We start from the raw sequence: 57,671 nt of genomic DNA on the forward strand, positions 1-57,671 counted from the left end.
CTTTTTGTATGTTATATACAGATTTATTAAAGAAAAGCTGTGTTAAGATAAGACATTTTCAAATGTTTATATACATAGTACCAAACGATGTCTTTATTTTTATCGGACTTAAGATGTATTTTTCTTTCATAAAAAAGTCTTATAAAAACAAAATTAATATTCGATTTCCTCATAGTCTTTTGGTTGCGGAACAGTTTGCATATTGGCAGCATCTTTTGGATCACTATATATAGCATTTCGCTCAATATTTGTATCTTTAATGTTTTGTTTTTTACTTTTATTCGTTTGTTTTTTCATAAGGGTTCACTCCTTTTCTTTATAAAAGTAGTTATACCCTAATTTAAATATTTTTACTGGTATGTAAAAGATGATTTCGCGAATGTATCAGCGACTAAATTACTAAATTCTCGTAAATAATACAGATAGTTGTCTCCTCCATAGTTATATCTTTTGTTATACATTTTGGCAACGACAACATTATACTTGGGAATGACTAAAATGGTGGGTTCTGTAATGCCTATTTAATACGAGCCTTTAGGTACCCTTTCCCCAAGTTCGCTTTGTAAAGTGGGGGTGTTTTGAACAAACCAGAAGCATCCATTTTGTAGTAAGTCCATGTTTTCATATTTCGGGCTTTGTCTTCTACCCATGAAACTAATTTTTGATATGTATCCAATGTACCAGTCACCTCTATATGAAATGCTATATCAAATATTAATTTCGACGAAAATAGAAGATGCCCTTTTATTTGTTTAATTCACAAAATGAAAGAAAAGTGTCTCTACACTCTGAACATGTACATACACCTTTCTTTCATACAATAACTTCATTTATGTTACAAAGTTAAATGAACCACCAGCTCCAGCAACTAAAGCAACCAAAGCATCCCCCACAGCCGCCGCAGCCACCGCAACGTCCAAAGCCACCGCAACGTCCACCGCAACCCCCGCAACGTCCGCAGCCGCCGCAGCGACGAGCATCTTCTTGTGTGTAATAATAATATGGATACTGATTTTGATTATCCCAATACACAACATTTCCAGGCTGATAATCATTTAGGTTCAACGATTGTAGTTCTTGTTGAAATTCATTCATTTTAACGACCTCCATGTATAAATTAAAACTTCTATCCAGCATAATTCATCGGTGCTTTTCTATATTTTTTGCTCGTTTAATCTGCGTAATTAACAGCGATAAATATAGAAACTAGAAACCAATTCAATACGTACAACAACAAAATATGAGTTTTTACTGGGTAATGTACCTTGTTCAGTTGCCTATTTTTAGGTAATTTCTCATTTGTAAATATAGGAGAGACTCTTATATTCTTTGTAGGAGCACAGTTTGAGGTTTACTTCTTTTGTACAATAAAGGTGAAGCGATTATTTCATTTGATGGGGATGATGACTTCCTTTAATAGTTATTAAGAATTAGTTGGGTACTATGCAGTATTATTAACACTTAAGTACCCCATACCCTTCAGCAATACTTTATAAATTGCTATTCCAACAATTTGATAAATCTTCTTTTTTAAATTTTTCTATTAACCTTTGCACAGAGGGTTCTGGCATTATTTTATATGTAATTAGATTTTCATTGTTAGGGATGATCCAATGGAAATTTAAGTGAGACTCTTTCGAAATCGGTGTTATATCACTATGCAAGTCTTTACTATAGACTTCGAAAACATGATTTATTTCATAATGAAGAGTCTCACTATCTTGCCACTCGTTTTCAATCACTCTTAAAAAGTGCTTAACTTCACAATCTATATCTATTTCTTCTTTAAGTTCACGAATTAATGCGCATTCTGCAGGTTCTCCTAATTCCACATGACCATCTGGTAGAAAAGAATGATGCCCTTTATAATTTGCTAGTAAAAGTTTGTTATCTTTTATAATGATTCCTCTTACAATATGATGAAATTTTGTTTTCAATTAGGTTTCTCCTCTTTATCCATTTTCTTAATTAAAGTTAAACAAGTAAACGATATACTCCTTCTCCAGCATAAACATGACCAAGATTTACAAAACGATAGCTTTCATATAACCTTCCTGCCCGAGTGTTCTCTTTGTGTGCAGTTAGACGAATCTCTTATTCCGTGCCTTTATTTCTTCTACCCATGAAACTAATTTTTGATATGTATCCAATGTACCAGTCACCTCTATATGAAATGCTATATCAAATATTAATTTCGACGAAAATAGAAGATGCTCCTTTATTTGTTTAATTCACAAAATGAAAGAAAAGTGTCTCTACAGTTCATACTTGTATATACACTTTTCTTTCAAAAATATCTTTATTTATGGCACGAATTTAAATGACCCACCAAGTAACACCATTAAAACCGTCAAAACAATTAGAGCCACCGCAACCACCGCAACCGCCACAACCGCCACAACCACCACAACCAAAACAGCTAAAGCAACCGAAGCAACCAAAACAACGGAATCCACCACAACGGAATCCACCGCAACGACCACCGCCGCAACGACCACAACCGCCACAGCGACGAGCATCATCTTCAATATAGTAATATGGATATTGATTTTGCTGGTCCCAATACACAACATTTCCAGACTGATAATCATTAAGGCTTAACGCTTGTAGTTCTTGTTGAAACTCGTTCATTTTCATGACCTCCGTTTATAAATTAAAACCCCATCGATGCTTTCCTATATTTCTGTTCGTTAAATCTAAGTAGAAATAGCGCTATAAACTAGGTTCAATACGTACACCAACAAAATATGACCTATCACTAGATGATGCACCTTGTTCATATGCCTATTTTTCGATATTGTTATTACGGATTCATTTTTTATATAAAGAGGTCATCAACAAACTATATGTTCTTGTAGGTTCGTATCTTTCTATTTCCTGATATTGATACTATTTTATAAACTGCTAATCCAACAATTTGATAAATCTTCCTTCACTACCTTATCTATTAAAGTTTTGACTGAAGGATTAGGCATTATTTTATATGTAGTTAAATTTTCTTCATTCGGTATAATCCAATGAAATGCCAAATGTGATTCTTTAGAATTAGGTGTGAGGTTAACATGTAAATCATTACTATCAAGCTCAAAAACATGGTTAATTTCATAATGGAGCGTATCACTATCCTCCCATTTATTTTCGATTACTCCTAAAAAACGTTTGACTATACAATTAAGCCCAATCTCTTCTTTCAATTCACGAATTAATGCTTTTTCTGCAGATTCCCCTAATTCAACATGTCCTCCTGGTAAAAAATAGTGATGTCCGATGTAATTTGCGATTAAAAGCTTTTCATTTTTTATAATGATCCCTCTTACAATATGATGGAATTTTGTTTTCAATTAAAGTTCCCCTCCATTTTTAAAAGTTGTTTAATAGCATCTATTTTAGTTAAATCTGAAATGAAAGTTACACATGTAAACGATATACTTGCTCTCCGTCATAAACATGATCAAGTTTTTTAAACCCGTAGTTCTCATATAACCTCTTTGCAATAATATTCTCTTTATGTACAGTTAATCGAATCTCCTTACATTCCGTAAATTCATTTGTAATCCATTTAATCATTTCAGCTAAAGCCGTTTTACCATATCCTTTTCCTTGATGATGCTCATCAATCATAAATCCGTTAATCCAATACATGTCCAATGTATTTGGTTCGAATGCATGCATAATGAATCCAATCATACTATCGTCATCATATATGGCGAATGGAATGTATTCGACATTTTCACCATCCGGCTTAATATATACTTTCGCAAGTGATACTGCTACTGGTGGTACAAATGTAGTTTGTTTCTTCGATACTTGTAATTTCAGTGCTTCTTCCCAGTTATCTCTTGTTATTATTTTTAATTGGATATTCATCGCTTGAAACTCCTTTTTGAATAAAAAATTATTCTATTTTTAAAATATCTTTCTTTCATAACATAGAATTCCTGTATTATATATTCAACGAACCACAATTATTCCCTCTCTACAGGAGTAGGTACTTACAATAGTTATGTATATGTAGGAAGTTCGTTTATTTATTAGGATGGTGGTCACGAAAAAACACGTTGAATTACGTGTAATTACAACGTGTTTTCGTTTTGTTTATAACAATCCTTTTCACCTGTTACATGAGCAATTAAAACTCCGATTATTGTAATGCCTCCTCCAACTATAGAAATGAATGTAGGTACTTCTCCTAACCAAATCCACGCTACAAAGCATGCAATTACTGGTGTTAAATAAAGAGAACTTGTTGCTTCAGAAGAACCTGTATGAGATGTAATATATGCTAGGGCTATATAAGGTAGTACAGTTGGAAAAAGTCCTAAGTATACAGCGCTAAGAGTCACTCCTATAGGAGCATTTATTATTTCTTGATCGATTCCTGGCAAAAAGATGAGCATACATATAGTTCCAGCCCAGATTGTATAGGTTGTAAATGAAAGAAAGCCATATTTTTTTAAATAAGACTTTTGGAAAACAAAAAATAGACTCTCTGAAAATGCTGCTAGTAGTATAAATAGTACTCCACTATTTAAGTGGAGCAAATCTCCATCACCTAATGATAAAAAGGCTACCCCAATTAAACTAATTACACCGCCAATCCATCCATTTAGTTTTAGCTTTTCACTGAAAAATATAAAAGCAAGAGATGCTGTAAATATAGGAGTAACTGATACAATTAAGCTCGCTGGACCGGCACTGACGCTTTGTTCTCCATAGTTTAATGCGATATGATAAACAATAAAGCCGAGAGCTCCTAGTATGAAAATTATTGGTATATCTTTTAGCTCTGGTAAATGCATTTTATTTATACATGCAAAGATAAGTAGCATAAATGAAGCTATTAATAAACGTAATAATGTAAGGTGTTCAGGTGTGTACGCCTCAAGTCCAATACGGATCCCAGGAAAGGCTGTACCCCAAAGAATAATAGTCAGACCATGTGCGGATAAAATACGAAAATCCCATTTTTTGTTCTGCATTTCTTTCCTCCCCTTCGAAAAAGTCAACCACTTTTCTTTTACCAATTATTTCTTTTCATCATATTCAATAGTTGATACAATGTCTTCAACCAGTTATGTATTGAAAAAACCAGCCACTTGGCATTTTTATAGTGGATAAAGGGAGTTTTTTTATGAATATGTACAATGACAAAACAGATAAACAACTTCCAAAATACCAACAGATTATAGACTATATGAAAGAAAAGATTGCAAATGGAGAATGGCCAATCGGGAGTAAGATTCCAAGCCAACGAAAATTAGCAAAACTGTTCCATGTAAATCGAAGCACAGTAATTACAGCGTTAGAAGAACTAACAGCAGACGGTTTAATTAGAGGACAAATGGGTATGGGGACAATTGTAATGAATAATACATGGTCATTATTAGCAACAACCCCCCCACCTAATTGGAATGAGTATGTAAAAACAGGTGTGCATAAACCAAGCAAATTAATCGTTCAAGAAATTAATGAAGTGGAAGCAAATAAGAAATTCATTCAGCTTAGTAAGGGAGAACTTGCCACTGATATTTTCCCATTAGAAACAATGAAATTAGTTATGCAGAGTGTGTCTAACAAACTAGGTACTTTCGGATACGAAGAACCAAAAGGATTTTTACCTTTACGTCAGGCAATAAGTAATTACGGAAAATCATTTGGTATTGATGTATCTCCGTCTTCTATACTAATCGTTTCTGGAGCATTACAAGCACTACAGCTAATATCCGTTGGTCTTTTGCATAGAGAATCCACAGTTTTACTTGAAAAGCCTTCTTATTTATACTCACTTCATGTATTCCAATCAGCAGGTATACATCTTTCGGGAATATCGATGGATGAGCATGGTGTCATACCAAGCGATTTATCCAAACGAAGTAAATATAGTCAAAAGAAAAACATTTTATATTCTATTCCTTGTTTTCATAACCCAACAGGTGTTTTAATGTCGGAAAATCGCCGGAAAGAACTTATGAAGATTTGTGAAAAAGAACAACTTCCTGTCATTGAAGATGATATTTATCGAGAATTATGGATTGATGAACCACCTCCACTTCCGTTAAAGGCACTGGATCAACATGGACATGTATTATATATCGGTAGCTTATCAAAAACTCTGAGTCCTGGATTAAGAATTGGATGGATTATCGGTCCAGAACCTGTGATTGAAAGATTATCAGACATAAAAATGCAAACGGATTATGGATCTAGCTCATTATCACAAAGGGTTGCTACGGAATGGTTATCTAGTGGTTTATATCAGAAACATGTAGCATCCGTAAGATTGCAGCTGGCAAAACGAAGAGAAATAATGATTCAAACCCTGAACATGTATTGTAATGACATCGCAACGTGGGATGTCCCTAGCGGAGGATTTTTTATATGGCTAAAGATACAACCGAAAATTCCAATGAAAAAACTATTTTCAAAAGCATTATCTAAAGGAATCCTTCTTAACCCAGGGCGTATTTATGAAGAAGAGTCTGATCAGCATATTCGTTTATCGTATGGCTATGCACCTATCGAAGACCTTACGAAAGGAATCTATCAATTAAGTCAAATTGTTCGAGAATTAATGAAGTCATAGAAAAGTCCTCTTCATGTAAGGAAGAGGACTTTCAAAAGAATTCCTATGTTAAAATGTTGACAATTCCCTGATACATTCTTCTCTAACTTTCCATAAGCTGTCCAAATCAAACTTTTGAGTTAACTTATGCTTATTTAACCATATTAGTATGTAAGAACGGTGAAAATCAGTTTTGAAATTTCCAATCTGATCCGGTTCTATCTGTTCTTCTATTAAGAATTCCTGGATTGGTTCACCGCGTATAGTAAGTCTGGTGAAATCAAATCTGTCATTGTTGTATTTCAAATAACAATGTGCTTCTGGAATAGAGTGCAATTTATATTTCTCTAAAATTTTTCCAACTCCAGGTGTATTATTTTCATTCATTTCATAAATCCCTGTGAATAACTTTATTTCTGCCACACCTTGTTCTTTACATAAGGCAGAAAGTAAAGCATGTTTCGTACTGCAAGTTCCCTTTTCTTCACTCATTACCAGCTCGTATTCAGACCGATTAGAATTTCTCCCATATGGTAATTCTCCAATAAACTTTAATGCCCTATGAAAATCATATATTCCTAATTTAATAAAACCATCTGATACATTTCCGTGTGCTTTAATTATGAAATTCGGTAATATGTAATTAGACATTTATAATCCCTCCATTTACCTTTATGGGGTCACCATATCAAAAAAAGAAAATTGTACGTTTAGACACAATTCCGACACATTTTGAGAGGTTTGCTGTACGTTTAGGCTATTTTTCTTTAAAATAAGGGATATTTGGTGCTGGGAATTCGATATTTTTTAAATGTTAACCTGTATATTCCCTTCAACAATAGGAAAAGTAAATAGTTGTTTATAAAGGTTTTACAAGTATTTTTACAAACGTTTATTTTTAATGAACACCTTTGTAAACGAAAGTGATATAATTGTGGTAACAAATGTAAGGAGAATATCAAACATGGCGAATATTTATGGATATATACGTGTAAGTACAAAAGATCAAAATGAACAACGCCAATTACATAAAATGATGGAACGAGGAGTGGAAGCTCGACGGATTTTTGTCGATAAAGCAAGTGGACGACATTTTGATCGTCCTCAGTATCAATTATTAAGAAAAATATTAAGTACAAGTGATATTGTTTACATAGATGCTTTAGATCGTATGGGGCGTAACTATGATGAAGTAATTTCGGAGTGGAAATACATAACAAGGGAATTACAAGCTGATATTGTTGTTTTAGAAAATGAAACATTGTTTGATAGCCGGAAGTTTCGTGAGATGGGTGATATGGGAAGATTAATGGAGGATCAGTTTTTATCTTTGCTATCCTATGTTGCAGATCAAGAACGTAAAAAAATTCATCAAAGACAAATGGAAGGTATTGCTGTAGCTAAAGCTCAAGGAAAACACTTAGGCCGTCCTCAAGTGAACCTTTCAACCTTAAGCAAACAACAAATGAATATAATAGAAGAAACTCATTCAAAATGGAAGAGTGGCGAAATTACTGCTGTTATGTTTATGGAAATGTTAGAACTAAAGAAAAACACCTTTTATAAAATTATGAAGGAATATGAAGAAGCAAAGTAGCATCTCGCCTAATGGAAATGCTACTTTGCCCCCAGTTGTAGGAACGATGGTACTACCTCTAATAAATATAACAATATCAGAAACAAGAAAAATAGGTATTTGTAACTTATTTTGTGCTCTAGACAAAATAAGTTTAAGTAATAATAGTTTAAATGAATATACTGATCATAAAGCGTGTATATATTTATATGAACTTGGAAATACAAGTGGGGATGTAACTATATTATTTAGGACGGTGTACTTGAAATGGATCTACAAGCTGGAAAATTATTCTGGAACACAACTTTTTCCAATCCACCTTCTTATCCTTGTTTGGAAAAAGACATAATTTGTGATGTTTTAATAATAGGTGCTGGAAGCTCAGGTGCTCAATCAGCCTACTATTTATGTGATTCGGATTTAAATGTGGTTGTAGTTGATAAACGGAAGGTTGGACATGGCAGCAACCTAACTAATACAACGCTCATACAATATTTGGGTGATAAAATGTTTTTTGAGCTTGTTAATACATTTGGGGAAGAGTATGCAGTAAAACATATGAAATTATGTGAAGAAGCAATTAATGATATTAAATTTGCAAATCAAAAATTACCTTCTCAGTCTGATTTTATACGACGTGATAGTTTATATTATGCAAGCTATGAAGAGGATATTAAGAAATTAGAAAAAGAGCTTTATTACTTACAAAAGCATGGTTTTAAAGCAGATTGGTTATCAGAAAAACAAATTGGACAGAAATATCCTTTTAAAAAATATGCCGCCCTATATACGTATAACGATGGTGAAATAAATCCCTATAAGTTTACACATAATTTATTAAAACAAGCTTCTAATCAAGGAGTACAGATTTATGAAGATATTGAGATTGTTGGAAAAAATTAAAAAAAGACTTTGCTACTTTTTATACAAAAAGTGGTAGTTCTATTACTACCAAGAAAGTAATTGTAGCTGCGGGTTATGAAGGGTTAGAATTAAAAAAGGAAAAGAACGCTACCCTAATTAGCTCGTATGCAGTTGTCACTACCCCAGTTGAAGATTTTTCTTCTTGGCATAAACGTACTCTTATTTGGGAAACTGCTAGACCTTATATATACATGAGAACCACAGTAGATAATCGAATTATTATAGGTGGTCTAGATGAAGATACAAACATTGCTGAAGAAAGAGATTCAAAATTAATCCATAATAAAGAAAAGCTATTATATGAATTCAATAAGCTCTTTCCTAATATTACAGTTAAACCTGAATTTTATTTAAGTGCCTTTTATGGTGGTACTCATGATGGTTTACCTATAATTGGAATGTATGAAGATTTTCCTAATTGTTATTTTATCTATGCATATGGAGATAATGGATTAGTGTATAGTATGGTACTTTCTAAAATTATCCGAGATGTAATTATAAAAGGTTCTAGTCCTAATTTAAATTTATACTTGCAGTCCAGACCTAATTTAAATAAATAGACTGTATACGTTAATAAAAAAATTAGAGATTTAGGAATTAATGTACTTAATGATATAGAAACTACATATTTATAGTTATAGGTATTGTAATTAAAATCAAGCTAAGGTTTTCATATACCCCCTAAATGAAAAATTTCTTTCTCTACAGATAGTTACTCTGAGAAGTCAGTTCATTTTTTCGTTTTGGGGGCATTTATTTTTCTTAAGTTGATGGGCATGTATGGTGAGGCCTATTATGTGAAATATTCTAATTTTGCATTGGGGAAAAACTTCTTCATATAAGAATAAAGATAATTTTTTATATCCTCTTCTTCTTCTTTTTGATAAATATATTTTCCAATTCCATATTTACCCCATTTATATCTTCTTTTCTCTTCATTTAATTCCAATTTTGTCATAGGGTAGTTTTTTTCAATCACCCTCTTAGCAGGCTTTGTAAAACGATGCTGAATAAATTCAAATGTAATATCACCCCGTACATCCAGGGGTAATTCAGCATCAAGGCGTTCAAACATATGATAGTACCCATCCTGCCATCCTTCATGAAGATAAATAGGAGCCACAATGAATCCGAGTGGATAACCTGCTCTGGCTACTTTTCCTGCTGCCTCAATTCGTTTAGCTAAGGGTGAAGTACCTGGCTCAAAGTTTTTAATAACATAATCAGCATTTACACTAAAGCGAAATCTTGTTTTTCCGTTATGTTTTGCATCAAGCAAGTGATCCACATGATGAAATTTCGTCACAAATCGTAATTTCCCATATTCAGAGCCTCCAAAATGTTCAATCGCACGCTTAAGAGTATGAGTTAAATGATCAATCCCTACAATATCTGATGTACACGAGGCTTCAAACCTTGTTAATTCAGGTATACGAGCCTCCATATATTTATCAGCAGTTTCTAGGATTTCATCAACATTTACATAAGTACGGATATATGGCTTACTCCCCATCGTTGTTTGTAAATAACAGTAATGACAATGTCCCATACAACCTGTTGCAAAGGGAATAGCATACTCTGCTGAAGGCTTTGAAGTATCAAATTTCAGTGTTTTTCTAACACCAACAACAAGAGTAGACTTTGCTACTCTATACTTTTGAAAATCATTTTCGCCTGGCAGGTCTCTCACTTGATTATGAGAAGTAGTATGCCGAATTTCAACATCCATTTTTGAAAATTTTTCATAAAGCTCTTTCCCTAACGGAAAATCTAATGCTTTAGGTTCAAAGTATACAAGCTTAGGCATAAATGGTTTCATTCTAACATCCCCTCTGAAATATCCCCATAATAGTAGGTGTAAGCTTGATTTGCTTCTTCTTCAGTAGAATAAACAGCCATTTCATTTGTTAGTGGATAATAATTTTCATAAAGAAATAATGCTAGTTCATTTGGCCTCTCAGGGTTATTAACCACTGCTGCAGCTTGTATATTTGCTACATCCTGAGTGTGGGGGTTTCGGTAAAAAATATAGACAATATCTCCAGCATGATAAGTTTTACTTTCATTAGAAAATTCCATTCAATCACCTTTTCTTTTTATAAAATTCAATGTGCAAAATTATACATTATAAATTTTCTCCTATATTGCATAAAAATATGTCTTCTTTTATGAAGGAAAATCTGGGTTCTAATAATTACACTATAATTTGAGATGGACCGAATAGAAAAAATATTTATTTTGGATTACATTTATGATTCACCCTATGGCGGGGGGGGGGACCATCAAATGCTCATCGACTTAATAATAGAAACAAAATAAACTTTCATTCATTAGGACTAAAATACTCTTAAAGTAATGGTAAAATCTTAATTTTCTTTTTCCATACTGAGCCTGAGCACACACCTTTTTAAAGTATCAGTACCAATATGGCCAAGTGTGAAAGAACATTTTCAAATAGTTTGAATTTGTTACAACAGAACCAAATTAATTGAGGGTGATGGTGGTTGACATTGTTAAAATAAAAATTTTTACATAGAAAATAAGAAATTGTATAAATTAAGTATGATTCTATTACTTAATAGTGAGGTGATTAATTATGTCAGTACTAGACAATTTTGATCAATGGAAAAGCTTTTTAGGAGATCGCTTAGAACAGGCGCAAGGAAAAGGGATTGCTGGTAATGCAGTTTCAGATATGGCATTCCGTGTAGGTGATTATTTGGCAAATGAAGTAGAGGCGCGAAATGACCAAGAAAAACTATTAGCTGAGCTTTGGAAAGTTGCTAACGAGCAGGAACAACATACAATTGCTAATTTAATGGTAAAGTTTGTAAAACACAAATAAAAAATTATGACTTTTTTAGTCACACTTCTATATGAAAAAGGTGTGACTATTTATTTTTCAAATCTTCCAGCTCATTACATAGATAGATTTTTTAGTACGTGACTTGATATGTTTTATACGAAAACTTGAATTACATTGCGTATGCCATATATCTAATGATTTTGTTGTAAGCTCATTTTAACTAATAACTTTGTACTCGCCACCTAAAATTCGATATACTTCTTCCACAAACCAGTAGTGATCCAAATCTTCACTTCTTTTATTTTGCTCCTTGTATATGTTTTCATCTTGAGAGCCCGCCAAACAAATTGCATAAAATTAACAAATACAACTCAATTACATTTGAATTATGCCAATAGAATTATATACATTTTGAAATTATTATTCTTATAAGGGTTACACGTATGAAAAACAAAAAAAAATTAACTAACTAATTAGTTAATTTTTTTTTTGTTTATGCACTCTTATTAATATATAATGACATACTTAAAACTTTAAATAATACAGAAGTTTTGAAGAAATTGTGTATATTGTAGAAATTCAATAAAATCAAATCTAATTATTATATTTACTCTATCCTCTCACATATTTTCTAGAATAAATGACATACTACGTATGTGCTATGAAATAAGTAGCTCAATTTATTGTTCATTCAATTGGCAGATAATATATGTTTTTATCTGCCAAACTCTATTCATTCTTTTTTACTTTTTGAAATTTTATATCTTTGGAGGTTATATAAATGACGTTTCCGAATTCTAAAGAAGAAAAGACTAGCTATTCTAAAAATTCCACACCGAATACAATTAACTCTAAACTAAAACCAGAAGAACAAGCCATGAATGGATTGTACGGAATGCCAGAAACTGATATTGAAAATAAAGATCATCAAAAAAAGGAAATTTGAAAAATACTTAGCATTTCAATATCACCTTTATTGTCCATACATATTTCAATTTTGATAAAAACAAGGGAAATCAAAGTTCCCTTGTTTTTTATATTATCAAGCATCTAATTCTTTTGTTTCTTTCTTCTTCCAAAGCTTTCCTGGCCAAAATGCAAATCGTCCTAGAACCACTGTAATGGCAGGGACAAGAAGTGGCCTTACAATAAACGTATCTAATAGTACACCTATTGCTGTAACAAGACCAAATTGAACAAGTACTTGGATTGGTAAAGTAGCTAATACTGCAAATGTACCTGCTAAGATTAAACCCGCAGACGTAATAACACTACCTGTTTGAACAACTCCATTTTTGACTGCTTCAAGGTGCGGTTGGTTTCTTTTATTCTTCCATATTTCAGAAACCATAAATATGTTATAGTCCTCTCCTAATGCTACCAAGAACACGAATGCATATAGAGGGATTGCTCCTTGTATTGCGGGAGCATCCATACCATAGTGAAGTAATAGCCAGCCTGCTCCTAATGCAGAGAAGAAAGATAATACAACTGTTAAAATCAAATAAATCATGGCAACAATAGAACGAAGATATACAAGTAACAATAATGCGATAATACCAATCATGACAGGGATAATTACATCTTGATCACGCTCGGTAGTTTGTTTTGTATCATATAATGAAGCTGTTTCTCCTCCAATCCATATATGGTTCTCAGCATCATTTATTTCGGATTTTTTCATCAATTGTTTCAAACTTTTTCTTAACTCAGGGATTTTATTCATGCCATCAATTGAATATGGATTTTCATGTAAGGAAACCTCATACATTTGTAATTGACTATTCTGTTTCCCTTTTATAGGTTCTGTTACTTGATCTACAAATGAAAGTTTTTTTAACTCTGTTGTTACAGATATGTCTTTCCCTTCTGTATCCACAACAATTTGTACTGGTGCTAACTCTCCAGGTGAAAAATGATCTGATATTAAATCAAATCCCTCACGTGATGGCATATCTTTAGGAAATGATTCTAATAAATCGTAGGTAAAATGAATTCGTGGAACAAATGATGCCAGGCCACCCAATAGGAATAGTGTCAGCAGGATAATAGTCCAAGGTTTACGTATCACAAGGTCTCCAATTTTTTTGCTGAGAATTCCTTTAGATTCCTTTACCTTAATTGCTTTCTTTTTCTTCCTAGCACGTTCTTCATTCATCTCATTCGTTCTTGGTATGAAAGGGAAAAATGCTACTCTCCCCAAAATAGCTAGTAATGCTGGTAAAAGCGTCAATGAGGCAACTCCCATAAGGAACACAGCCACACTAAATGGCACTGCAAATCTATGGAAAGTACCAATATGAGCAAGTAAGAGGGTACCCAATCCAACTACCACTGTAAGAGCACTCATGATAATTGCACCACCCGATTCTTTAATAGCAAGTTGCAGAGCTTTAAATTTATTTTGTTCTACTAATAAAAACTCTCTATATCTTGAAATAAGAAATAAACAATAATCAGTACCAGCTCCAAATAAAAGTACAGTCATAATTGAAATCCCCTGTGCATCAGCAGTAATCCATCCTTTATCTGCTAAAAACCCTAAAGTTGGACTAATTACTCCATAAGCAAATCCGACTACAATTAAAGGTAAGATTGCTAAAAGTGGTGAGCGATACAGAAGTATAAGTAAAACTAAAACAAGTAACACTGTTGCAACTAGTAATTTCACATCAGCCTGACTGAATAAGCTTACTGCATCAGTCTGAATACCAACTGGCCCTGAAAGACGAACATGCAGACCAGAATCAGAAATGTTTCTTTTAAAAGGATCATCTGCCAAAGTATCCTTTATAACACGCTGCAATTCATTCATATTCTTTTGAAGAATATCTGTCCCTGCTGTTGTGTTAAAGAATACAGGAGTTACAAGAGACGTACCATCTTCTGAAACACTCTTTGCTAATGCTTGCTGTGGTATTGTATCAAATGGTGGTAACGTTGATTGATCTTTTAATGGTGTGTTTTTAAGGTGTTTATAAGTATCTTGAATCGCCTTAAAGTCATTTGCTTCTAAACCCTTGTCTCTATGCCAAACGATAAGGGCAGGGTTTCCAGCATCATTAGGAAACTCCTGTTTAATTAAACGACTAGCTTGTTGTGACATAGCGTTTTCAGGAAGGTTTGGAGCCGTCTCATCCTCAACGGTATTAACTGCTGGCCATGTAAATGATAAAACAAGGGTTAATAAGACCCATACCAAAAGAGTAATCCACCTTGCTTTTGGTCCCCCTACCAATTGTCCCCAAGTATATAGAGGATGCTTTTTCATAAATATCCACCTTTCTAACTAAATTTTTTTCATTAATTATATATACTAGTTAGTTAATTAATCAAGAACTATTATGTTAATATGCTATAATATTTTTAACTTTAAAAAGTCAGGAGCGAATGGAATTGGAACAAAAACAGCGTCCCTTAGGAAGACCACGTCAAAATAAAACTACAATTTCTACAAAAGATAAAATTGTAAACATTGCTACAAAATTATTTTTAAGTAAAGGATATCAAATTGTTTCTATGGATGATGTTGCCAAAGAATGTGATGTGACAAAGGCAACCGTTTACTATTATTATGCTACTAAGGCTGATCTTTTTACTGATACAATGGTTCAAATGATGGTTCGAATTAGAGAAAACATGGATAAGATTCTTTCCACAAAAAAGCCTCTTAAAGAGCGCTTACTTCATGTTGCACAAATACATTTAACTGCTACAATTGACATTGATATTAAAAGTTTTATGAGAGATGCAAAGATTTCTCTTTCTGATAAACACTTAAAACAAATGCAAGATGCAGAAGATAAAATGTATGAAATATTAGCACAAACTATAGATAAATCAATAAAACAAGGAGAAATACCTAAAAATCACTCGCTATTAAGTGCTCATGCTTTTGTTGCTTTACTGTACGTTGGTGGATACAGAGATGTTAATCAAAAGCCTCTTATCCCTAATATAGAAGATTTTGCAAAACAAATTGTTGATTTTTATTGGAATGGATTAAGTAAGAGTGCTTCTTGATTATCTTTTGTATAATACTCTCCTTTATATATTTTAAAAAGAGTGCCTTGCATTTTCAGGCACTCTTTTTTATTGATAACAATTCATTTCGGTACACTTTTAATTAATTCCTCCATATGAAATAAGTTTTAAACCGATTGTTGCTTCCAAAACCATAGCAATAAACATGAGTCGCCTCCAGTCTTTGGATTCACTATACAGAAGTATGCCTAATAGCGCTCCATCTGAAGTGAAGATCCTAAGTCCAAATCACATAATTAAAAAATTAAAGCTTTCCAACTATGATCCATATACAGTTTGTTTAGTATAGAAATAACAACCATTTCGAATAAGCCAACTAAAATTAAAAACAATTATTCCAATAGGAATCAATCGCCTTCTCAACTTTATCTTTTGATAGCCCAATAAATACTTTAATCCAGTTTGTTTTCGTGTTAGTAACCCCGAAATTTTATTATTGTCAAAAATAAAAAATCCTAAGAGAATAACTGAAATAACCAGTCCCCCCACGCTTTGATCCTTCCGTGACACAACATCGCTGGGAGTCTTCTCTCAGACCTGAAGAACATAAAATTTATATAAGTAACGTACATTATACACATATTTAAAACTCATACAATATTAATAAATATAAATTATCGACTTCTAAACCTAATCCCTTAGATTAAAGTTGAGTTAATCGGTCTAATAAAAAAGAATAAATTCTGAAACGATGCATACATAATACATAACTTTAAAGAAAATATTTTATTACTCTTTATCCCATGTATTTTGTTTGTGCTTATACGCACCCCTCGAATTCTCTGTTAGATCTACTATATCTGTTTCCTCACCAAATTCAGTACTATAATTAGGTTTTCCATATTCTTTACGATTCATCTCTTGATTCGCATCCTTCATTGGTTGAAACAACTGTGTTAAGCACATTAACCCACTTAGTCCAACAAGAGCAAAGATTACTCTTGCTAAAAAGGCATTTTGTCCACCAAATATTGTTCCTACTAAATCAAACTTAAAGAAACCAATTAGCCCCCAATTAATAGCACCAATAATAACTAAAGCTAAGGAAATCCTCTGTATAGTTCTCATTCATATAACATCTCCTTCAGTCTCAACTTTTAAAACAATGTACAGGAATACTCTGTATTCTTCCTGCTTGAATCGTTAGCTTTGATTTCCAATCAAAGTGATAGCTCATAATTCAACATAAATACATTCCAGTACCATAATATAAACTTTGACTAACATTTTAATGTTTTTATTATTTAATACTGTGATAAGACTGCATGGTATTGCGGTTATCGGTACTACAATAATTAACCCTATTTGTACTTTCTGCATCATATTAGCTATCCTGTTAGTTGCTAGGATTCAATCTTATCATTAGAAATTAACAATGGTTTCATACACAAAATATCTAATACATAGACAATTTATTATTTTGTTTCTACAAAGGCTTTTTGATGTTACATAAACCAACCTTTTCTTAAACAACTTGCTTCTTTTATTTCGCATAATATACAACAGTACGTTCATACTACACTTGAGCCTTTAAAAAGCTCCTATAAATGACTAACGTTTCATAACAAATGGGCAAAGCAGGAGGTTTATTGAACCGCCTGCTTTGTTTTATTTCTTTTCTTAACTTTTTTCTAGGTTGAAATCCTGCTTGCCTTAATGACTCATTCCAATTTCCAAAATGTCTTACATAAGTAGATAAAGCAGGCATTTTGGGATCTTTTAATATTTCTTTGGCAGTTGGTAACTTTTGATCGGAATGAGCCCATTCTTTTAATCTAGATAGCAAAATCCTTCTTGTATACATATTTAGCTTGTAACCACCTTATCGACATAATAAAGTTAATTATTTAATTCGTTCTTAATTTATGGATTACTTTCAAAAAAATAAACAAAAATAATACATACTGACGATATTAAAAAGGCAAGCATCAAAATGTGCTTGCCTTTTCTTCTAACGACGATGTTCCACAAGATCAATTACACCTAAAACAACGTGAGCTAAACCAAATCCAAATACTGTATTTGCAATCACCTTATTAGATCCACGAGTTTGCTTCAAGGCATAACCCGCAGCTGTAACTGCTGTACCTAATGTAGTCGGAATTAATCCTTCACGAATATTCATAGTAACGTCCTCCTAGTATCGCAGTTAGTAATCCTGCTTTAATACTTTGGAATTAAAGTACTAAAACAAGTATTAGTATTTTCTTGTCTTGTGAAAATATGTGGAGTTATTTTAAATATCTTCTTTTCATTATGATACAGCTTAACTAAAAATGTTAATGCGTAAGTTGTTTTAATACATTTACATGTTCCCTATCTTTATCTAAAATATCATGTATTAACATATGACTTTCTGGATCTAAATCACCTTGTACAATTTCTTCTGATATTTGAACTCCATAATAACCTTCGCCCTTTAACGCGCTACTTACAATTCCTTCTGTTGTATCTGGTACTGTAAATTGACTTATCAAACCTTGAACAGACCCAACGATTCCTTCATCATCAACCGGCACTCCTCCAAGATTTTGTATTCTTTCTGCTACTTTTAAGGCATGTTGTTTGTGATCTTGTTGTATTCTTTGAAATTCCTTTTTTATTTCTGGATCTTTTAACTTCTCTATATAATGCTCATAGGCATGAATACCCATGTACTGCCCTTTTAGAAAGGAATTTAATGTATTAACTACACTCTGTTTTTCCATATCATCACTTCCTTTTTACGTTATCCTTTTACAGAAGTCGATGAATTATCCATATCGTGTGTGCAATACTATCAGTTAATTTCCTGTTATATCATGTCTCTAAATCCTCGCTCCTCTTTCACTCACCTTAATATAAATATCATTTTTGTTTAATCACTTCCCATTAGGCTCATACTAACTTTTGTTTAAAAAATATGAGAAATGGAGCTGGATTAAATATGGAATTTGAAGGTAGAAATTCTACAGAATCTGCACTTCTTCATTATAAGTATGGTTTGGGTTTATTTACTGAGAAGATGCCTAACCTAGCCGAACAATTTAATTCCTTTACAGAGGAATGCTTTAAAGAGGGCACCTTATCAAAAAAGCAAAAACAGTTAATTGCTTTAGGTATTAGTCTTTATTCTCAGGATGAATATTGTATCATTTATCACATTAAAGGATGTCTAGATCAAGGAGCTTCAGAACAGGAGATCTTTGAGGTGGTGGGAGTGACAGCTGCATTTGGTGGTGGTGGTACTATAAGCCAGGCAGTAACTCTTGTACAAGAGTGTATCCAAGAGTTAAAGCAGTAATAGTAATATCATCATGGATTGAGGAATATATTTCTCGAGTTCATGTGTTGTTATCATTACACAATAAATAAAAAAACAAAAAACTTGAGCGTGTGTGAAGTATACTCAAGTTTTTTGTTTTTATGCTTAATTCATACTATAAATCGCCCAAGATAAGTATGTAGCAAAGGTAGTCCATAACAGATAAGGGATTAGAAGCCATCCAGCTACTTTAGATAAGCGGAATGAATAAATGATAAGAAGAAATGCAGTAACAGCCACTAACAGACAATCTATCGTTGCTAAGAATAAATCTTTTTGGTGGAACTGAAAAAAGCTAAAAGCCTGATTTAAAATATAATTTAGAACAAATAAACTCCAAAATAATTTAGGCTTAAAGTTATACTTGTTATAGATAATTGTAACAGATAAAGCAATTAATCCGTATAATACTGCCCAAACAGTTCCAATTGTCATACCAGAAGGTGTCCAAGACGGTTTGTCTAAAGAATTGTACCAACTACGATCAATTGGGAATAGTATACTTGAGACGTAAAATAATCCATATGTGATGAAAAACACTAGGATACTAAATTTCTTCATGACCTCCTCCTTTTTGCTAAATATATTTCTCGTTTTTGATTAAAATTCTTAGATTATTAAATAGATCCCTAGTATATAGACTAGCGACTCTCATTCCATTAATTAATTATATCTATTAGGGTAAGTTCCCATCATATTCCTTACTATTCATAAAAACTATACACATTAATAAAAATCAAATAAATGGAAGGGATATAGCAGTTTTCACTCATTATTACAATCATTCTACACTCGGATATAAATATATTCTCAATATAGTTATATCCGAAGTGATTTCACTGAGCTTCTGATATAACTTGGTTATAAAATAGATGAAAATCTTTTTGGATTCGTACAATGAGTTATTTTTTGTATATATCCTTTGTGATGTTTAATACATAACATATTTCAACATACCATAAGACTTCATCCCAGCTCTTACGATTTCAAATGATTTGCTCTCTATAATCATGAACGAATTCTTCCATGGTAATTGGACTTTTACCTAGTAATTCTAACAAGTCTGGCGTAACTCTTTTGGCTAATCCTAATTTAGCTGTTGTATATATATCAATCATCACCATGATAAAATCAGGTTTGATTCCTTTTTGAATCATCTTTTTTCTAAATTTCCATATACCGGGATTCGTATAGGTTATTTGTTCGTTCGTTTCCTTTGAAATAATTTCAGCAACTTCATAATACGTCAATGATTTACTCCCTGTTAAAGCGTACGATTGGAATTCGTGACCAGCCTCTGTTAATACTTTTGCAGCTACTTCTCCTATATCTCGCACATCAATAAAACTCGTTCTTCCTCTTCCTGCTGGTACCTCAATTATTTTTTCATTTCTTAACTCTTCACCATGTTGTGATAATAAGTTTTGCATAAAAAAGCTCGGTCTTAAAAATGTATAAGGGATTCCTGAATCTTTTATTATTTCTTCTATTTTTGCATGTGGTACTATGGGATTCTTTTCTACACCTAGTAAAGATAGAAACACAATATGTTGAACACCTACTTCTTTCGCAACATCAACCACAGGTTGAAAATACTTCTTTCCATCAGCAAGATGTGGGGGACGAAGAAGAAATAATTTCGTTACCCCAGTTAAAGCCGGTTTAAAAGATGCGGGATTTTCAAAATCAAAATATATCTCTTCTTTGTCTCTTTGACGAGTAGCAATATGAAATTCAGCATTTCTTTCTATTAACCCTTTTACAACTTCTTGCCCTACATTTCCTGTAGCACCTGTCACTAAAATCATGCCAATACCCCCTATTTCGTTTTTAAATTTTGAATCATATTCTGTAACACATGGATAGTCGTTTCCACTTCATTTTTTGGAATATTTGTTACTGCACTCTTTATAACATCATCACTAACGTTTTCTATTTCTTTTATTAACTTGCTTGTTTTCTCTGTTAGGAATATTAGGTGAGATCGTTTGTCGTTAGGATTATGTGTTGTGAAAATAAAATCTTTTTGCAATAAACGCTGGATAATCCCTGTCACAGTTGGTCGGTCTGCCACCAGTCTCTCTGCAATCAGGGCCGGTGTCGTTCCATTGGGATGAAGAGATATATCTTTTAAAACTGACCATTGTTGTGCTGTTATCTTATATATTTTTAGTTGATTTGATAATTCTGTTTTCGTCATTACGCTAACTTTATGCAATAGATATCCTAAATTGTCCATATATAACTCCTTTTAGTTAGTACACTAATCATATAATTAGTGCACTAACTAAAATCCCGAAAGTCAAACACTCATATAGTATATTCAAAGAAATACGATGTACCTTAAAAACATGATTTTTTTTAGTGCACTCTATATTTCTTAAACAAATTAAAAATCTAAACCGATCCCTGACCCCTATATTTGGCTAGAACGTGATTTAACCTCGCGGTAAATTCTATTTAGTTCATCTGATTCTTCTATTTGTAATATGAATAATCGCCTTATTTTGTTCTTTCCTAGGCTGTACAACTACTATTGAATCCCGATAACTATACCTTTATAAACGATTTTGTATTTTTGTAGCAATTGCTAAATTTGATTATTCTTATAGAAGTAATTTTAATTTTTAAAACATTAAATTACTTCTATAATAAATACTATAACTATACGAAGGGAAATGGGCCGTTGAAAACGAGAGAGCTTCTTACTACAGAACAAAGGGAATACTTTTATGGAGTTCCTGAGCATATGGACGAGAGAGAAATTCTGCGATATTACACAATATCTGATGAAGAATTGCAAATTATAAATAAGCAACGCGGTGCTGCCAATCGATTAGGTTTTGCCATACAAATTGCTTACTTACGCTTTCCTGGGAGACCATTATCTGCAAATGAAAAAGTTCCAGATTTTATTGTACATACGATTGCTAAACAACTAAGGATTTTACCTTCAGCTATACAGAACTATGCACGTGGGCGTGATGCAACTCGTCGAGAACATTTGAGTAAAATCAGAAGTACATTAGGATTTCGGACATTTACTTTAAAAGAATATCGAGAGTTAGCACGTTGGCTTCTCCCTATAGCAATGAAAACAGATCAAGGACATCTTTTAGTAGAAGCTCTTATTACAGACATGAGGAAAAGAAAAATCATTCTACCAGCTATATATGCAGTTGAACATTTAGCATGGGCTGTACGTGAACGAGCATATAGAAAGATTTTTAAACAATTAACAAGAAACCTTATTCCTTCTCAATGTAAGCAACTAGACAAGTTATTAAGTGTAGGAAAAGGATACAAGTTTTCGTATTTATCATGGCTTCGACAACCTTCAGGTGTTGTTTCTGTTAAAAACTTTCACAAGATTATGGATCGAATAGAGTTTATCCAAAAATTAAATTTACCTTTAGATAACGGTAGAGAAGTGCATCAGAATCGATTGCTACAGATGGCACGTGAAGGATCACGTTATTCCAATCAACATTTATCTAGGTTTCATGAGCTCAAACGACATGCAACTCTTATGGCCTTTCTCATTCATATATATGCTTTTTTAACAGATCAGGGAATAGAGATGCTTGAGAAACTAATGGGTAGAATGTTTAATCGCGGAGAAAAGAAACATAAGGAACATTTTCAAAAGGACGGAAAAGCGATTAATGAAAAGGTTCGTTTATACGCAAAAGTTGGAAAGGCTTTAATTGAAGCAAAAGAATTAGAACAAGACCCATTTGAATCTTTACAATCTATCATTTCATGGGAACAATTTGTACAATCAGTAGAACAGGCTGAAGAACTATACAGACCAGCAGAATTTGACTATTTAGATCTACTAGATAATCATTATGGACATTTTCGGAAGTTTGCACCTAGATTATTAAGAACGTATGTATTTAAAGCCTCTAAAGCGAGCCATACTTTATTTCAGGCCCTAGAGATGTTGAAAGAAATAAACCAAACAGGAAAAAGAAAAATCCCTGAAACAGCTCCGATGGATTTTCTCAAATCGAAATGGTTCAAGCATGTGATGAAAGAAAATGGTATTGATCGTCATTACTATGAGTTCGGTATCTTTTCAGAATTATGTAATCATCTTCGTTCTGGGGACATGTGGGTCGTAGGAAGTAGACAATATAAGGATTTTGAAGAATATCTTTTACCTCAAGAAAAATGGAAAGAATTAAAGGAGAAAATGGGGAGATGGTTCGACTTCATCTTCTGATGGACAATTCTTTAGGGCCGGTGGTCAATCTAGTCCTTTGGCACAAGTAAATGCAAAGCATGGTAGAGATCCAGGATTAAGTTTTTATACACATATCTCAGATCAATACGCCCCATTTTATGTACAAGTTATTAGTTCTTCAGAAGAAGCGCCACATATTATTGATGGACTACTATATCATGAAACAGATTTGGAAATTGAAGAACATTATACGGATGCAGCAGGCTTTGTAGATCATGTTTTTGCCATGTGTCATATGTTAGGATTTCGATTTGCTCCTAGAATTAAAACGTTTAGTAAAAATAAAATTTATACTTTTGAAAAGCCCGTAAATCAACCGCATCTAGAATTTATGATTGGTGGAACAATTCATACAAAGAAAATAAAAGAAAATTGGGATGACTTATTACGATTAACTAGCTCTGTTCGTAATGGAACCGTCACAGCTTCTCTTATTCTCAAAAAGCTTGCGGCCTATCCAAGGCAGAATAGCTTATCTGTAACTTTGCGTGAGATAGGAAGAATTGAAAGAACTTTATATACATTAGAATGGTTGCAAAGTCCTGAGCTTAGAAGACGTGTACAGGTTGGTTTAAATAAAGGTGAAGCAAAACATGCACTTGCTCGAGCTGTATTTTTTAATCGATTAGGGGAAATTCGTGATCGTTCTTATGAGGATCAATTACATAGAGCAAGTGGTTTGCAACTTCTTATTTCAGCAATTGTATTATGGAATACGGTATATATATCACGTGCAGTAGATGCTTTACGTGCAAAAGGCGTGGACATTCCAGAAGAATATTTACAACATATATCTCCACTTGGATGGGAACATATTACGTTGACAGGTGATTATGTTTGGAACTTAAATGAAAAAACAAATTTTAATAATCTAAGACCATTACGAGAGAAAAATTATATAAAAAAGTAGTAAAGTAAGTAGCCGGTTCCTTAACGTACAGGGAACCGGCTAAAATGCGTCCAAATTGTGTCTAAACGTACAATTTTCTTTTTTTGATATGGTGACCCCATGCCCATCAACTTAAGGATGGAAACAAACTGAACTTTCGTCCAGCTGGGTTAAAACATTCTTAAAATAGGAGTATAATTTAAAAATATGCATACCAAATAAACCCTAATGGGTTGGATTTTTTAAATTATGCAGCTTTTTTTTGTTTTCTAAGTCTACTATACTCATAGACAACACCCATAATATCAAAGACTGTTTTCTTCTCATATCGATGAGATTTCCGCCCATTTTTCTGTAGTAGGTGGAATAGACGGATTAGAATCTTTGTTATTTCTTGAGTGTCTTTCTGTATAGCTTGATACAAAAGATATAGATAATCTTGGATCATTCCTATCGCTTTATATTCGCTTAATTCTCTTTTCTTCTTTTGCAAAAGAAGTTGGCGCATTTTAAACATAGTAGAGGAGCATAGGAAAATAGCGATTAGCTTTCCATATAAGTGGCACTCTAATCGTTCTTGTTTTACATGACGATAATGATCTATTTTGAAGAGTGATTTCCATGTTTTAAAGACAATCTCTATTTGCCAACGCAAAGTATATAACTCATGTACCTGTTCCATTGGAACCCATTCCCAAGGTGTATTCGTCACGTACACGTTTAATCCCGCTACCATTTTACTTTTCTCTGAGTACGTTCTATTTTTGGATTTTTCTTTCTCCAAGATTTTCGCTCGTCTTTTTTGAAGTTGTTTTTCTGTTAATCGATTAAAAATAACACGTGAAAACAGTTGTTGTTTATCACCAATATAAGCATGTTTTAATTCAAATGTTTCTCCGGGGGGTAGTTGGTTTAAAATCTGTTTTACATCAATTTGTATGTATTCCGATTGTTTTTTTATTGCACCATTTTTAAAGTATTCCGGGTTTGGATTTTTCACATATACATTTGTATTTAATTTCAAACGAGAAATATAGTATGTACCTCGTTGATCCATTTGATCTAAGTCTTCCAATGAAAAATAACCCAAATCACGAATACATAAATCTCCTGGTCGTAAGGTATCTAAGCACTCTGTACCAAATGTTTTGTCATTATTTTTCCCTGGTCCAACTTGAAAGTTAAGAAATTCCCCATTGTGCAGATCATATTCTAATTGAATTTTGATTCCGGCTGTTTGGGCACATCCTCCAGAGCCTGGATATACATTCTCTAAAGAATTTGGCACTTGAAATAGGGTGGCATCTAGAATACGAATTCGTTTAAAATAAGAGAAGAGATGGTTAGAAATTTGCGTTTGTTCACACACTTTTTGTTGTAACAGTAAAGAAAAAATATGTTGTAATAACAAAACCGCTTTAGCATTTAAACGTTTATTTAAGCCCTCAGGGCTAAGTAAAGTACCGGTAGCTGCATGAAGCCTACTACATAATCGGACTAATGGATCACTTGCCACCCGTTGACTAATCCAAATACAAATAGCAGCTAAGTCTAATCCCGAAAACTTACGTTTTCGCTTTATAAATTCGAGTTCTCTAGCAAGTTCTTCTAAAAATACAGGAGTAACATATCGTTGTAATTCTTCCGCAAATGGTTGTAGTTCATCTTGAATCGAGAGATTCATAAAAAAACGCCATCCTTTCTGTATATTTCTACAAAAAGAATAGCGCTTTTCTCGTTATATAGATACAAAATTACCTTAGCTTGATGGTGATGTGGTAGGACCCCTAGTACAATAAATAGTTTAATCTTACTTATATAGTATAATAGCTCTAACTATATCATAAAAATATTCTTTCCATGTAGAGTATTTCTCCATTTCTAAACCTCTTCCTGGGGCGGTTTTAAAGCTAACATTGCGCCAAAATACTGTGAAGCAGTAGTAAACGTAATAAACGCACAAAGCTCACTAATTTCTACGTCAGAAAGATACTCTTTTAAAACATTAAACGTAGCGTCTGATATATCCCCTTGTTGCTTTAAAAACACCTCTGCAAAGCCAACTGCAATAGATATTTTATTATTGAATAAATGGGGTTCAGGTTTTCCTTTTGCTTTACAATACTCACAACCATTACTTTGTGCTAAAGTTCGCCTTACTTGTTCTTTTAACTGAGAGGATAAATTCCCATCTTTCTCCAAAACTTCCCCCAATTGAGTCCATCCGTTCAATATATCTTTGTTATGTCCTAAAAGTTTTTGAAAAGGGGTCTCTCCGAATTTAGATTCATTAATTCTTGTCACAGTTAATACCTCCTGGTAATATTTATAATATCAAATAAATTTATTCCATCACATTAAATTTAAAACTAGTTTCCTATTAATTTTTAAACAAATTAATGAAAATAGGAGGATTTCCCTTAAAAATGAAAATAGATGATATTGATAAAAAAATATTAGAAGAATTAAGCAAAAATAGTCGATTATCAATGAGTGAACTTGGAAGAAGAATCAATTTGTCTTCTCCATCTATAACAGAACGGGTAAGACAAATGGAGTCATTCGGAATAATAAAGAAGTACACCTTAGAAGTCGATTATGAAAAATTAGGACTTCCTATCCAATGTATAATAGAAGCAACAGTTAAAAACGGAGACTATAATTCTTTTAAGAAATATATTGAGGGTCTACCAAATGTAGAGTTTTGTTATCGAATTGCTGGAAACGCTTGTTATATGCTTAAAATGCAATTCGACACTTTTGCTAAAGCAGAAGAATTCATTGAAGCTGTAAATCCATATGCCCATACTGTAACACATTTCATTTTTTCTCAGGTCCAGACGAAATTAAGGATCAATTCAGACTGACTTCTATAATGGTTGTTCAACTAACCTGTCCAACTAATATCTAGTTAACATAAGCTATCATTATTGGTAGTATCCAAAAAAATCTCACTTCTTATCTTTTTTCAGATAAGAAGTGAGATTTTTTGTTTTGGGGGTGTTATAAAATCCTTAAGTTGATGGGCATGTATGGTGACCCCTTTATGAACAGTCTTTTCTATTACAAGCAGCAATTCTCATTTTTGTAAAGCGTGTTGTTTAAAATCTTGTTTACAAAATCTGCTTTAGCTTCACAATAACGATAAACGTCATATCGATAGTTCTCAGCCAATCGATATTTTAGTTCTTCGTATTCTTACCGCGCAGCCTCGTTAGTTGATAAATAATCCCGTAAAGCGACATGTTCTAAATACCCTTTCCCATCCTTTGGGCAAACATAAAGATGGTACTTCATGAAATTATCTTCATTATTTCTTTGAAAAGCTTCACGTCCTTCAACTCCTAGATTACCTTGATGTTGATAGCCTTCTTTTTCTAATCGCTCTATAATGTCAGGTAACAAATCGTAACTCTCTATAATTACGTCAATATCAATAATTGGTTTTGCTGCTAATCCTTCAACAGAAGTACTTCCTACATGCTCAATTCTTGAAATTAAATCCCCGATACAGCTTTCAATCATCTTTTTGATTTTCTTAAATTCTGTTTTCCACTCAGGGTTATATGGCTTAATCTCTATTATTCTTGTTTTTTCAGCCATTGCCGTCGTCCTCCCCGTCATAATTTCATTTTTTTCCTAATAGGAATCTCAGTACATCGCTATCAAACTAAAAAAGAATGCTTCCCCAAAACAATAAAATTAACAATTTCATTAGGAATAGTAAAGCAATTAATATAAATAACATACAAAAACGCTTGGACAAACTTAGAAATCCCAGCGTTTTCTTATTCCATGGTTAATTTTTATTAGGTAACAAATATCTCCCAGTTTAATATAGCTTTTTATTATAAATTAATTATTTGATAGAATAAAAAACTCCTTATCCAACCCCATCTTCTCCCAAAACTCTAAAGCTAGCTCATTTTCTAAATCGACATAAACATGGATCAAAGAAATATCCTGTTGGTTAAACCAATTCATTAAATCATCTACTAAGTTTTTAGCAACTTTTTGTCTTCGATACTCTGATGCTACATAAACTTCATCTACTTGACCATATAATATATCGCTAACTAAATCTTGTTTCACAGAAGCAATACCATAGCCAATAGTCTGATGGTTTTCATTAATTGCTACAAAAACTACACCATATTTCGATTGAATATATTGTTCTATTTGCTCTTGGATAGCCTTCCTATCACTCTCATCTAGTTCACATTCTGCAGTTTCTATAGCATTTTTATTCCACAATTCTATAATTTCTTTTATGAATTCTTGATTAACTACATTACCTTTAAGTTGTTTGATACGTATGTTCATTCCTATTTTCTCCTTCTATTAGTTTTTCTGAATATAATTTTATAAATTCTCTACAATGGATAGGTTATTTCTTCTGCTGAAACACCTTAGTAATCGGCTAAAGTGTTGTTTTATTTGAAGTTGTATTTTAAAACTGGTTTCTTTAAACCACCCATTCTTATAAGGTGTATTTTAATTTATAATCTTCGAGTACAGGTCTATCTGGCGGACTTATATTTTTTGGTAAATCATATAAAGAGAAAAATTGAAGTTCAGTTGCCTCATCTTTGTCATGCCTTAAATAACCGTTATATTCTTTACATTCAAAAGCCGTCACAACATTATAAACTTCATCGCCATGAGGATATTGATAATAAAAAGCTTCCCCTGAATATGTATGAATTAATGTAAGATTCTCAGCTGTTAGTCCTGTTTCCTCGAGTAATTCTCTACGAGCTACTTGTTCGAGTGTTTCTCCTAACTCCATAGAACCACCAATTAGTCCCCAGCACGCATTATCTTTTCGAAGTTGTAATAAAACTCGTTGCTCATTATCTATAACAAGTATACACGCCCCGACCATAATTAAAGGTCTACTTCCGACCAAATTACGCAAGTCCATCATATATCCCATACATATGTCTCCTTTGAGAATCTAGCGACACATGTTTGATTTATTTGAAATTCATGAGGTGTTTCTTGTTTTAATAAAGTTTTATAGAAATCTAGATGAGATTGTAGGTTTGAAACATATATACGTGGTACAACTGTTACTATATTCATATTACCCATCCTTTCAAACATAATATCCAATTATAACCATAATAATTTCCTTGTTATACAATTGTCAATTTTCTCAATTCTATCACTCTTTATTTCTCACCAATGACGCTGTTAAAACAAAACAATAATTTATATAGTAAGATCCAAAATATTAATAATGTAAAAAGATCTTTTAGTAAAAATAGACTAATATTTAAGTTATTATTCTTAATATTAACAAAATAAACTTATGATATGGATAAGATTGTCGGAATGGAGAAAATGGTATATAATAGGCAGTAACATTACTAGTAATTATTTTAGGTATTCCTAGAATAAAGGAGCGATACATATGAAAATTACTATTTATTTCGGAAGTCATGAAGATCAAGATGTACGTACAATGGATTGTCATTTAGATGTAGAAGATGCAGAAGAACTGGTCTCTGTTTCATAATATAAATTGCAAATAAAGTGGGTTGAACCCTCTTCTCGACTGCGTTAAGACACCTTATTATAGGTGTCTTTTTTATTGCTATTTTAGTGAAAAATCCTTTACTTTATAGTGATTAAATAGTAAAATATAGATATACGAACAAATGTTCTTTTTATTTTAATCGTACTTGAAGGGATGATTTTTACAATGGCTCAAAATAAGCGCAGAGGAAGAAAAAAGCATACACCTACTATCTCAAATACAGGCTTTATTGGCTCTGTCTTTATTGATACATTGGAATTACAGAAAAAATCCTATTATTTCGCTCGAAAAAAGCTTCAAATTGTCCATCATGTATTAGATGGTCTTGCAGGAGCAACAAGTTCTTTATTTAAAGAGCATACTATTTCTGCACATATGTCTTGTGTGTATTTACATAAACAAAAGAAGATTGGTTTTGTTCTTTCAACAAAACCGTTTGAACAAGCAGATGGCATTGCTTATTTTAAAAATTATTTAATTGAAAAGAATTTTTATGGTGACAATGACCAAGAAGCAGAATATCAAGAAGTATTTAATACTGGATTTATTGGAGTTGTATTCGCGGACTTATCTAGTATTGATCGCTTTAACTTCGATTTTGAACTGAGCATGTTATCAAAATTGATGAAGGATATGATTATTCCTGTTAAGGAACTCTTTTTACGTCATAACATTCCAGCTTATATCTCCACTTCTCATTTAGAAGAACAAAATAAACTAGGATTTGTTTTATCTGTAAAACCTTATGATGAGCGTGCGGAAGCAGATTTATATTTTGAAACATATTTGAAAGAGCGCGGTTTATTTATTGGAGATGAAGAAGACGATATTGATAAGATTGTCATTCGAAAAAAAGTCGAATTGTTATAGAAGTACAGGACACATTATAGTCCTGTGCTTCTATTTAAATGTCCATTTTATTCAAAATAAAAAGAGAGCATCCATGTCAGTCGATGCCCCATAGCAGTGGCTTAATTAAAAATAAAACTAGAAGACACGACCTCATAGTACTCTTGGTGTTGTATTTCGCACTGTTGTATTCTTTTCTTTGATTTTTATATATGTAACGTGTCTTAAATTAATGATACATTCTCCGTCTTCAAACCATTTACTTTCTTCAATTTTATGAATCAACTCTGCACGACTTTCACTTTCTATCTCACACTTTTTGTATGTTTCATTTGTGAAATGAAAATATACTGAAAATTGCCCCATCTCTCTCCCGCCTTCTCAAATAAATAATTTGCTTATTTTGTGTATTTATTTTTAGTTAAATTAGCAAAAAAAGGACAGTTTAAAAAACGGTCCTTTTTTATGTTTTAAATTAAGAGCACTAAAAAAGTGATAATGTTTATAAGCACAAGAATAAAGGTTAAATACCCTTATAGCAAAGGGAGTTTAGCCTAAAAAGTTTCATTTTCTAAAATAACAACAGAATCATTAGTCATTCTTCCAGCTTCTTTTGTATAACTAACAAGTCGTTGTACATTATCACAACAAAGCTTTGCTCCCCATACGAGTAATGGAACGCCAATAAAATCAATATGTAACCTTCTTGAAAATAAGCCTCCAAAAGTCATAGGAAGTGGCACTGTTGGTGATGTATTTGAAAAAATGATTTTTTCATTGTTGTGATATTGCTGTTGAAGAATTTCTCCTAAATTCTTCATAGCTGGAACAACTAACTTTGATGTTCCATGTCCTATTGTGTAAACTGGGTTTCCTCCTTCATCTCGTCCGTGAAAAATAATTTTTCCCATATCAGAAGTTTTAAGTTTATTGAAATAATCTACATTTAAAATTTCTTCTTTTGTTAATTTCCGATCAGTTGGAAGTTTGTTCAAATGATATGCTGCTGCAAGTGAAGTTGTATGTGTTCCACCAAAGTCGGTATAAATAAAAATCATTGTATCATCCCTTGTCGTAAACGTTCATTGTCTATTAGTATCACCGTTTTTACATTTACTAATCAAAGGAGGAACTACTTCTATCCCTTACTCGTTAATTCTTGATATTTTCTCCAAATATAATATCTTCTACTAATGATAGTACCAAGCGTCATACATAAAAAAGCATTTGTCACAATTGTTAATGCATAATGTGTGTTACCTAAAAACATGCTTTGTTTAATAAAAATTTTTGCTCCTAAAATAACAAGAAGAAAAATGGTACTTACCCAATTTCCTTTCCGTAATACATGGCCCGTTTCACTATCCAATCGGAATGTTAACAATCTCCCTCTTACCACACCGAGTCCTAAGCCAATTAAGAAGGTTGTAAGAAATATAATGCTTTCCCATAAGCTTAAAGCTCCCATATGCATAATGGATTGAATGGTTACGTATAGAAGCAAAGCTGGAACAAGCCAAAGACGATTGACTTTTACTTTACGCTCTCTTCCTTGCAATAAAACAATGACAAGAATAACAAGAATGATATCCATGCTTCTCCCCCAATTCCATACTGTAATATTAAAAATTATATTCAGCTCTAACCATTCCATACTTTCGAAAACAGGGTAATACCTTTTGATTATAAAAGATGAAAAAAAGCAATCATCAGACTGTAGGCTGATTTATAGAGCTTTGATATATAAAAAAAGACGCTCATGTTGAGCGCCTTTTTCTTGTTTCTTGAAGAAAATATTTGTTATTCCACCTATTAAAAGTTGGTTCAATTGAGTGTTTTTACAAAGCAAAAACATTCATGTACTCGCTTAAACTGTTTTTGTATATCTTCTCTATCTTTTCCAACATAGTGTGCAAATGCTTGAATCGGGAATAAGTTGGGTGTATTGCTTTTGAGTACTCCATTTACCTCTTTTTCCTCATCCATATATACGTGTAAATAGGAATCAGTGTTTAAAAATCCATTTTTTTCGTACCATTGATGTACCCACATATCATCCCTTGTCCAAGCTTCTAATCGATTTAACTGATGTTTGATTGCTAATTTTTCTGCCTCATATAAAAGTCGATTCCCTATTCCTTGTCTACGAAAATCTGGATGGACAGCAATATGCCAAATCATACCACCAAGACCTATCCCTTTTGAACAAACTGTGCCTTCTTCTAATTCGTATTCAATATCAATTAATCCAACTATTTCTCCATCATGTACCGCCACTAATTCGATAGCAGGATTCTCATATTTTTCTTTTTCTCTAAGAACATTGTCATAGTAAGCGGTATCTAAAAATGATAATGTTCGGCAACGTACCCATCCTGTTTCATCTTCTTGTTTATATTGTCGAATTTCCATAAAATCCTCCATAAAATAGCGTTTTAATATTCTTATTCCTCTAATATATTTCGATATCAATATAAGAAGACCTTTTTATATTGCAAGGATATAAAAAGAATATGCACCAAACACACTTACAACTAGACAACTTTTTCTATTCAGTAATAAAACAACACCTTAGCTAATTACTAAGGTGTTTCAGTAGAAGAAATAACCCATACTTTATACAACCAAGGTTCATTATTTACGTCTATTTCTGTATGAACTTTAAAGTGAGAGACTTGAGCTAGTTGAAAAGAGAGCGCATAGGCTATCTTATAATCAGGCGTAACATAACCATCATAGACCCATCCATATATTTCATTCCCTATCGAGTCCGCCTATACTTCAGCCTCTCTCAATGTCTCAAACATAACATTTTCTCTATTCCATCTAAGATTCATTTTAACAACTCCACTATTTTAGTGTTAAATCTTGTTGTTGAATTATCATCTCTATTGTGGTTAGAAAAGGATCAAAATATGGAAATCCTGTTAAATACCTTATATTTCCTTGTAAAGATTCATTTAATGGGGTAGCACTATTTCTTTAATTATTTAAGGAAACACTCTTACTTTGCTTTGTAGTTTTTGCTGTAGCGATATAGACACCTAATAAAACTAATATCATTCCAATAACTTGTTTCCAAGTCATTGTGGAACCATAGAATAAAACAGAAATTAATGTAGTTACAATTGGAGTAAGATTTAAATATATGCTTGCTTTACTTGCTCCAATCTGTCCCACGCCTTTGTTGAATATAATATATCCAACAAGAGTTCCACATATGACCATATAAAACATCTCTAGCCATCCTTGAACTGACATACTTGGAACACTTCCCCATCCACCTTCAAATATTGAAGCAATTGCAAGGAAGACGGCTCCTATTACAGTCATAATTGTAGTAGCGAACAAAGGTGATACGTCTTTCATTATGGATTTGCCAACTAGACCATAAATTACACCACATGTTAAGGCTGCAATAAACAATACATCACCTATATTAAAAGCTAATGAAAGTAACATATCCAGAGATCCCTTTGTAATAACTATAACAACACCAATTAATGATAAAGCTAAGCTTATTCCTACTTTGTTATTCCATCTTTCATTTAAAAAAATTATCGCACCTAACGTGACAAAGATAGGCATTGTTGCAATGATTAAAGAACCATTGATTGCAGAAGTATAATTTACACCCAAAAAGAAAAGTGCATTATATCCAAAAATTCCAGTCAATGAAACTAGTAATAAACCTTTCCATCTTTTCTTTAAAGAAGCTATGTGCCATTCTGATTTAATTGTTAAATAAATCATGAGTATGATGCCAGCTATCCCAAAACGAAGTGTCGCAGCTACGAGAGGTGGAATTTCCGTTACTACATGTTCTGCCGTTGAAAATGAACCGCCCCAAAACAAAGGCACTAATAACATTAAAAAGTATATTTTGTTTGAATTGCTGTGACTTTGCATTTTTTAACTCCCCCCTATTTTCAAAGTTCATCGTAATCGTGTTTATACGTTCAAACTTATAAACATGAATATTAGAAAATTAATATCCTGCTTCAATTGCGGATACTAACTCTTTAATATGCTTCAAAAATTCATTCGTACTTAAAGAATAATAAGTTTCTTTCCCATTTTTGTTTGGAATAATCAAGCCTGCTTGCTTTAAAATTTTCAAATGGTGAGATACAGCAGGCCTAGAAATACTCATGTTTTCAGTTATTTGATTTACATTAAGGCTATCACTTTTAAGTAAAACCATGATTATTTGTTGTCTATTAATATCACCTAACGCTTGAAAAATCGGTGTCGTTAATCTAAATTGTTCTAATATATTCTCTCTGTTTTTGCATTCATAATTTTCCATAATCTACATCCTTATCATTATAATATTTTAAACACGTTTAAATATTTAAACCTATGAGGCATGTACGTACTGCTTTAATCAAATCATTAACAGTTAGGGTACTTTCTTATGTGCTTAAACGCTCTTCTACTTCAAGTTCTTGATCAAATTCATCCTGTAATTACTATTAAAATTTCTGTAAACAACAATGAATCGATATCCAGTTTTCTCAAGTAAAATCTAAATCAATTTCATCTATACCTACTTCTTCATAACTAAACTTAGCCCCTGTTACATTAGATATAACGCACAAACTTTCCATTTATTTGTAATTAACAACTCAATAATTAGAAGTTTATTCTAAAAACCATAAATTGTAAATATTTTTTTGGAAATTGATATTGTTTTTATATTTCATTAGATACCCTGAAAAATAGAATTCTTTAAATGCTAATTTTTTGAATTGTTACATTCAAATTGGATGTACTTTTGTTCTTGGATTAATCTATCTTGAATTCGTTTTAAACCATCCATAATAAGTCGTAGCATAGAACCATTATTTTTCCCAATCAATCAACCAATATATTAAAGTTGATTTATAATGAAAAAAGAAAGTTCAAAGCTATTTATTGAATAGCTTGCTAAGAAGTTTTGTAATACAAAAATGATGTTAATCATAATGACTTAATCAAAGGAGTTGAATAGAGAATAAAATGAAAAAAATATTAATGAAGTATATAACTAGATTTACAACACTAAACGAAGAAGAACAACAGGCAATCGTTGAAGATGTACAAATTGAAGAATATAAAAAAGGAACAATACTCCTTAGACAAGGAGATGTTCCGATCAAATGTTATTTTGTATTGAAGGGATGTGTAAGGCAGTATTCTATAGATAAAATGGGAAAAGAGGTCACATCCAATTTTTACACAGAAGAACAAGCCATTTCGAATTTCAATCATCATAAACAGGATAAATCATCCGTGTACTCTTTAACTTGTTTAGAAGACTGTATATTGGTCGTTGGTGACCTCGACACCGAAAAGGACATGTATAATAAACACTCACAATTGGAAACAATGACACGCCAAATGATCGAGCACAACTTTGGTGAGGTACAAGATGAATTGGCTTTGTTTATTGCATCTACACCAGAAGAACGCTACAAAGCACTATTACGGAAACGACCTCATTTAGTCAATCGTGTACCCCAACATCAATTGGCGAGTTATCTTGGTATTACCCCAGAATCATTAAGTAGAATCAAGAAACGAATTAAAAAAGATAAATTTTAGGAAGTTGTTATACACCTTTTGGGACTTTTCCTCCTCTGAATAGCAGCCATATACCAAAGCCCAATTCTCCTACAATCATTGGTACACTAAATCCAATTTTAAGAATTGAAATTACCGTATCATATTGTGAAAGAATCGCGCTAAATAAGTTAATGACAATATAGCCTATTGCAGCAAGTAACAATAAGATACTAATGACTTTAGGTATTCTATCTGATTTGAGTGTCAAATATCCTACAATCATGAGATGCCCGCCAAAAATGATCAATCCTATAGACCAAATAAATTCAAATGCTTCAAGAAACAACATCATATGTGCCTGAAGTTGATCGATTTTAAATAATGATAAATAGTCTGTATTTTTCGAGAGAAGCAATACAAAGATTAAATTCAGTATGGCAGTGCCCAATATAGTCGCATAAGTGAGACGGAGCCATGCACCAAGCAATGAAAGGCTTTGGTTAATTGGCTTCAGAAAGATATAAAAAGCCCAGGCGACCACAATGTCAGTGATCAGGATGATGACCCACCCAAAGATTTCAGCTTTGAAAAGCATATTTGATAACTTAATGTTATTAAAAGTGGCGCTGGCATCTCCTTGCACCACAAGGCTTCCATGGACGAAACCATAGGAAAAAAATGCAGTAATTGTCATGATAATAAGTGATATGCCTGCAATGAGAGCAGATTTTCGTTGATATGATTGTTTTTTTACTGATGTATCCATAATATACCCTCCTATATTACAATGTTTGGTTTTATTTTAATAGGAAGATTATGACTGGTCATTGACTTAAATCAAGAATCTAAATCATTTTGGGATTTTACAATTATACATATTACTTTGAAACAAATTAAAACTACCACGTTCTACTTTTTAATAGAAAGTGGTAGTTTTAATTTACTCGGGATATCGGAGTGAAACTCTGTGGTATACTGTACGGAAAATGAATATCCTTCTTGAATAAACGATACCTCATTATTATAAAAATCAAATGGAACGTTGTTTTGCCGAAAATCCTCTTGAATCTCTTGTAAGAATGAAAGATTCGGTGTTCCAAAAGAAACGTGTATTTTCGGTGGCAAAGCTTTCATTGCGATTGGGAGCCAAGGTCTATTCCACGAATTCGCAACAATATATGCTGTTCCGCTAATTACAAAATTGAAAATCTCTCCGTCTTTAATTGTATTCATGCGTAAATTTGATTTTAGCCACTTTGTAAATGCAGGTACACTTTTAACTGGAAGACCTATTTCTCTTATGTATAAAACGTTGAGAGGTGAATGTGGAATTAAAACATCTTCTTCCACATAGTTATGAGCAATAATTTCAAGAAGATTTCCATCTCCATCACGAAAGTATAGATTCAAGCAACCATTTTCTTCATCAATTGTGTGACCGTCCTTCCATTTAGCAATAAGTAGGCCTGATTCTTCAACCCACTTTGCTGTTTCGAAAAATTTTGAAAATGGGACTTGAAAAGCAAAGTGAGTTGGCACGATGGGTTCATATATTTCATGAAAACTAATTGTTGTATAAGGTGTTATTTGAAATTGAACAAATGATGCAGTTTCTTTTTTTATTGGTAAAGATAGTATATCTCGGTAAACCTGCTTTACTCCTTCTATAGAAAGTGTTTGTAACTTTATATCTGAAATGTGTGTAATCATTGTAATCAACCTCCAAATTTATTATGCCTATTTAGTATTTTATTTGAATAACTAACAGAAAAAATCCATCTGAAGAGTGAAATTACAATTAAAAAACTACAACTTTTGTAGTAAAAGGACTGAGTGTAGCTTTGGAATAAAATAAGATATACATCGTCATTTCCTCACCGTTTCCTTTATTCTGTATACCTGCATACCAAACATGTTTATATCATATATTGGTACAAGGAACCATACATATCCTATCTATATGATACATAAAGCAATAATACAGACATTGCAGTACTTTGTAATAAGAAAGGAGTATGTTTTGTGGAATCACGACCTTCGAATAAAACTGTGTATGGAAATATACCGCATCCTATAAGAGATGATGGCGCTGGCGCGACCGATTTTGGTCCCCGGGATATCATGAGAGATATTGAAAACCCTGACATGTTAGTTCCACCGGTCACCGACGCCGGAACGATCCCTAATTTAAAGTTCTCTTTTTCTGACACCAATATGCAGTTAAATCACGGCGGTTGGTCACGGCAAGTAACGATTAGAGAACTACCGATCGCAACCACGCTTGCGGGGGTGAACATGCGTCTAACGCCGGGCGGTGTGCGTGAGTTACATTGGCATAAGCAAGCTGAATGGGCCTATATGATTTTAGGGCGGGCACGAATCACTTCGGTCGACCAGGACGGACGGAATTTTATAGCCGATGTCGGCGCAGGGGATTTGTGGTACTTTCCAGCCGGAATTCCACACTCGATTCAAGGGCTGGAGGAAGGTTGTGAATTTCTGCTCGTGTTCGACGATGGCAACTTCTCCGATTTCGACACCTTCTCTATTACTGATTGGTTCGCCCACACACCAAGGGACGTGCTGGCTGCGAATTTCGGTGTACTGGAAAGCGCCTTCGCTCATATACCTACAAAACAACGATACATTTTTCAAGCAAAGGTGCCCGGCACGCTGGAAAGTCAGAAGATTTCGGATCCTTATGGTAATGTGCCAAAAAGCTTCACACATCGGCTGCTTGCACAAGATCCGATTGTAACTCCGGGCGGGGCGGTACGTATAGTTGATTCCACCAACTTCCCCACTTCAACTACAATTGCGGCAGCGTTGGTGGAAATCAAGCCAGGCGGAATGAGGGAAATGCATTGGCATCCGAATAACGATGAGTGGCAATATTACCTCTCAGGAACTGGACGCATGACGGTATTTGCAGCGAATGGCACAGCTCGAACTTTTAATTACCGGGCCGGCGATGTAGGATATGTACCGTTCGCCATGGGACATTACATCCAAAACACAGGTCATCAAAGCTTATGGTTTCTGGAGATGTTCAAGAGTAATCGCTTTGTTGACGTGTCATTGAACCAATGGATGGCGCTGACTCCAAAAGAGCTAGTAGAGGAACACTTACATGTAGGTCCAGAATTGATGAACGAGTTACGCAAGGAAAAATGGCCTGTTGTCAAATACAAATAGATGATTATATCAATCTTATTTACTCTTATCTCTTTTCATTACATTCGGATTTAACGTTAAGATGGAACTCCTTATCTATCTAGTGATGCTGCTTGATAGGGTTATTGGCAAGGACAAAATGATAGAATTCTCATCTCCTCTTCTTTGATCTTTTTACAAAGCGGTCTTACACCGCTTTGTCATTTACCGAAAATAAAGAATATTCAATTACGCAAAAAGGAAATTCCTCCCCACTTACTCACTGGTGCTATTGCACCTTCACGTTCCTTGAGGGAGGGGAATCCTTGTCTAAAAGCGTTGAAGGTCTTAAGATTGTTACAAAAAGAATGGTAGCAAATAATGTACCCACAATAGAAAAGACAATACAAATTAGCTGTAATGAGAACCACTCTGCCAAAAACCCTAGAAGAAGTGTGAAGACTATTTGAATAAAACCTTGAATCATATCAGCTAGGCTTCCAAATCTACCCATAATTTTTATTGGTACATTACTTTGGAAAAAGGTTGCATACCCTGTGTTTGCAAAAGCCATAAAAAAACCTAGAAAAGCAAATGAAAAAGTTGCAGCGATAAAATTAAAGGATGAGTAAAAAAACACATACCCTATAGATGTTAGTAACATTCCAACACCTATATATAACTTTAGATGAATTTTTTTAGCCAAAACTGCTGCAACAAATGCTCCAGCTAATGCACCAATTCCCGTTATACTTACTATTATTCCGTAATCTCTATCAGTTAATTTTAAGTTTTGTTTAATATATGTAACTTCTTGTGAATCTAATGCAAATCCAATTAACATTGCACCTTGAAATAATAAATACACCACAATGAAATATTTTGCATTTTGGATGAATTTCTTCACTGTTTTCCAATCTTCAATTAGAGTTTTCAAATGAATAGGTTCTCGTATTTCCCCTATATCTTTATCTACATTAGGAAGTAGATATATAAACAACGCACAAATTAAAAAAGTAATGGCATTAATAATAATACATAAATCCGTACCAAAATACATGATAAGAATTCCAGAAATTGCTGGACCAATTAGAAAGGCACCTGAATTGGTCATACTCATAATTGAATTGAATCTTTTACGTTTTTCTGACGGAACTAATTTAGTAATATAAATAGTTGAACTTGGTCCAAAAAATGCCCCTACGATATTAACTAGCAAGAGTAATAAATATATAAACCATAATGAGCCTATAAAAGGAATTAACATAATCAAAATTCCTCTAACAATATCAATAAATATCATTAACCTTCTTTTGTTAACTCGATCAATTACACTCCCAGACCATGTATTCGTAATTAATATTGCAATTGGCCTAATGATATAAAGACCTGCAACGGCTGTGGCTGAACCTGTTAAATTTAAAATTGCTATATTAAGTGCAATTAGGTAAATCCAATTTCCTAAGTATGAGATGCCTATTCCTGATAATAAAAGAATAGGATTTTTCCAAGAATTCAATTTGTCACTCCTTTTCTTTCTGAATTTTAATTGATTACAGTATAACTAAAACAATTGCTCTTTTTAGATTATATAACAAATTTTTAAAAAATTATAAAAATAGTTACTGTAGGCTAGATTCTTGTCTACTGTGATAACACGAGGCTTTGAAACATGAAAAGACCGCAAAGCTTTCCTAAAAAAGCACTTTTCTACATAAACCATGGATTTAAAGTTGACTTTCGTTGATGAAATCAACCATAGGGAAACTCAAAATAATTTTCTTAATTTACAGTTAGAGGTATCACCACATCGCCGTCAAGTTAAGAAATATATTCTCCCTAAAACGAAAAAACGAGCTAAATTCTCATAAATAACTGTAGGGATATAAAATTTTTGTTTTGGGATTTTTCAAAATCTTAGCTTGATAGGTATATGGTGATACCTAAAATATACCTAATAAATTTGATTTTAAAATTACTCCAACATTTGATAATCCAGCGAAAATAAATTTAATTGAGCCGTTTATTTTAAGAGGTCATATGCGAAAAATGAAATGTGAATCTTTGTAAGATAGTGAAATGGTTTATAAACATCTATCAATGCACCCTTTTCCCTTTTAGTCTCGATGTTTTAAGATTGATTTAATACATAATGTTATTTTTTCTTAAAAATGTTATTATTCTCTATGTTATATGGCAATTCATATATTAGAGGATAAAAAATTTGAAGGGTGGAACTAAAGTGATTAGTGATTTAAAAAGGGCAGCCTTATCTTCGTTGAAAGGCCGTTGGGGATTAGGAGTGGGAACAACATTTCTTCATTATGTCATTCCTGCAGTAGGTATGTATTTTATTGGAATATTACTAACTCTGTTGTTTGGTTTATCTTTTGACATGATACGTGAGTCTTCGATAGACTATTCGATTACAGGAGAACCTCAAATAGGTACAATATCCGCTTTTTTTGTTGATTCTTCTCTGTATATTTTTTTAGCTATTTTATGTATCATTTATATTGCTGCACAAAGTGTTATGAGTTACGGATATTATAACTTTTACATTGTGTTTAGCAAAAAATGAATCTACCACAATTGGTAATTTATTTGAAGGATTTAAGAAAAATAATTTATTTAGATCTATGAAGCTTGGTATCTTGCAAACCATATTTATCATTTTATGGAGTTTATTATTCATTATTCCGGGTATTATAAAATTTTTCTCCTATTCTATGGCTTATTTTATTTTGTTAGAGAATCCTGAATATACGGCAAGTGAAGCAATTAAAAAGAGCAAAGAAATGATGAAAGGTCATAAGTTAGATTTATTCATACTTTGGTTAAGTTTTATTGGTTGGTTTATTTTAGGGTCTTTTATAGGACTTTTCACTTTGAGCATCCCATACTTATGGATTTCCCCATACTACAATACAACTGTATCTCATTTTTATTTAACTTTAGCTAACAGAGAAAATATTGCGGAAGAAACAACATTTACAAAGAAGGGTTAGATAATCTTATCAAATCGTTATTATAAAAAACAGAAGAATAACTAAAAGAGATCTTGCTACCATCGAATTAAGGTGAATTTGTACCTATATTAATGAAAAAACGCTATCCTTTTAATAGAATCATTGAAAAGGATGGCGTTTTTATGAGCATTTCACTAACAGAACAGTTGCAACTCTTCGCTCAGGAATTACACTACCTTTTGGACATAAAAGCTATTCTTAGGTTGATGGACATGTGGCGGGTGGACCCCCATATATATCAAACTTTTCGTTATTACATCGAAGGTCCATCACACAGTTTAAGGTTGCTTAACAATTAGATACTTAGAGTTTGTCCTTTCAGTAATAATGAATTAAACATTTTTAAATATTCAGTTAATATATCTTAGGTTTGAGGACTTTGTTTTCAAAATCAAAGATTGATTGACTTATAATATACGAAAGCTCTAGCCTAGTCGACCATGATTTTACAGGATCAATTATATTGTCTTTATTAAGTTTATTTATATACTTTAAACCTTCTACTTCAATATAATCAATATCAAAGTCTGTCAATTTATTAATAATCATTGGCCATTCTGCATCTGTCATTTTCCAACTAGAATATTTTATTATGTAGTCCATCGAGCGTTTTGACAATGCACACGAACCAGCTGTGATATCAACATCTCTTCCCAATTGTAACGACATAATTTTATTTGATATTGACTCCGTAACTTTCCATTCTTCAGGGTGTGTATGAAAAGCATTCTGTGTCCGCCCAATTATTAAGTAATCTACATCAGCTATGTTCTTTATCAAGGTATCCAATTCATCTGGAAACTCAATAATCCACGTCAATAGACGATCAAAGTCACAGTAATGATAATAATCATGACTATAATTATTAACAAATTTTAATGATTCTCGTCGAGCATTTGCTGCTCCTGATTTTTCAATAATGTTTACATTAAAATTACATTGTTTTAATTCACTAACAACTTTCTCTGGAGTTAAATCACTGATTGTTATATATTTTTGATTGTAGTTCAGCTTTATTAATTCATCCTTTAACTCTCGTATAATTGGCAGCAAGCTACCTGATGGGTCATGGGTAATACATGTTAATGCAACTTGCTTCTCTGATTTCATTATTTATCCCCCTCAATCATTTACCAATGGTGCCAATCTATACACTTTGTTAACCTTTGGAAAATCACCTTCATAATGGTACTTTGCCTTATCATAAATAACGGTGTCCAACAATGCGTCCAACTCCTTTTCATATCTCATTTATTTTACGTCTTATTGAAAATAAAATGTAAAAAATAAAATCATGGAACAAATAGGCTTTAAATCTAAACTTTCTTTAAAAAGATATTATGAATATATATCATTGAATTTTTGCATAGACACATGTATCAGTAAGTCTTTTTCTGTCAGCAGAAAAGTCTTCATTTCGTAGGATACCCTCCAGCTCATAACCTAATTTCTCAGGGATAGTGCGACTTTTAGTATTAGTTGATTCACATCGTATTTCTAGTCTTCTTGCTTTTAAATCTATCATCGCAAAATGAGTTAGCACATGTATTGCTTCAGTCATATAACCATTTCCGCTAAATCTAGTGTCAATCCAGTAACCTATCTCAAATTGTGGTTTCGTCCAATCAATATTGTGAAGACTACAAGTACCAATGAACTCTTCCGACCCTTTAAGAAAAATAAGAAATCGTAAACTATCCCTATTTAAGAATTATATATGAGCTGATCTTAAGTTAATTTCTGTGTCAGTAACCGTTGGTATGCTTTGCGCAAAAGGCAACCAAGGTTGTAACTCGTTAATGGATACTTGAATTGCAGCATTAACCTTTTCTCCATCACCAGGCTTTGGCATACGTAATAATAATCTTTCGGTATCTAAATTAGCAGGAATTTCAATTAATAGAGGATTCATAATATATAACACTCCCTTTTTTCACTAATTCTAATTACAAAAACAAAAAACTTTCACCTTCAAGATATATATCTTGAGGACGAAAGTTAATTTTCCGTGGTACCACCCCAGTTTATTGATGTGTCATCACACCAACCTCTTCAGGTACATAAATTATACCCTATTTCTATAACGGGAAATCCCGCCGTATTATCCCTTAGTTCGAAAACTCAGTTAGATACGGAGCTCCAAGTTTTTATTCATTAAGAAGATTAATGCTCCTTTACAGCATACCGGAGCTCTCTGGAAGTAATCTCACCTTAATTACTCTTCTCTTCATAGCTTATAATCTTAATTAAATTTATTGAAATAATGGTATGAATTATTATAAATGTAAATTTATTGTATTGTATCATCAATGTGAGAAATAGGCTATCCTTTTAGTAGAATCATAGGAAAGAATGACGTTTTTTTGTTTTTGGGAGATATTTTAGATTACATATAAATAGACTTTTTTTTAATTGTAATTCATTTCTTTAGCTTGATAGCGATGTGGCGGGATCCCTATAACCTTCTGTAAAAGTGTACCATATGAATAGAATTCACTTTTTAGGAATACATAAAATATATACGTACAAGCCTAGCCTACTCACCACATCCTTAGTGAAAATAGGATTCTATAAATTCTGGAGGAAGAGATATGCAAAAAAAGGTTCTCCTGTTTACAGATTTGGGAATTGATGATGCGTTTGCTATTCTGTATACCTTTTTTCGTAAAGATATTCAACTTGTAGGGATTGTCGCTGATTATGGAAATGTATCAAGAGAGAATGCTATAAGAAATATTAACTATTTGAAGTACATTGCGGGAAGAGAAGAGATACCTGTATTCCTTGGTGCTTCTGTACCGTTGACAGGTATATTGGTTCAGTATTTCCCTGAGGTACATGGAAAAGTCGGATTAGGACCTATCATTCCCCCTGAAATTTCTTATCCAGTGTATCCCTTAAATGATATTTACCAAATTATACATTCAAATTTAGAAGATCTTACAATTATCAATTTGGGAAGACTTTCTTCGTTAGCTACGACCTTTGTATTAAATTTAGAAACAATGCGGAACGTAAGGGAATGCATTTGCATGGGCGGAGCTTTTTTTTATCCAGGTAACGTGACTGCCGTAGCTGAAGCTAACTTTTACGCGGACCCTTATGCAGCAAACTTAATTCTGCAGCATGCGAAGAACTTAACAATTATTCCGTTAAATATAACTCAACATGCGATTATTACACCCGAAATGGTCCGGAAAATCGATGCATTTCATCGGAATACACAGGATCTTGCAGGACTTATCATCAAACCTATGTTAGACTATTATTATAATTTCTACTCCAAGTCTAATCCCGGTATAAGCGGAAGTCCTATGCATGATTTTGTAACAGTGTGGTATTTGCTGAATCAAGAGGCTGTTAGCTTTTCAAGAGTACCCATTAAAGTAATTCCTGATCAAGGAGAAGGATTTGGTCAAAGCGTTGCAGACTTTCGTTTTGTGACTAATCCAGGCTATAAAACGCATAATGTAGCTTTTCAGTTTGATTATGAAAGATTCAAGAAGGATATTATGGAAACGTTCTTAAAGAAGAGATCGTAACATACTTTATTAACTTCAGATAATACGGATTATGTGAATGAAAAGTCACCTCAGATTTTCTGAAGTGACTTTTCTAGGTTTCTAGATAAAGTGACTCCCCCATAAGAATGATTATGGTAATTAAAGAAGAGTTGTTTTTAATGCTTCCTCAAGCATTGTATTGAAATCATTATATGTTTCCATCACTGTACCAGATGGTTTATCAAGTTCTAGATAAGTACCGTCAGATAAGTTTTTACAAAACCATGCTATATTTGAATCACCAAGAAATAGATAGATCTTTTGCCACTCATTTTCATACCAAATCTCATTCGTGTCTATAAGTCCACAAATTTGTTCATCTCTTTCTGCCTCTAATAAAGAAAGATCAACTCCATAAATCACTAGCCCGTTAAAATCTAAACCATTTACAGTTTTAAGAAACTCTTCATATTCACTCGGTAAGTCAACATTAAAACTCTTTTTCACACGTTCTCTTAATTTGTGAACTTCAGTATTTGTTGCAGGTGTATTCAGTTTATCATTAAAGCTGTTCTCTATTTTTCCGATCTCTAAAATCAAATTTTTCCACATATAAAAACCTTCGTTCTACATTTATTTATTATGCTTGGGGATATATTTTATATTTTACTGTTTTTTATTGAATTCTTGTCTCGTAATGATCTTAAATGATTGAAATTCTTTTTTACTCCCCCCTTTATTTAATCATGTACCTGCAAACTTAAGAAATATATACCCTTCTTTGCCTTAAATATGTATTCTTCAGAACTGCAGGCATAATAGCCTTTTGCATCTACTCGTACCCAATACACTTCGCATAATTCTTGTTCAAATTCAGTCAATAATAGCTCTATTATGTATAGTTTTGGTGTTAATCCATTCAACTCATAACCTTTTGGGATATTCCTAAACCAATATTCTATACCATCAGGATATTCGCAAAAGAGAAATTTTTCTTTCCAGTCTTTCAGTTGTATTAGTTCAACGTTGTCTTCTTTAGTGAAATCTTTTGTAAGTTTATAGATGTCGTCCTGTTTATTTGATGATAATAGAACTAATTCATAATAATTGCTCACCTGTCTAAATGCATTTACTTCTGCAAAATCTTGTAAGATTTCATGTATTGTTTTCACTGCTCATCCTCCTTTATTCCAAAATTCCTCATTAGAATCTAATATTCATTATAAAGCAATTTACACTCAGTAGTAACTTGAATTACCTATGGGATGTTGACGTTTTTGTATTTTTCAAACAAATACGGTGCGTGAAATTAAGGACTTCATTCAAAAAAAAAAAAAAAAAACCTACTTTTCATAGGTTCTCCTCTCTAACTAAGCTATATGATTGTATTTTGATAAAAACGGCATTCGTTTTGCTACGGCCGCATATATTTGAAAAATAATTTTTGCTAACGGTTCTAATTTACGTGTACTTTGCATGATTAAAGCACTTGTGATAAATGTAAGGAATGCTCCTCCGATTACATCTGCTGGATAATGAACACCTACATAAATACGTGATACACCTACTAATATAGCCCATACTAAAGCGATATATTTAAGTTTTTCTCCTCTTAAAAGGAATGTAAATGCAATTGAAAATACAAGTACAGAATGATCACTTACAAATGATGAATCTGCTGCGTGTGGTATCAATTGATGCACATGATGTGTTATAAATGGGCGCGGATGATAATATACCGCATGAATCAAAACATTTATTAGTAATGCGATACCCATTGAAAGGACACTATATAAAACTGTATATTGTTTTCCTAGTGCTATCTCTTTTTTTTCATTATTGAACCATAAAATAAGCATGAAAAGAATAGCCACATAAGGTGCACTATTTGTAATTGTAATCATCAACTTATCTAAAAGTGCTGATGATCCGGCGACATCATTAATCCATTGAAATACTGTGTAATTCATATTATTCTCTCCCTATTTCCATTCATTGCACTTAAAATAAAAGTACAAGTTCTATTGCTTTACACAGTATACAACATCAATATGAAAATGGTCTTAAACTTTTCTCATTTGTTTCTCATTTTAACAAGAAAATATATGACAAAACCTTAAGCATTTTTTATAAAAAAATATGTATAGTACCTCAGATCCTTTGAGTGGCGCTATAAAATTGATATTTTCGGTCTTCATCATGCACGAATATTTCTAGCAAAAGAATACGAAAAAAATTATTAAGAAATAAGATTTTATTCCGCACAAAGGACTATATTTCCAAATTGTGCACCTTAATATTTTTATGTACTAAAAATATCGAAACAAATAAAATGATATTCAAGTACACCACAATCAAAAAAGCATGAAATACAATGTGTATCTCATGCTTTCATTTCATAAACGTGTACAAGGGAATGTTATTGTGACAACTGTACCTTCACTTTCCTTGCTCGTTAAATTGATGTTTCCCCCGTACTTTTCCACAAGACGCTTTGCAATTGAAAGACCAAGCCCATTTCCACCCTGTTTACGGCTTCTTGCTTTATCTACTCTATAAAAACGATTGAGTACATACGGTAAATCTGACTCAGGTATTCCAACGCCATGGTCTATAATACGGATGATAATGTTTTTATTCTGCATATTCGTTTGAATACAAATATGTTTATTATTTTCTTTTGTATATTTAACTGCATTATCCATAACGATAATCATAATTTGCTCTAAGTAAGATGATGGTATGGATACATATGCTTCTTCCGCTTGCATCTCTATATGAAACTGAAAATCAGTTTGAATAACTTTAAAGTTTTGGATCACTTGTTTTAATATGGTATTCACATGAACTGGTTCGATAGCCAATGGATGTATTTGTTCAGAGTCCGCTCTAGATAGCTCTAATAATTCTGAGACTAATTTGTTTAATCTATCTACTTCTTTCAAACTGGATTGAAGTGATTTATTGAGCACTTCTGGATCATTCTTCCCCCAACGATTTAGCATTGATAAATGTCCTTGAATAATCGTTAATGGCGTTCTAAGTTCATGTGATGCGTCTTCCACAAACTGTTTTTGCTGTATAAAAGATGTTTCCACATCATCCATCAATTCATTAAAAAGAATAGCGAGTTTCGCCAGTTCATCACTATTTTCTCGTACAGGAACCCTTTCATTTAGCCCATTTTTTTTAATACGATTCATCGTATCTGTTATATTCTGGACACTAGATAGAAGTTTTTTAGCTATAATCGTTCCACCTAAAAAACTAAGTATGAGCCCACCGATACCTGCGACAACAATCACAACGAAAATCCCTTTTAGCAAATGATCAAATGATTCTAAGTTTGTTGCAATCTCGATAGTTCCTGTAAATCCCTTTGTCTGAATGGGTACACGTTCAATTAATATTCTATCTTCTAAATATCTCTTTATATAAGATTCAGATTGCTTACTATACTTCGGTGACACCCACTTCTGATTAAAATCATGAGAAACTGAAAGAATTGATTTTCCATCTTTGTCTATAATTCGAATCATTTGATGCTTATCGATCATATTATTGAGAAAATCCTTACTATCTTCAAAAGTTTTCTGTGAAAGTGTTTCATTTTTATCTTGAAAATATACTGCTATTTCTTTTATTTGTCTGTTCATTTGTTTTTGTTCATAATCTACAGTCCATTTATTAATTACAACAAACTGTAAAAGACTATATAAAACAAATAAAACAAATAATAATGTAGTTGACCAAAGTGTTAACTTCCACTTTATTGGAAGATTACGGATGCGCTGCATTATATTTTTAATCATCTCATTATATATCCAGCACCTCTAATAGTTTGGATATACTCCTCCTTATCTACACTGTGTAATTTATTTCGTAAATAACGAACATATACATCAACAATGTTTGTTTCGACAATTGCATCGTAACCCCATACTTGCTCAAGTAAAATATCACGAGTAAGTACTCGATTGATATTTTTCATAAACGTAAGGAGTAGCTCAAACTCTTTATTTGTAAGTTCAATGCTCTCGTTGTCTTTTCTTAACGTTCTAGACTCAACATGTAACTGTAAATCTTTAAATGTCAAAAATGATGACTGCTGCTGTTCTTCTTTTTGTTCACGTCTGAAAATAACTCGCATGCGTGCTAAAAGTTCTTCAATCGCAAATGGCTTTGGAATATAATCATCAGCTCCACTATCTAATCCTGTAACCCGATCCATAACACTATCGCGGGCTGTTAACATAATGATAGGCGTATTTTTACTTGTCCGTAATCTACGGCACACTTCGATTCCATTCAACCCTGGTAACATTAAATCGAGTAAGATAATGTCATAGTCCTTTTCAAGAGCTGCTTCCAATCCTTTTCTTCCATCAAACTGTACATCTACTTTATATCCTTCATACTTTAGTTCTAATTCTAAAAAATCAGCTAGACTTTCTTCATCTTCGATTATTAATACATAATGCAACAACAATTCCTCCTATACCATTAAATGAATAAGTAATCCTATACCAAATAGAACCGCGGCTATTTGATGTGTTTTTCGATAAACGATCAATTTTATTTTTTTATTGGACTTATGCAATAGGATACCAACAAATCCAAGCAATGTTAAGCATATAAAAGTAAATATACCACTATATATTTGAATTTCATGATGACTTCCTTTTATAAAAAAGTAAACTCCATGGGTAGTTGCAACAGATAATATAGCATATCCAATCAAAGTATGAAATTTTTTGACTAAAATATAAAATTCTTTCATCACCTTAAACCCATACAATTTATTTCTGTATAGAAATAGCCATATATGCCGTAAAAACCATAGTGATGCTGCTACGATTGCACCATACTCGCCAAGCGATCCAAGTTGTTTGTTTAAACCTTTTACATGCATCTGATCTCCGTACGTAAAATTTATAATTAACATGGAAATACTGAAAGCAATCACACAAATGCCTGTAATCTTTATTAATAAATGAAAAAATTGATTCTTAAGTATCTTCTCCATTTCGTTTTCTCCTCTCCTCTATTAAGAGTTATGTATTTTAAATTCTAACAAATGGAAGAGAAAATAAAATGAAAGAAAGATTAAAATGAAATGAGAAATCATACATGAAAAAAATAAATAAAAAAATATTATCCTTTTTCCCTATGTGCAATTTTTTGCGCTAATAAAATAGCACTTCGAATAAATGGAGCTTTTGCGTTTGTTTAGGAAACCCGATCAAACGGATACTTTACAGCTAGTTCTTGCTTTAATTTTTTATATTCCTCACGTGCCCATTCATTCTTTCTCAAAAAATCACGAAATAATAAATTATCATTCCATGTCTCACTGTTATATAGATAAACATGTAAATGATGCGTACCCGCTCTCCATCTTCCCTTTCTAAAAAAACGCCGCTCGGGAAATTTTTCATGGAATACATATTCGTACCCTAAGGTTCGCATGGGTTCTATCCAATGAGTAACGATCTTTAAATCTTCTACCCCTATCATCATATCTATAAGAGGCTTTGCATCCAATCCTTCTACTGACGTACTTCCGATATGTTCAATCGCTAAGATGTCTTTTCTTAATAATGCGATAAATTTCTCTTTCTCTTTAACAAATTCCTTATGCCAATTTGAATCATATGGTTTAATTATGATTTTTTTCTCCATCTTTTTCTCCCTCTATTTATAATATGTAACTGTTTTATCCTAATGGAATCGCTCTTTTTATCTAATTAGACAGGAATTTCAATGCACATATCGAATATAGTCACGTTCAGTCTATCTAATTATAGTAAATAAGAGGTGTAAAATGAACGAAATTCCAGTTACAATTCATTTAGATAACGTCACTTTTCAACTGAAAGAATATCAGGATTTTGATTGGCTTGTTAGTTTAGGAAAAGTATTTACTGTATTTGATCAACAAGATTCAGGTAATATATCCTTTGGTATTGAAAAAGATGGGCAGGCTTTGGGGCTCCTCGCGATTTATGTCCCCTGAAGAGTTTAGATTAGACGCAGTAATAGATGAAAAAACAAATGTATAAATGTATTTAATATGGGCGCAATGGCTTTCTCACTTCTAGGAGGAGAACTTGATCGCTCATTCTCAAAATGGGATGCCGGAAAGCCTTTATATGATGTAGCCTGCCTTGCTATAGAAAATGATAGAAATAAGCGCTATGCATCCGTTGAAGAATTTTATCTAGCATGGGAAGCAGCACGTAATGTTGGTATAAAATAAAGTTTAATCAAAAATATCGCGTGAACCTATATTTTACGGTAAATAAAAAGAAGCCATTTTGAAAAAAGATTGCTCAAAATGGTTCTTTATCTACTAATTGATATAGCCATTTTCATAAAAAAGTTTGATTATTCAATCGGATTTTATTGCATAAAAATCCTGTTAGCTTAATGGTATTTTGAGTTCATAACATGTAGTTTTTTGTATGTCAAAGTTTTTGTGGTCACCCAAGAGAACGTATAATCTTGATCATTCAACTTTTTGATAAGGTACTTCAACACCTTCATCGATAAATAATTGCTTCGCAACATCTACATAACTCATCGTATTACGTACCCAATAATACGACTTATCTATTTTAAAAAGTGGCACAGACAACTGATGCTCAAATGAAATCATAAATTGTATATCCTTTTCAATCGTAAATCTTGTACCAAGTCCATCTGCTAATTCATATCGACCCGCAATATCATCTTTACTAGTGAGCGGTAAAATTACTACATGTTTCGGTGCTTCTACAGCATATTTTATTCCCATTAAGCAATTCATAATTTCTTGTTCATATTGCGGAAATACTTCTTGATTCGTCGCTAACACAATCACTTCTTCTGTTGATATATTAATAAAGGCTTGTGCTGAGCAACCAATCCATCCACCTGTATGACCAACCCACTCATCTTGAATGATAAAACCATAACTATAATGCCCAGCGACTTCTGTTGGCGTTAACATAAATTGCACAATCTCTTTGCTAATGTACTGACCTTGCCAAAGTGTTTTTAAAAACTTCGCTACCTCTGTCACTGTTGCATAAATGCCACCATCACCATATCCATCATTATATTTTTCGCTTTCGTGTAAATATGGGTCATCAATAGCCTCTTTATATTGTTGCTCCTCATAATCATACGTTTGACCTTGCGCTTCGCATTGCTTTGTAGGTTGTGTTGTCGTATGGGTAAGATTTAATGGTGCTGCAATATATTGTTGTAAATATGTTTCATACGATAATCCGCTCACTTCCTCAATAATTTTTGCAAGCAAAACATAATTCGTATTACTATAAGACCAATGCTCATTCGGCGCATATTGTGGTAGCACCATTTCGATAAATGTTTCAACACCTATTGTTACATCTTCTGCAATATACTCTGGAATACCAGATGTGTGTGTAAGTAATTGTGCAACTGTCACCTCTGTAAAATGCGGTACGTTAAACCAATTTGTAATTTTATCTTCTAACTGTAGCTGTCCTTTTTCGATTAGCTGGAACGTCATTACCGCTGTATACATTTTACTTAATGATGCTAGATTAAATTGTGTATTTTCCGTAATAAGGTGCTGCTTTTTGATTTCTTGATAACCATGATAATACTGCTTGATTTGTCCATTTTTTTCATGAGACACAGCACCATTAAACGCAATATTTTTAAGTAGACCTTTCATTTGTTAACCCCCTAAATAAATTAGATATCTAACATATTGAGCATGAAGAAATTTTTATAATTCCTTCATCGCAATCTCCCTTAATTTTTCAACAATGCGTTCTAATTCGTCTACCTCTTTTGATGAGAGTTTGCTGTAAATTTTGTCTGCGATTTGTTGTTCTACATAATCTTGCTTCGAAAAATACTCCATTCCTTTTTCATCTAACGTTATAAATATTTCGCGTCGATTTTGTGGATTAATTTCTCGCTTGATATATTGATTCTTTTCTAATTTCGCAATCAATTGGCTAACTGCACTAGAGCTAATATTCATTTCAATCGCAATTTCACCAACTGTAATGCGTTTTGCTAAGTACACAATATCTAATACAACCGCCTGCTGTGTTGTAATACCACTATTTAAATATTGCTTATAATGTTTAAAGATCAGACGGTTTATTGTATATTCAGCTTCATTAATGCGCTTAACTTGTTCATATAAAGACAAAAAATCACCCTCTAACATATTAGATATCTAACATGTTAGAGGGTGATTTATAAAACGTCAATCTTTACTTTAAAAAAGTTGGATTATTCTCTTTCTATGCTGCTCTACAATCGAGCTCTTTCCGTTGGAAATATGGAAAATTTTATAAAATCATACATAAATCATTTTGAAAGAAGGTTATATATGTATAATCCCCAACAAAAAAGGAGCGTGATAGCTCCTTTTTGTTCACTCATATTCGTACTAAAAAGTACCTTGCATGGTTTTTCTTTTACACATTTTGTGAAGGTTAATTAAGAATTAATACCCTCCGCCCCAGCAGCTACATCCAACGATAATCAGTAGAATAAATAATACAACTAATAAAGCAAAGCCTCCACCAAAACCACAAGAACCACCGAAACCCATATTTTCTCCTCCTTTTAGTTTAAAAATGAATAGGGTTAATCATTTTAACGTGTTCGTATTATACAGTATGTTTATATGTCTTTTTTGAGCGTGTCTACATGAAATTAAAAAAGACACTCATTTGAGTGCCTATGCGAACTGTACATAATATAACTTAAAAAACTTTACAATTGAATTCGTCATATAGTAATCCCCCATTGACTGAAACATACCTAGCCGTATAATTTTGTTATAAGAACTTTACTACAATTATGGATATTACTTCTCAAATTTAGTTCTCTACATCATAAATTTTTTCAAGCTTAGCTTGAATGGCCTTTTCAATTTTATTGGCATATTCTTGGAATACATCTTTATAATGAGCATATGGAGACAATGCACAAGCACGTAGCACTGTAATTTTCCATTCCTTATTCCATTCGCTTTCACTAAATCCGAGACTTTTCACAAATGGCAACGGACTATTACCATAGTCTGGGAAGGCGAAATCTGTATGGGATGTCAGGAATTCATTGTTATATAAATGTCCTTGGACATAAGAAGCTTGACCAAAAAAATCATGGTTTAGTTTGTTCATTTTTCCTAGATCCGTATTACCCTCTTCATTAAATACGTAGTCAACCATATTAAAATCTGGTTTAGTTAATGGATAAACATAAATGGTCTTATCTCCAACTTTAAATTTTTTATCTTTTAAAAAATGATAAAAAAGATATGCACCTTCAATACTTGCTCCAAGTAATTTCCCATATCCAGTTACATTTAATGGTAAAACCTTATGAGCTGTCCAAACTGCAGCTGCAGTTGCTCCTGCTTTAGATCCTTCGAGAATATATGCCCCAAGTAATGCAGGAATATCCGCTCCTTTTTCAAACACATATGTTGCAAAGTATGAAATTACATCACGCATTCTAATATCTTTTACAACAATACCACCAGCAGAATAAGGGATATACCCCATTTTGTGTGGATCAATTGTTATTGTTTCAACTTGACTCATTGCTTTAAATGAATTATAAATATCTTTTGATAACCATTCATTGTTTCCAGTAAAAATGTTATATTTCTTATATATTTTATCGATTTTGTCATAATCAATAAATGTATTGTTTTCATCTAAAAAAATAGAACGAGCATATCCACCATAAGCAGCATCTATATGAATATAGAAGTAAATGCCTTCTTTCATTAATTTTTCTCGTAATGTAACAATTTTATCAATACGATCTACTTGCCCCTCTTCTGTTGTACCAATAACACCTACCACACCAAGAATTGGTATGTTTTCTGCAGTCAATTCCCGAATTTTTTCTTCGAGTTTATCAATGTTCATGCGATAATGATGATCAACTTCAATTGCTTCTACACAATCAAGACCGATGCCAATAATATCTGCTGCTTTTAGCCAAGAATAGTGCTTTGTTTGCGGAATTAACCATCTACCTAATTTTTGTAAATGATGGCCACTACGTGCGGAGTGCGCTTTGATTTCATCAATTTTTTCAGGAATTTGATTTAAAATATCTAAAATTTCTTCTGTAGACATATTTAATAATTCCCATTCCGTTTTCCCTTCAACAAATTTAGGAACGACTTCTTTAACAGCTAAAGGAAGAGACTTCATGTTTCTTGCATACCAAAGACCCTCTAGATTAGCAATGGAACCATCTGCACAAATGTGTCCCCAGCTTTTTTCTTTTTTATAACCCATAAGTGTAGCAAATTCATGGCCGACCTCCTCTTCCATTTGAGAAGTGCCTGGGGAAGATTCATATGCCACATTGTTCCCATTCCATAACATTGCAGCTGTATACGCAATAATAGCTGGCATAAGTGTTTCAGAATTCATATGTCCCCAAAACCTTCCGGCCGAATGCCATGGTAATGAATTTGTACGAAGTTTTGAAGATAATACATTCATGACACTACGGATATGGTCCGCTGTTTCTTGAAAACTTTTTGAACTTTTATCTTGAGGAGTAATAACCGGTAAATCTTGTGGTTGGTAATTTTGTCGCCAACCAACATGTTCATCTACCAATTTGATTAATAACTCCTTGAATAAGTCAGCATTTTCACCCTTATCACCTAAGAATAATGCTTTTAAATTTATATCTGGCATTTCATATTTCATCTTTCATTTCCTCCAAATCACTCAAATATTCAATAACCATATTTAAGGAATAAGTACTAATTATTCGTAACGTTTTAGTTTGCTCGCTTCAAATCATCTAATTTGTTATCTTCTTTCTTCCATTCTGGTTTTTTATATTTATTAATAATAAGAGCAATACCAATCATTACTATTGTGGCTCCTACTTGATATATAATATATCCCGTATATTGGCTCGGCTTTAAAATGGATGGCGGAATAATACTTACAACAATTGTAAATACAATACACATTATCGACAAAATAGACATTGTCCACATTAATCCATTCCCTCTGCTGCCCAATCTGAATGGTCTTTCAACTTCTGGCATTTTATAACGTAACCGAATTGCTGAGATAGCAATTAATGTATATACTACACAATATAAAATAGTTGTTGTAATCGTCATAATTAAGAATGCACTGCTAACATCTGGCACTACTACATATAAGATTGCTACTAAAGAAATGACAATTGCTTGAATCAAGACAAATGTAATAGGAATATCTTTGCTCGTTCTTTTTTGGAAGAATTTCGGGAGGTTACCTTCTTCTGCAACTTTAATCATTGATTTACTTGGTCCAAGTACCCAAGCACTTAACTGTACTAAAACCCCAATTAAAATCATTAACGAAATGAGATTAACAACAATCAATGGAATACCTAGATCTTTACAAAAAATCAAATACGGTTGCGTAATATTAGCAAGCTCCATTTTTCCCTTTGGCACTGCATTTGAAACCGTTAAACCAGCAACGATATTAAAAATTGCTAATAAAATGACAGAAGTAATAACAGCAAGTGGATAATTACGTTTTGGGTTTTCAATATTATTCGCATGTACTGATGAAATTTCTACTCCAGCAAAAATAAAGATGATTCCTGATAAATAAGTTAAACTTCCTAAATCTTTAAAATTAGGAATGATATCTCTTGGTT

58 protein-coding genes, 8 pseudogenes and 1 other annotated feature (1 of these 67 running past the window's edge) are annotated in these 57,671 nt (G+C 32.7%); of the genes and pseudogenes, 16 read left to right on the forward strand and 50 right to left on the reverse strand.

Translation table 11 applies throughout. The annotated features are described in order from the left end of the window. Nucleotides 1-153 precede the first annotated feature (153 nt). The 8 genes and pseudogenes from COO03_RS27050 to COO03_RS12555 form a co-directional block, all read right to left on the reverse strand. Nucleotides 154-297 carry a hypothetical protein gene (locus tag COO03_RS27050; protein WP_097897504.1) on the reverse strand — a complete coding sequence of 48 codons (144 nt, stop codon included), beginning with the start codon at nt 295-297 and terminating at the stop codon, nt 154-156. 53 nt (nt 298-350) lie between these two features. Further along, nucleotides 351-638: pseudogene (locus tag COO03_RS12525) on the reverse strand (penicillin-binding protein); the annotation flags it as partial. 205 nt (nt 639-843) lie between these two features. Beyond that, the gene (locus COO03_RS12530; protein ID WP_141523351.1) at nt 844-1,095 is read right to left on the reverse strand and encodes a heterocycloanthracin/sonorensin family bacteriocin; all 252 of its coding nucleotides are present in this window, start codon (nt 1,093-1,095) and stop codon (nt 844-846) included. Nucleotides 1,096-1,490: 395 nt separating this feature from the next. After that, on the reverse strand, nt 1,491-1,937 hold the full coding sequence (locus COO03_RS12535) for an NUDIX domain-containing protein (RefSeq protein ID WP_097897506.1): 447 nt from the start codon (nt 1,935-1,937) through the stop codon (nt 1,491-1,493). 379 nt (nt 1,938-2,316) lie between these two features. Beyond that, complete coding sequence (locus COO03_RS12540; RefSeq protein WP_097897507.1) at nt 2,317-2,637, reverse strand: heterocycloanthracin/sonorensin family bacteriocin; 321 nt, start codon at nt 2,635-2,637, stop codon at nt 2,317-2,319. A 257-nt stretch (nt 2,638-2,894) separates the two neighbouring features. Continuing rightward, nucleotides 2,895-3,341, reverse strand: coding sequence for an NUDIX domain-containing protein (locus tag COO03_RS12545; RefSeq protein WP_097897508.1), 447 nt, complete (start codon nt 3,339-3,341; stop codon nt 2,895-2,897). A 67-nt stretch (nt 3,342-3,408) separates the two neighbouring features. After that, nucleotides 3,409-3,867 (reverse strand): GNAT family N-acetyltransferase, encoded by a 459-nt coding sequence (locus COO03_RS12550; protein WP_097897509.1) that lies wholly within the window; start codon nt 3,865-3,867, stop codon nt 3,409-3,411. A 206-nt stretch (nt 3,868-4,073) separates the two neighbouring features. Next, nucleotides 4,074-4,979, reverse strand: coding sequence for a DMT family transporter (locus tag COO03_RS12555; protein ID WP_097897510.1), 906 nt, complete (start codon nt 4,977-4,979; stop codon nt 4,074-4,076). A gap of 158 nt (nt 4,980-5,137) precedes the next feature. Between COO03_RS12555 and pdxR the strand changes: the two genes are divergently transcribed. Continuing rightward, nucleotides 5,138-6,583, forward strand: coding sequence for a MocR-like pyridoxine biosynthesis transcription factor PdxR (gene pdxR / locus COO03_RS12560; RefSeq protein WP_097897573.1), 1,446 nt, complete (start codon nt 5,138-5,140; stop codon nt 6,581-6,583). Nucleotides 6,584-6,631: 48 nt separating this feature from the next. Here pdxR and COO03_RS12565 read toward each other — a convergent pair whose 3' ends face one another. Beyond that, nucleotides 6,632-7,213, reverse strand: coding sequence for a hypothetical protein (locus COO03_RS12565; RefSeq protein ID WP_097897511.1), 582 nt, complete (start codon nt 7,211-7,213; stop codon nt 6,632-6,634). Nucleotides 7,214-7,526: 313 nt separating this feature from the next. Here COO03_RS12565 and COO03_RS12570 point away from each other — a divergent pair, with 313 nt between their 5' ends. Both COO03_RS12570 and COO03_RS12575 read left to right on the forward strand, forming a co-directional pair. Beyond that, a complete protein-coding gene (locus COO03_RS12570) occupies nt 7,527-8,159 on the forward strand; it encodes a recombinase family protein (RefSeq protein ID WP_097897512.1) in 633 nt (210 codons plus the stop codon). A 246-nt stretch (nt 8,160-8,405) separates the two neighbouring features. Then, nucleotides 8,406-9,622: pseudogene (locus tag COO03_RS12575) on the forward strand (NAD(P)/FAD-dependent oxidoreductase). A 233-nt stretch (nt 9,623-9,855) separates the two neighbouring features. Here the strand turns inward: COO03_RS12575 and splB are convergent. Together splB and COO03_RS12585 are read right to left on the reverse strand one after the other, a co-directional pair. Continuing rightward, a complete protein-coding gene (gene splB / locus COO03_RS12580) occupies nt 9,856-10,881 on the reverse strand; it encodes a spore photoproduct lyase (protein ID WP_097897513.1) in 1,026 nt (341 codons plus the stop codon). Further along, nucleotides 10,878-11,141 carry a transcriptional regulator SplA domain-containing protein gene (locus COO03_RS12585; RefSeq protein WP_097897514.1) on the reverse strand — a complete coding sequence of 88 codons (264 nt, stop codon included), beginning with the start codon at nt 11,139-11,141 and terminating at the stop codon, nt 10,878-10,880. Before COO03_RS12585 ends, splB begins: the two co-directional genes overlap by 4 nt. Before the next feature lie 517 nt (nt 11,142-11,658). On the opposite strand from COO03_RS12585, the gene COO03_RS12590 reads away from it, so the two are divergent. Further along, complete coding sequence (locus COO03_RS12590; RefSeq protein ID WP_097897515.1) at nt 11,659-11,907, forward strand: DUF3243 domain-containing protein; 249 nt, start codon at nt 11,659-11,661, stop codon at nt 11,905-11,907. Nucleotides 11,908-12,649: 742 nt separating this feature from the next. Continuing rightward, complete coding sequence (locus COO03_RS12595; RefSeq protein WP_097897516.1) at nt 12,650-12,814, forward strand: DUF4021 domain-containing protein; 165 nt, start codon at nt 12,650-12,652, stop codon at nt 12,812-12,814. A 96-nt stretch (nt 12,815-12,910) separates the two neighbouring features. On the opposite strand, the gene COO03_RS12600 is transcribed toward COO03_RS12595, so the two are convergent. Then, the gene (locus tag COO03_RS12600; RefSeq protein WP_097897517.1) at nt 12,911-15,139 is read right to left on the reverse strand and encodes an MMPL family transporter; all 2,229 of its coding nucleotides are present in this window, start codon (nt 15,137-15,139) and stop codon (nt 12,911-12,913) included. Between the two features lie 125 nt (nt 15,140-15,264). Here COO03_RS12600 and COO03_RS12605 point away from each other — a divergent pair, with 125 nt between their 5' ends. Next, nucleotides 15,265-15,891, forward strand: coding sequence for a TetR/AcrR family transcriptional regulator (locus COO03_RS12605; RefSeq protein WP_097897518.1), 627 nt, complete (start codon nt 15,265-15,267; stop codon nt 15,889-15,891). Nucleotides 15,892-16,641: 750 nt separating this feature from the next. Here COO03_RS12605 and COO03_RS12615 read toward each other — a convergent pair. From COO03_RS12615 to COO03_RS12630, 4 genes are all read right to left on the reverse strand, one after another. After that, nucleotides 16,642-16,980, reverse strand: a complete 339-nt coding sequence (locus COO03_RS12615) for a DUF378 domain-containing protein (RefSeq protein ID WP_097897519.1) — start codon at nt 16,978-16,980, stop codon at nt 16,642-16,644. Between the two features lie 448 nt (nt 16,981-17,428). Continuing rightward, nucleotides 17,429-17,716 carry a homing endonuclease associated repeat-containing protein gene (locus tag COO03_RS27590; protein ID WP_230322432.1) on the reverse strand — a complete coding sequence of 96 codons (288 nt, stop codon included), beginning with the start codon at nt 17,714-17,716 and terminating at the stop codon, nt 17,429-17,431. Between the two features lie 147 nt (nt 17,717-17,863). Next, nucleotides 17,864-18,037: an asparagine synthase gene (locus COO03_RS12625; protein WP_097897520.1), complete on the reverse strand. Its 174-nt coding sequence runs from the start codon at nt 18,035-18,037 to the stop codon at nt 17,864-17,866. Nucleotides 18,038-18,191: 154 nt separating this feature from the next. Continuing rightward, entirely contained in the window at nt 18,192-18,620 is a 429-nt protein-coding gene (locus COO03_RS12630; RefSeq protein WP_097897521.1) for a ferritin-like domain-containing protein, read from the reverse strand. A gap of 218 nt (nt 18,621-18,838) precedes the next feature. Between COO03_RS12630 and COO03_RS12635 the strand changes: the two genes are divergently transcribed. Further along, nucleotides 18,839-19,195, forward strand: coding sequence for a carboxymuconolactone decarboxylase family protein (locus COO03_RS12635; protein ID WP_097897522.1), 357 nt, complete (start codon nt 18,839-18,841; stop codon nt 19,193-19,195). Nucleotides 19,196-19,321: 126 nt separating this feature from the next. Here the strand turns inward: COO03_RS12635 and COO03_RS12640 are convergent, their stop codons facing one another. The 3 genes from COO03_RS12640 to COO03_RS12650 form a co-directional block, all read right to left on the reverse strand. Then, a complete protein-coding gene (locus COO03_RS12640; RefSeq protein ID WP_097897523.1) occupies nt 19,322-19,777 on the reverse strand; it encodes a TspO/MBR family protein in 456 nt (151 codons plus the stop codon). A gap of 425 nt (nt 19,778-20,202) precedes the next feature. After that, nucleotides 20,203-21,024: an SDR family oxidoreductase gene (locus COO03_RS12645; protein ID WP_097897524.1), complete on the reverse strand. Its 822-nt coding sequence runs from the start codon at nt 21,022-21,024 to the stop codon at nt 20,203-20,205. 11 nt (nt 21,025-21,035) lie between these two features. Then, a complete protein-coding gene (locus tag COO03_RS12650) occupies nt 21,036-21,455 on the reverse strand; it encodes a MarR family winged helix-turn-helix transcriptional regulator (protein WP_097897525.1) in 420 nt (139 codons plus the stop codon). A gap of 447 nt (nt 21,456-21,902) precedes the next feature. On the opposite strand from COO03_RS12650, the pseudogene COO03_RS12655 reads away from it, so the two are divergent. After that, a pseudogene (locus COO03_RS12655) lies at nt 21,903-24,375 on the forward strand (Tn3 family transposase). Nucleotides 24,376-24,601: 226 nt separating this feature from the next. On the opposite strand, the gene COO03_RS12660 reads toward COO03_RS12655, so the two are convergent. After that, nucleotides 24,602-26,038, reverse strand: coding sequence for an IS4 family transposase (locus tag COO03_RS12660; protein WP_097897526.1), 1,437 nt, complete (start codon nt 26,036-26,038; stop codon nt 24,602-24,604). A gap of 197 nt (nt 26,039-26,235) precedes the next feature. Beyond that, the gene (locus tag COO03_RS12665; protein WP_097897527.1) at nt 26,236-26,658 is read right to left on the reverse strand and encodes a carboxymuconolactone decarboxylase family protein; all 423 of its coding nucleotides are present in this window, start codon (nt 26,656-26,658) and stop codon (nt 26,236-26,238) included. Nucleotides 26,659-26,780: 122 nt separating this feature from the next. Between COO03_RS12665 and COO03_RS12670 the strand changes: the two genes are divergently transcribed. Next, nucleotides 26,781-27,221 (forward strand): Lrp/AsnC family transcriptional regulator, encoded by a 441-nt coding sequence (locus COO03_RS12670; RefSeq protein ID WP_000686752.1) that lies wholly within the window; start codon nt 26,781-26,783, stop codon nt 27,219-27,221. Between the two features lie 331 nt (nt 27,222-27,552). Here COO03_RS12670 and COO03_RS12675 read toward each other — a convergent pair whose 3' ends face one another. From COO03_RS12675 to COO03_RS27055, 4 genes are all read right to left on the reverse strand, one after another. Next, complete coding sequence (locus COO03_RS12675; RefSeq protein ID WP_230322431.1) at nt 27,553-27,957, reverse strand: GrpB family protein; 405 nt, start codon at nt 27,955-27,957, stop codon at nt 27,553-27,555. 252 nt (nt 27,958-28,209) lie between these two features. Continuing rightward, nucleotides 28,210-28,677 (reverse strand): GNAT family N-acetyltransferase, encoded by a 468-nt coding sequence (locus tag COO03_RS12680; RefSeq protein WP_097897528.1) that lies wholly within the window; start codon nt 28,675-28,677, stop codon nt 28,210-28,212. A 157-nt stretch (nt 28,678-28,834) separates the two neighbouring features. Further along, on the reverse strand, nt 28,835-29,290 hold the full coding sequence (locus COO03_RS12685) for an NUDIX hydrolase (RefSeq protein WP_097897529.1): 456 nt from the start codon (nt 29,288-29,290) through the stop codon (nt 28,835-28,837). Beyond that, on the reverse strand, nt 29,278-29,439 hold the full coding sequence (locus COO03_RS27055) for a hypothetical protein (RefSeq protein WP_154724611.1): 162 nt from the start codon (nt 29,437-29,439) through the stop codon (nt 29,278-29,280). The genes COO03_RS12685 and COO03_RS27055 overlap by 13 nt, the downstream gene beginning before the upstream one ends. Before the next feature lie 610 nt (nt 29,440-30,049). On the opposite strand from COO03_RS27055, the gene COO03_RS12695 reads away from it, so the two are divergent. After that, complete coding sequence (locus tag COO03_RS12695) at nt 30,050-30,766, forward strand: hypothetical protein (protein ID WP_170958167.1); 717 nt, start codon at nt 30,050-30,052, stop codon at nt 30,764-30,766. A 132-nt stretch (nt 30,767-30,898) separates the two neighbouring features. Here COO03_RS12695 and COO03_RS12700 read toward each other — a convergent pair whose 3' ends face one another. The 7 genes and pseudogenes from COO03_RS12700 to COO03_RS12730 form a co-directional block, all read right to left on the reverse strand. Then, on the reverse strand, nt 30,899-31,111 hold the full coding sequence (locus COO03_RS12700) for a hypothetical protein (protein WP_097897531.1): 213 nt from the start codon (nt 31,109-31,111) through the stop codon (nt 30,899-30,901). A 188-nt stretch (nt 31,112-31,299) separates the two neighbouring features. Then, nucleotides 31,300-31,803: a DUF3189 family protein gene (locus COO03_RS12705; RefSeq protein WP_097897532.1), complete on the reverse strand. Its 504-nt coding sequence runs from the start codon at nt 31,801-31,803 to the stop codon at nt 31,300-31,302. An 80-nt stretch (nt 31,804-31,883) separates the two neighbouring features. After that, a complete protein-coding gene (locus COO03_RS12710) occupies nt 31,884-32,339 on the reverse strand; it encodes a DUF1453 family protein (protein WP_097897533.1) in 456 nt (151 codons plus the stop codon). Between the two features lie 230 nt (nt 32,340-32,569). After that, on the reverse strand, nt 32,570-33,157 hold the full coding sequence (locus tag COO03_RS12715) for a GNAT family N-acetyltransferase (protein ID WP_373605248.1): 588 nt from the start codon (nt 33,155-33,157) through the stop codon (nt 32,570-32,572). Between the two features lie 170 nt (nt 33,158-33,327). Then, nucleotides 33,328-33,582 (reverse strand): annotated as a pseudogene (locus COO03_RS27595) (hypothetical protein). Nucleotides 33,583-33,727: 145 nt separating this feature from the next. Further along, the gene (locus tag COO03_RS12725; RefSeq protein ID WP_097897535.1) at nt 33,728-34,654 is read right to left on the reverse strand and encodes a DMT family transporter; all 927 of its coding nucleotides are present in this window, start codon (nt 34,652-34,654) and stop codon (nt 33,728-33,730) included. Between the two features lie 79 nt (nt 34,655-34,733). Continuing rightward, a complete protein-coding gene (locus COO03_RS12730; RefSeq protein WP_097897536.1) occupies nt 34,734-35,054 on the reverse strand; it encodes an ArsR/SmtB family transcription factor in 321 nt (106 codons plus the stop codon). A 692-nt stretch (nt 35,055-35,746) separates the two neighbouring features. Here COO03_RS12730 and COO03_RS12735 point away from each other — a divergent pair. Next, nucleotides 35,747-36,331 (forward strand): Crp/Fnr family transcriptional regulator, encoded by a 585-nt coding sequence (locus COO03_RS12735; protein WP_097897537.1) that lies wholly within the window; start codon nt 35,747-35,749, stop codon nt 36,329-36,331. Between the two features lie 7 nt (nt 36,332-36,338). Here the strand turns inward: COO03_RS12735 and COO03_RS12740 are convergent, their stop codons facing one another. Further along, on the reverse strand, nt 36,339-37,058 hold the full coding sequence (locus COO03_RS12740; RefSeq protein WP_097897538.1) for a DUF4386 domain-containing protein: 720 nt from the start codon (nt 37,056-37,058) through the stop codon (nt 36,339-36,341). A 143-nt stretch (nt 37,059-37,201) separates the two neighbouring features. Continuing rightward, complete coding sequence (locus tag COO03_RS12745) at nt 37,202-38,002, reverse strand: VOC family protein (RefSeq protein ID WP_097897539.1); 801 nt, start codon at nt 38,000-38,002, stop codon at nt 37,202-37,204. A 312-nt stretch (nt 38,003-38,314) separates the two neighbouring features. Between COO03_RS12745 and COO03_RS12750 the strand changes: the two genes are divergently transcribed. Next, entirely contained in the window at nt 38,315-39,487 is a 1,173-nt protein-coding gene (locus COO03_RS12750; protein ID WP_154724610.1) for an oxalate decarboxylase family bicupin, read from the forward strand. Nucleotides 39,488-39,734: 247 nt separating this feature from the next. On the opposite strand, the gene COO03_RS12755 is transcribed toward COO03_RS12750, so the two are convergent. Both COO03_RS12755 and COO03_RS26435 read right to left on the reverse strand, forming a co-directional pair. Next, nucleotides 39,735-40,964, reverse strand: a complete 1,230-nt coding sequence (locus COO03_RS12755) for an MFS transporter (protein ID WP_097897540.1) — start codon at nt 40,962-40,964, stop codon at nt 39,735-39,737. Between the two features lie 108 nt (nt 40,965-41,072). Next, nucleotides 41,073-41,153: pseudogene (locus COO03_RS26435) on the reverse strand (IS6 family transposase); the annotation flags it as partial. Between the two features lie 534 nt (nt 41,154-41,687). Between COO03_RS26435 and COO03_RS12760 the strand changes: the two are divergent. Continuing rightward, a pseudogene (locus COO03_RS12760) lies at nt 41,688-42,453 on the forward strand (DUF975 family protein). Nucleotides 42,454-42,828: 375 nt separating this feature from the next. Here COO03_RS12760 and COO03_RS12765 read toward each other — a convergent pair. After that, nucleotides 42,829-43,584 carry a hypothetical protein gene (locus tag COO03_RS12765; protein ID WP_097897541.1) on the reverse strand — a complete coding sequence of 252 codons (756 nt, stop codon included), beginning with the start codon at nt 43,582-43,584 and terminating at the stop codon, nt 42,829-42,831. A 241-nt stretch (nt 43,585-43,825) separates the two neighbouring features. Continuing rightward, nucleotides 43,826-44,386: pseudogene (locus COO03_RS12770) on the reverse strand (GNAT family N-acetyltransferase). 72 nt (nt 44,387-44,458) lie between these two features. Further along, nucleotides 44,459-44,714: a binding site (T-box leader), on the reverse strand. A gap of 351 nt (nt 44,715-45,065) precedes the next feature. On the opposite strand from COO03_RS12770, the gene COO03_RS12775 reads away from it, so the two are divergent. Continuing rightward, complete coding sequence (locus COO03_RS12775; RefSeq protein ID WP_097897542.1) at nt 45,066-46,016, forward strand: nucleoside hydrolase; 951 nt, start codon at nt 45,066-45,068, stop codon at nt 46,014-46,016. A gap of 120 nt (nt 46,017-46,136) precedes the next feature. Here COO03_RS12775 and COO03_RS12780 read toward each other — a convergent pair whose 3' ends face one another. The 7 genes from COO03_RS12780 to COO03_RS12810 all read right to left on the reverse strand — a co-directional run bounded on the left by COO03_RS12780 (nt 46,137) and on the right by COO03_RS12810 (nt 51,659). Next, entirely contained in the window at nt 46,137-46,589 is a 453-nt protein-coding gene (locus COO03_RS12780) for a YrhA family protein (protein ID WP_097897543.1), read from the reverse strand. 128 nt (nt 46,590-46,717) lie between these two features. Continuing rightward, nucleotides 46,718-47,149 (reverse strand): hypothetical protein, encoded by a 432-nt coding sequence (locus COO03_RS12785; protein WP_097897544.1) that lies wholly within the window; start codon nt 47,147-47,149, stop codon nt 46,718-46,720. A gap of 198 nt (nt 47,150-47,347) precedes the next feature. Continuing rightward, nucleotides 47,348-47,947, reverse strand: coding sequence for an undecaprenyl-diphosphatase (locus COO03_RS12790; protein WP_097897545.1), 600 nt, complete (start codon nt 47,945-47,947; stop codon nt 47,348-47,350). 426 nt (nt 47,948-48,373) lie between these two features. Continuing rightward, entirely contained in the window at nt 48,374-49,789 is a 1,416-nt protein-coding gene (locus tag COO03_RS12795) for a HAMP domain-containing sensor histidine kinase (protein WP_097897546.1), read from the reverse strand. Continuing rightward, complete coding sequence (locus COO03_RS12800; protein WP_097897547.1) at nt 49,786-50,460, reverse strand: response regulator transcription factor; 675 nt, start codon at nt 50,458-50,460, stop codon at nt 49,786-49,788. Before COO03_RS12800 ends, COO03_RS12795 begins: the two co-directional genes overlap by 4 nt. Nucleotides 50,461-50,472: 12 nt before the next feature. Further along, nucleotides 50,473-51,003 (reverse strand): hypothetical protein, encoded by a 531-nt coding sequence (locus tag COO03_RS12805; protein ID WP_097897548.1) that lies wholly within the window; start codon nt 51,001-51,003, stop codon nt 50,473-50,475. A gap of 203 nt (nt 51,004-51,206) precedes the next feature. Beyond that, entirely contained in the window at nt 51,207-51,659 is a 453-nt protein-coding gene (locus tag COO03_RS12810) for a GrpB family protein (protein ID WP_097897549.1), read from the reverse strand. Between the two features lie 142 nt (nt 51,660-51,801). On the opposite strand from COO03_RS12810, the gene COO03_RS28135 reads away from it, so the two are divergent. Both COO03_RS28135 and COO03_RS12815 read left to right on the forward strand, forming a co-directional pair. Next, on the forward strand, nt 51,802-51,993 hold the full coding sequence (locus COO03_RS28135) for a hypothetical protein (RefSeq protein WP_373605249.1): 192 nt from the start codon (nt 51,802-51,804) through the stop codon (nt 51,991-51,993). Then, a pseudogene (locus COO03_RS12815) lies at nt 51,944-52,236 on the forward strand (serine/threonine protein kinase); the annotation flags it as partial. The gene COO03_RS28135 and the pseudogene COO03_RS12815, both read left to right, overlap by 50 nt. Nucleotides 52,237-52,485: 249 nt before the next feature. On the opposite strand, the gene COO03_RS12820 reads toward COO03_RS12815, so the two are convergent. The 5 genes from COO03_RS12820 to tyrP form a co-directional block, all read right to left on the reverse strand. Next, nucleotides 52,486-53,682 carry a serine hydrolase domain-containing protein gene (locus COO03_RS12820; protein WP_097897550.1) on the reverse strand — a complete coding sequence of 399 codons (1,197 nt, stop codon included), beginning with the start codon at nt 53,680-53,682 and terminating at the stop codon, nt 52,486-52,488. Nucleotides 53,683-53,736: 54 nt separating this feature from the next. Continuing rightward, nucleotides 53,737-54,171, reverse strand: coding sequence for a MarR family winged helix-turn-helix transcriptional regulator (locus COO03_RS12825; RefSeq protein ID WP_230322430.1), 435 nt, complete (start codon nt 54,169-54,171; stop codon nt 53,737-53,739). Between the two features lie 300 nt (nt 54,172-54,471). Further along, entirely contained in the window at nt 54,472-54,579 is a 108-nt protein-coding gene (locus COO03_RS12830; RefSeq protein WP_097897552.1) for a YjcZ family sporulation protein, read from the reverse strand. 271 nt (nt 54,580-54,850) lie between these two features. Beyond that, on the reverse strand, nt 54,851-56,713 hold the full coding sequence (gene tdc / locus COO03_RS12835; protein WP_097897553.1) for a tyrosine decarboxylase: 1,863 nt from the start codon (nt 56,711-56,713) through the stop codon (nt 54,851-54,853). 74 nt (nt 56,714-56,787) lie between these two features. Continuing rightward, nucleotides 56,788-57,671, reverse strand: partial view of a tyrosine-tyramine antiporter gene (gene tyrP / locus COO03_RS12840; protein ID WP_097897554.1) — the 3' portion only. It continues 556 nt past the right edge of the window; the window shows 884 of its 1,440 coding nt (coding positions 557-1,440); the start codon falls outside the window, past its right edge; it ends in the stop codon at nt 56,788-56,790.

Origin of the sequence: Bacillus sp. AFS098217 (assembly GCF_002551815.1) — a bacterium.
Taxonomy (GTDB): Bacteria; Bacillota; Bacilli; order Bacillales; family Bacillaceae_G; genus Bacillus_A.

Coding starts and splice junctions, on each gene's coding strand:
- COO03_RS12725 (WP_097897535.1), bottom strand. CDS start 34,654: ATGCAAAGTCACAGCAATTCAAACAAAATATACTTTTTAATGTTATTA.
- COO03_RS12660 (WP_097897526.1), bottom strand. CDS start 26,038: ATGAATCTCTCGATTCAAGATGAACTACAACCATTTGCGGAAGAATTA.
- COO03_RS12590 (WP_097897515.1), top strand. CDS start 11,659: ATGTCAGTACTAGACAATTTTGATCAATGGAAAAGCTTTTTAGGAGAT.
- COO03_RS12710 (WP_097897533.1), bottom strand. CDS start 32,339: ATGGATATCATTCTTGTTATTCTTGTCATTGTTTTATTGCAAGGAAGA.
- COO03_RS12565 (WP_097897511.1), bottom strand. CDS start 7,213: ATGTCTAATTACATATTACCGAATTTCATAATTAAAGCACACGGAAAT.
- COO03_RS12600 (WP_097897517.1), bottom strand. CDS start 15,139: ATGAAAAAGCATCCTCTATATACTTGGGGACAATTGGTAGGGGGACCA.
- COO03_RS12625 (WP_097897520.1), bottom strand. CDS start 18,037: ATGAATATTCGTGAAGGATTAATTCCGACTACATTAGGTACAGCAGTT.
- COO03_RS12740 (WP_097897538.1), bottom strand. CDS start 37,058: ATGGATACATCAGTAAAAAAACAATCATATCAACGAAAATCTGCTCTC.
- COO03_RS12670 (WP_000686752.1), top strand. CDS start 26,781: ATGAAAATAGATGATATTGATAAAAAAATATTAGAAGAATTAAGCAAA.
- COO03_RS12570 (WP_097897512.1), top strand. CDS start 7,527: ATGGCGAATATTTATGGATATATACGTGTAAGTACAAAAGATCAAAAT.
- COO03_RS12715 (WP_373605248.1), bottom strand. CDS start 33,157: ATGGAAATTCGACAATATAAACAAGAAGATGAAACAGGATGGGTACGT.
- COO03_RS12540 (WP_097897507.1), bottom strand. CDS start 2,637: ATGAAAATGAACGAGTTTCAACAAGAACTACAAGCGTTAAGCCTTAAT.
- COO03_RS12700 (WP_097897531.1), bottom strand. CDS start 31,111: ATGGGGCAATTTTCAGTATATTTTCATTTCACAAATGAAACATACAAA.
- COO03_RS12645 (WP_097897524.1), bottom strand. CDS start 21,024: ATGATTTTAGTGACAGGTGCTACAGGAAATGTAGGGCAAGAAGTTGTA.
- pdxR (WP_097897573.1), top strand. CDS start 5,138: ATGTACAATGACAAAACAGATAAACAACTTCCAAAATACCAACAGATT.
- COO03_RS27055 (WP_154724611.1), bottom strand. CDS start 29,439: ATGAATATAGTAACAGTTGTACCACGTATATATGTTTCAAACCTACAA.
- COO03_RS12830 (WP_097897552.1), bottom strand. CDS start 54,579: ATGGGTTTCGGTGGTTCTTGTGGTTTTGGTGGAGGCTTTGCTTTATTA.
- COO03_RS12640 (WP_097897523.1), bottom strand. CDS start 19,777: ATGAAGAAATTTAGTATCCTAGTGTTTTTCATCACATATGGATTATTT.
- COO03_RS12675 (WP_230322431.1), bottom strand. CDS start 27,957: ATGGCTGAAAAAACAAGAATAATAGAGATTAAGCCATATAACCCTGAG.
- COO03_RS12730 (WP_097897536.1), bottom strand. CDS start 35,054: ATGGAAAATTATGAATGCAAAAACAGAGAGAATATATTAGAACAATTT.
- tdc (WP_097897553.1), bottom strand. CDS start 56,713: ATGAAATATGAAATGCCAGATATAAATTTAAAAGCATTATTCTTAGGT.
- COO03_RS12705 (WP_097897532.1), bottom strand. CDS start 31,803: ATGATTTTTATTTATACCGACTTTGGTGGAACACATACAACTTCACTT.
- COO03_RS12550 (WP_097897509.1), bottom strand. CDS start 3,867: ATGAATATCCAATTAAAAATAATAACAAGAGATAACTGGGAAGAAGCA.
- COO03_RS12615 (WP_097897519.1), bottom strand. CDS start 16,980: ATGAGAACTATACAGAGGATTTCCTTAGCTTTAGTTATTATTGGTGCT.
- COO03_RS12585 (WP_097897514.1), bottom strand. CDS start 11,141: ATGGAATTTTCTAATGAAAGTAAAACTTATCATGCTGGAGATATTGTC.
- COO03_RS27590 (WP_230322432.1), bottom strand. CDS start 17,716: ATGTATACAAGAAGGATTTTGCTATCTAGATTAAAAGAATGGGCTCAT.
- COO03_RS12555 (WP_097897510.1), bottom strand. CDS start 4,979: ATGCAGAACAAAAAATGGGATTTTCGTATTTTATCCGCACATGGTCTG.
- COO03_RS12630 (WP_097897521.1), bottom strand. CDS start 18,620: ATGGAAAAACAGAGTGTAGTTAATACATTAAATTCCTTTCTAAAAGGG.
- COO03_RS12780 (WP_097897543.1), bottom strand. CDS start 46,589: ATGTGGAAAAATTTGATTTTAGAGATCGGAAAAATAGAGAACAGCTTT.
- COO03_RS12810 (WP_097897549.1), bottom strand. CDS start 51,659: ATGGAGAAAAAAATCATAATTAAACCATATGATTCAAATTGGCATAAG.
- COO03_RS12650 (WP_097897525.1), bottom strand. CDS start 21,455: ATGGACAATTTAGGATATCTATTGCATAAAGTTAGCGTAATGACGAAA.
- COO03_RS12680 (WP_097897528.1), bottom strand. CDS start 28,677: ATGAACATACGTATCAAACAACTTAAAGGTAATGTAGTTAATCAAGAA.
- COO03_RS12695 (WP_170958167.1), top strand. CDS start 30,050: ATGATTTTTACAATGGCTCAAAATAAGCGCAGAGGAAGAAAAAAGCAT.
- COO03_RS12765 (WP_097897541.1), bottom strand. CDS start 43,584: ATGAAATCAGAGAAGCAAGTTGCATTAACATGTATTACCCATGACCCA.
- splB (WP_097897513.1), bottom strand. CDS start 10,881: ATGAAACCATTTATGCCTAAGCTTGTATACTTTGAACCTAAAGCATTA.
- COO03_RS12635 (WP_097897522.1), top strand. CDS start 18,839: ATGGAATTTGAAGGTAGAAATTCTACAGAATCTGCACTTCTTCATTAT.
- COO03_RS28135 (WP_373605249.1), top strand. CDS start 51,802: ATGAACGAAATTCCAGTTACAATTCATTTAGATAACGTCACTTTTCAA.
- COO03_RS12595 (WP_097897516.1), top strand. CDS start 12,650: ATGACGTTTCCGAATTCTAAAGAAGAAAAGACTAGCTATTCTAAAAAT.
- COO03_RS12685 (WP_097897529.1), bottom strand. CDS start 29,290: ATGGGATATATGATGGACTTGCGTAATTTGGTCGGAAGTAGACCTTTA.
- COO03_RS12735 (WP_097897537.1), top strand. CDS start 35,747: ATGAAAAAAATATTAATGAAGTATATAACTAGATTTACAACACTAAAC.
- COO03_RS12775 (WP_097897542.1), top strand. CDS start 45,066: ATGCAAAAAAAGGTTCTCCTGTTTACAGATTTGGGAATTGATGATGCG.
- COO03_RS12790 (WP_097897545.1), bottom strand. CDS start 47,947: ATGAATTACACAGTATTTCAATGGATTAATGATGTCGCCGGATCATCA.
- COO03_RS12795 (WP_097897546.1), bottom strand. CDS start 49,789: ATGATTAAAAATATAATGCAGCGCATCCGTAATCTTCCAATAAAGTGG.
- COO03_RS12805 (WP_097897548.1), bottom strand. CDS start 51,003: ATGGAGAAGATACTTAAGAATCAATTTTTTCATTTATTAATAAAGATT.
- COO03_RS12530 (WP_141523351.1), bottom strand. CDS start 1,095: ATGAATGAATTTCAACAAGAACTACAATCGTTGAACCTAAATGATTAT.
- COO03_RS27050 (WP_097897504.1), bottom strand. CDS start 297: ATGAAAAAACAAACGAATAAAAGTAAAAAACAAAACATTAAAGATACA.
- COO03_RS12820 (WP_097897550.1), bottom strand. CDS start 53,682: ATGAAAGGTCTACTTAAAAATATTGCGTTTAATGGTGCTGTGTCTCAT.
- COO03_RS12745 (WP_097897539.1), bottom strand. CDS start 38,002: ATGATTACACACATTTCAGATATAAAGTTACAAACACTTTCTATAGAA.